Genomic DNA, 48,852 nt, shown 5'->3' with positions numbered 1-48,852 from the left:
GCATTTCTACAAGTACCAATATGAGTGCATTCCACATAAATATGTTTTGGAATTTTTCGGCATTTGCTTTATTGCATTGTAAATATTTAAGTAATCCCCAAACCCCATTCCAATACAAATAATTCCAAATAAACCCAATCCAACAAATTGCGGAAATATCAAAAATAAAATATAGGGAATTACGCCAAGTATAAGATTAGGGCACAGGCACATAAAAATAAAACGCCCTTTACTCATATCCTCTGTTCCTACCACAAACATCAACATATGTGCCAAATCATTATACATATATACATCTTTTTTATAACATATTGCATGCAGCAATTCATGTGGCAACAGAGATAATCCGCCACAAATTCCACCTATCATCATCCATATTGCATTATCAGGAATATATTCTATTCCAAGTATTAAAAATGGAATTGCTAATATACCCATTATCAAAATACATCCCACATTTGCAATTAATGATAATTTCTTCGTATCCTCTGGTTCTTTAAACGGGGTTGCATTAGGATGATGTTCCTTGTATGGAAGACTACTCTCATCTCCATTATATTTGCCAGCATAGTGAAAAATCATATTCTTCTCCTCTCCATAAACTTCAAAGTTTCTGTTCCTTACAAACTTGAATTGAGATTTCATATATTCCAAGGGATTTAATAACTGTTATATTTTATTATCAAATATCTCTCAATCCCTTGAAAACACAAAGTTTATCGCAGGTGAGCTTTCCCTTATTGTTTCCCTTGCGTTATATCGTCCCACCAGTGTTTACGAACTCTGATAAGGGCAAAAACAAGGGCAAGAAAATTATATAAAACAGTATAACACAAAATAAAAGTGACATTGTGAACTGATTGAAATGCTTCTATATTTTTATTGGTTTAAAGGAGACACAACATGAATACCATTTACGCAGAATACAACATGTACCACAACAGCATTGACATTTATACAATATTTATTGTGTCAGGCACCATTGTTTTCAAACTGCATAACATCATCCGGCGGATTCAGAGCATACAAAAGTCCATACGGCGAGCTGTATTCCCATTTCACTGGGATACTGACAAGCGCCGGGTGGACATCCTGCCAACATTCCAGTATTAAGAGAACATTCCCGGTTTCTATACAGCGGTTAAATACAGACATATCATAATATTTATTGTGTCAGGCACCATTGTTTTTTCATTCTCAGCATTGGAAGAACTTCTGCATATCTTCTGGTGAAAGAAGAACATTTCAGTTCCATTCCTCTGCCAGCAGGAAGTCACGAATATTGCGGTGTTTGATTCCATCTCGGCTCATATCCAGTTCGTCCATCGTTACAACGTATTTCGGGAAATTGTCACGAACACCGGCAAACGCCCCAAACTCACGCTGGATGGTTTCCTCCGAGGCAAGTAGATAGGAAACCTGAACATACAGCTTTTTCCCATGATCTTCACATACGAAGTCAATCTCCTTGTCAGAGACTTTCCCAACAGTCACAGAATAACCACGGCGCAGCAGCTCCATGTAGACAACATTTTCAAGGACAAGGTTAATGTCCTTCATGTTGCCACCGTACACGGCTTCCCGGACACCATGATCTGCAACATAGTATTTCTCGTTGACGGTCAGGATTTTCTTTCCCTGGAGGTCTTGGCGCTTCACCTGATAAAACAGGAATGCGTCCGTGCAGGCTTTGATGTAGTTCAGTACCGTTTCTGGTGAAACGGAGCGCCCTTCACTTTTCAGATACTTGGAAATGGCTGTGGAAGAAAAGGTAGTGCCGATGTTGGAAGTTATATAAGCAATAATTCTCTCCAGCATATCCACATCACGGATATTGTTTCGCTTGATAATATCTTTCAGCTCTACGGAGTTGAACAAGTCCCGCAAATACTGACGACTGGCGGCATCGTCGTAGCGAAGGTTGCTCAAATAGGGCATTCCTCCCAGCGTCAGATATTTTGTAAAGCATTGTCTTTCGTCTGCACCTTCGTAAACGGTGTGATACAGCTCCATAAACTCTCTGAATGAAAACGGGTAAATCACGAACTCCACATACCGTCCGGCAAGATAAGTGGCAAGCTCACCGGAAAGCAGCTTGGCGTTGGAACCGGTAATGTATATATCACAATCCAGCTCCACCCGGAAAGAGTTGATACATTTTTCCCAATCAGCCACCTCTTGGATTTCGTCGAAGAACAGATAAACCTTGCCGCTGATTTCTTTTGTTCTGCGAAGGATTTCATCATGCAATGCAACAGCCGTACAAAGGTGTGCATTGCTCATGTTCTCAAAATTCAGGGAAATAAACTGTTCTGGTTGGACCCCGTTTTGGGCAAGTTCCTCTTGGATCAGGCTCAGCATGACAGATTTTCCACTACGGCGAATCCCTGTCAGAACCTTTATCAGCTCATTTCCGATAAAAGGACGGATACGGCTCATATAAATTTCTCGTTTAATCATGTAGACCAGCCTCCCTTCTGAAACTGTCTATATGGTACCACGGCTATAACTGATTTTCAATACCGCAAATCCAGTTTTATCAGATATAATTGATAAAATACGAATTTCGACACAATCAGGCAGTTATACCGAGCGAAGTTTGGCTATGCGTTTTTATTGTGTCAGGCACCATTGTTTCATATTGAAATATAGTGTCTCTGTGCATGTTCTATATACCTCTGATTATATAATATTCAATTTATATAATCTCTCAAATGCTTTTTTATCAAAGTCTGCTTCTGTAATATATAGCTTTCTATCGCTATCAATGTCATTCTAACTCAATAGTCATATCAATTATACAATTAAAAGCAAAGATGCTGCTAACTGAATAACAACATCTTTGCTTGTTTAGAATGGGGATTATAAAATTTTAATGATAGTATACTGTGACATAAATATTTTTTAATGTTGCTGCTGAAACAGTTCCCGTTGAATACCTTGTAGATTCAAATTGAACATAATAATTTCCAACAGGGCTTAAATTATAATTGCCAAAATCTGCAAAAGTAAGAGAACTATTCCAACTTTTGCTGTCTGTATATCTGTCAAATGTGCCATCTCCATTATCCTCATCTTTAGCAACAAATAATTCGATGTTTCCACTACTTCCACTACTTTTTGTGGATGTAACCACTATTTTACTGATTGTGGAGCCTGACGGAACAGATGTGCTGCTGATTGTAAAAGAACCAAGAGCGGAAGTTGCCACTGTATCATTTGTTCCAAAAAAGGAATTTAACATTCCAACAGAATGTCGTGATGATCCAGAAGTTAATGCTGTCGGAGTTATTTCAAATGTCATTGTTTTCTCCGTCTCCGAATAATTTTCCTGAGTTTCTGCCGCAAAAGCTGTGACATTCATTGTAAAAAGCATGACAACACATACAATAATAGAAAAAAAACGTTTTCTCATAATGAATCTACCTCCATACTTTATGTAATCATCCCCATCTAAATATACTAAATTGAAAAATCAAATCTTCCACCGATTTTATTATCCTCTGGTTTGATAGAATTCCATTCAATATTTTTAATTTTATCCAAAAGTTCATCTTTTGAATTTGCTTGAACAGTAGCTTTTTTTACTTCAATTTGCTTTAATTGTTCCTTTTTCTTCGCCTCTTTCTTCTCCGCAGCTTTCTTTTCCTGAATTTTTTCAAGATATTCTTTCTGACTAGCTGATGTTTTTTCTAATTGAGCAAAGAATGTTGTAGTTCCATCACTATTAAAAGAAATACCAAACTTTGTTATTTTTGTATCAGTATCTGCACTGTTTTCTATTCCGTTTGTCTTACCAAATGCTCTTTCAAATCCAAACTGAGCATTGATTTCATCCGACATACGCAAAGCACCTTCAATACTATGCATCTTTTCAGCATAATATTTGGGATCGGATGCCATCTTCTCCATTTCTTCCTTTGAGAAAATAACCGTAAACTCTTTATCACTTTGTGCTAAAATATCTTTAGCATTATCACCATTTTCAAAATCTGCAACCATAAAGTCCATATCTGTTCTTGAGCCACGCATATCTTTAAGCATTTTTTGTGCCTCTTTACTTAGATTTTTTTCGGCTATACTTTCTGTCACATTTTTCTTGACCTTATCATTTTCTGTTGTTTTCGCTGTTTCTTTTTTCTTATCTACTGTACCTGCCTTGTAGGTATTCTGATAACTTCCATAAACAGTACCCGTTGTATTCACATTCATTGACATATCCTTTGTCCTCCTTCTCTGAATCCGTTCTTTATTATTTATTGTTTCTAATATTATATATCGGCTTTATTCCGAAAACTATAATCCTCCCTGTTATTTTTATCCCATGATTATTGAAAATCTAAAATTTGAAATTCACTCTTAAATCAGATTATGCATTAAATATTATTGCTATTGACAAACCACCTAAATATGAAGTTATCTTTTTCTTCCTAAATATCGGCATACTTTTGATTTGTATTGCAGGTACTCATTTCCGAATGCTTTTATCAAAAAATCTTCCTCTACATTGACTATCTGTAAATGAAAAAATACCACTGCAAAACCTGTGGCAAAGCAAAGGAACCAATTAAAGAACGAAAACAATATTCCTATATACATTAAATCAAAACCCAAAAATGCAGGATTTCTGCTAATAGAATAGATGCCCGTTGTTACCAAATTGGTCTTTTCTTCTTTTTGCACACCTGCTCTCCAATTCTCCTTCATCTGTGTAACAGAAACAATAAAAGCAAGTACACCGAACATTGTTATTACAACTCCTGTAAATTGCAACACAATATGTGCTGTTCCCGAACAAAACACAATACTGATAATCTGTATTACAGGAAGCAAATATGTGATTATTTTAAGAGCTACTTCTATAAATTTGACAAATCCCTCTTTTCCTTTTCCTAATTGGTCTGTCTTTATGCCTTGCTTTTTCTGACTAATCAGCTTTGCAAAATAGCAGATGTAAAACACTGCCATCAGTGAAAGTGTAACAATTTTTATTATCATCGTGTACCTCCAAACAACGATTTGTAAGTTTCTTTAATGTCGCATAGACACAGTATAACATAATCCTGTGTCTATGCGATAACATTTACTACTTCTTCCGATATAAACTCATCCTCTCCACAGTAACCTCCGGATAGAAGTAAGTAAGAATCGTTGACTTAGTAACTCCTGCGGCAAGTGCCTTCTTCACTTTCTCTTTCTGTTCAGGTGTATAAGACCAGTGAAGCATTCGGTTTGTGATAGTATCTTCCATTTCTTTTACATAGCTTAATTGCAGTCTATTTAGCGTGTTTCCTGACTACTCAGGAAAAATATTTCTACCCTCGCCCCACCTGTATTTTCAGAACTTGAAAGTTTAATCCCTCCGCCATATTTTTCAGCCACAGTTTTTGCGAAAAAAAGCCCAATCCCATAATGGGCTTTGCCATTTCTACTTGTGTCATCCATAAAAAACTGCTCTGTGCCATGCAATAATGCTTCTTTTGTAAATCCTGATCCGCTATCCTCCACAATGAATGTCAGCCGGTCATCCTGCTCCTTTGCGTCAATATAAATGATTCCATTTTCTTTTGTATGCTCCACTGCATTCTGAATCACATTCATTACGGCCCGGAACATTGGATCATAAGCAATTGTTACCTTTTTATCACTTTGTTCCGCCTTCCAATCTATCTTCTGGTGATAGATTTCTACCAGTCCGAGTGCCTGTTCCTTTATATCTGCGAAAAAATCTTCTAACCTCACCGTTGTATAGGTAACATCACTGCAATTCCATGATTTTGTGACATCTATCAACTGTTTTACATAACTTTGTATCTGTGTTGTGCCGTTCAAAACATAAGTGATATTTTTCTTCTGTTCTGTGGTCAGTTCAGTCTCTGAAAGTAGTTCTGCATTTCCCCGTACAATCGTAAGAGGTGTTTTAATATCATGCGCCAAAGCAGACATCTGTTGTTTCTTTTCCTGCTCTGTTTTCCACTGCTTTTCTAAAGATTCTCGCAATGCATCTCGCATATCATCGATTGCCGATAAACAGTCATCAAACTCTTTGATACCGGAACAAGATGTCTCATATTCCAGATTTTGATCCTTTATTTGTCCGATTGCGTCTAATACAGGCTGCATCTGCTTTTTGATTCTTTTTCCAAAACGTATGGACGGAATGATGATAATCGCTACCGCTCCAATCACAGACATAATAATCATCACATTCTGTGGTCCTATAAAATGCTCCCTCAAAAAAGCTGAATGATATTGAGGTGTCAGGCGATATTGCAATACAACATATTCATTTTCCCTTACAATTACTTTATAAAAATATTTCCCGGATGCGTTTCTGTACTTTGCAACATTCCATGCTATCTGTTCGTATTGTTCTGGCAGATCTCCACCTATTTTCTCTCCATTCTCTGAAAAGATTACATAATCACAAAGTGCGGGAATCATCTCAGCAGTCACTTTATCTGCACGTAGAATCGTATCATATGCTTCATTAATCTTTTGCTCTGCATAATTTGCCGGATAAATACAGCCCACACTAATCAAAAGGTACAGCAGCAGATAAGCAACAATCACCAAACCAACTAATGATCCAAGCATGACCAGTACATATCTCATAAAAATCCTGCTGAGTGCATTGCTTCTCTTTACTCTTCCCATTTATATCCAATCCCCCAGACTGTTTTTATCGGCATATAATCATAATCCGCAAATTTTGCTCTTATATTTTTGATATGCGTGATTATAGTACTGTCATTACTCTCATTGTCAAAGCCAAAGACCGCTTCCAATATCTGTTCCTTCGAGAAAACCTGTCCTCTGTTTTTAGCCAGAAATTCACAGATTTCGTACTCTGCTTTCGTAAACGGAAGTTCTTTATCATCAACCAATAGTTTCTTTTGAGACATCTGAATGCAGACTCTCCCTAAAACCATTCGGACAGAATGTTCCCTGTGCTCTCTCCGTAGATGCGCGTTGATCCTTGCTCGAAGTTCCATCACTCCAAATGGCTTTGAAATATAATCATCTGCTCCTAAAGAAAGTCCGTTTACCAGACTGTTTTCCTCCGTTTTTGCCGTAAGAAACAAAATCGGACAATCCACAAGTGCCCTGATTCTTTTGCATAATTCGAAGCCGTCAATTCCAGGCATCATAATGTCCAGTAAAATCAGGTCATAACAATGTAATTCTTCCATATTAATTTTTAGTGGATTACTTACTTTGGTAACCAGATGTCCATCCTTATTCAAAATGCTTTCTATCATTTCCAAAATTGCCGGTTCATCATCAACTGCCAGTATTTTTGCCATAGTTTCCCTCGATTCTATTCCGATATTCTGTTTCCTTCCCAGTGGTTTACCCACCAAAAATAGTATACCATACTAATCCCTGTAAATATTAAGCAACCTGGTATGAATGACAACCATTCACCTACACTAGTTTCTCCCAATACAGATTGCAGATAAGTATATGGTACTCTACCCGTCCAGCAGACAAATACATATTTCCACACATAATCTCCAAGTCCGGTAAGCATCAATGCACTAATTAGTCCTGATATAATCCCTGCTCCAATGGATACCCCTTTTCCAAACTGAAAAGCCAGAATCAGCTGCCACAGATAAAGTGGAACACTGCTTCCCCACAGCAGCAATGCTGCAAATATACATCCTTTCATGATTTCGATATCGCTTGATGCGATTCTTCCAAATCCAATTCCGAATATGATTGCTGTCAATAGGATAGAGCACAGACACAAAACCAGTAGCATCAACAGTTTCGATAAAAATGCTGTAAGTTTATCTGGTAAAGACAACAGGTTTTGAAAATTACCTGCATTTTGTTCCTGTTCCATCACACTTGCTGTAAAAATTCCAATAAGTACCGGAAGTCCTGCTCCTATTGCCTGATAAAATGCAATCACTTTCATATTTTCATTCCATGGTGAAAAAAAGTAATATATTAAAAATATAACGCTGGTTATAATCGGAATCAGTAAGTGTGCCAGAATCACAGATGTTCCTTTCATCTTTCGCAAGTCTGCATTAAGAGATCTTCCAATCATCTTATTTCACCTCTCTTCTCTCAAACCATTTCAAAAACAGAACCGTTACAAAAACAAACCAGATGATTGAGAGACACATTCCCGGAACAATGACTCCCGTATCCAAAAGAGGATTCCCTACTTCTGCGGCGAGTCCATTTGGTAAAACATGAAGCAACGGGCACATCATTCGCATAGGGATTGCAGAAACAAGTACATACCAGATTCTGGTTTGTGATATTAGCACACCGCTGACGGTAATAAATAGGCAGACGAACAGGTTTACAATCATTCCAAATCGTTCGCTTAAAAATAAAGCTACTGGAATCTCCCATAACTCAGAAACCGTCAGAAACAATACTGCAATCAACGCTCCTTTCACTGGAACATGTGTCGTTAGAAGAAAGCCTCCAAGCGTTGCTCCTGCAAACACAATCACATTAGAAAACAAAATCATGTACCCAATATAAATAATTTTCCCCAGCAACAATTTTCTTCTGTCTGTGGGAATAGTCATTAAATGATAGTATTTTATCTTTTTCTCCTGCGCCACAGAAAGATAACAAAATAGAGCAATCATCCCCGGCAGCAAAAGTGTATACCACCAGTTCCAAACACTTTCTGCATAAGCATTTGTCATCCCAAGAGTAAATATAAATGCCATGACAAATGTAAGAAGAGGAAATCCCCAGATAAACTTTTTTCGCATGGTTCTTTTGGCTTTTTGATGTTCTGCTTTTATAATATTAACCATGGATTTCACCTGCTTTCTGGTTTTTTCTTACCACATTCATAAACAAATCTTCAAGATTATCTCCCTGCTTTAATGCTCCTTCGTATCCTAAGATTCCACCTGAAATAATCCCGACTTTATCTGCAAGTAACTGTACCTCCGAGAGAATATGACTGGAGAGAATTACAGTGATTCCCTGTTCCGGAAAAGACCGGATCAGCTCTCGTAATTCCTCGATGCCTATTGGATCTAATCCATTCGTAGGTTCATCCAATATCAAAAGTTCCGGTTCTCCAAGCAATGCCATTGCAATGCCTAGTCTTTGCTTCATCCCCAAAGAAAACTGTCCTGCTTTCTTCTTTCCGGTGTTTGTAAGTGATACAATCTGCAAGACCTCATCAATTCTGTTTTCATCTGTACCAAGCAATAATTGTCTTACCTTCAAATTCTCTCTGGCGGAAAGATTTTCATAAATAGGCGGATTCTCAATTAACGCTCCTATTTTTGATAAATCTTTCCTATCCCAAAGTTTTCCATCAAAGTAAATCTTTCCTGCAGTGGGTTTCATCATACCGGTCAGCATTTTCAATGTGGTAGATTTACCAGCGCCATTCGGTCCAAGCAGTCCATAAATCTGTCCCTTTTCGATATTAAGTGAAACATTATTTACCGCTTTCTGCTTTCTAAAATATTTACACAAATTTTGTGTCTGCAACATCATTTCCATCTTTACTATCCTTCCTTCCATATTTCATTTCTTACTGAAATATAACCTAACAGAAAAAAATAAAGATTTGATGAAGATTGCTAAATAATTCGTCTACTCTATTTTTATTCTCGTATGGAATAAACCATCAATTGAATATCATTATCAGAACTCGGCTTTCCACTGAAATCAGCAAAGCTGTTACAAATACGAAGTCCTAATTTACAGAATATCTCCGTGATTTCATCCAAACTATTGCACATAATATTCATCTTCCACCTGTTCTACGAAGATTTTATGATGTTCGTCTGTCTCCTCAGCTTCTTCCTGCTGTAACTGCAATCCATGACACTGAATTACTGTTTCTCCCATGCTGTGAACGATATTTCCACACACCGGACACACATAGAAATGTGAACGCAGCATATTGGCTGATACATTGGAATTAACTATTGTATTACCGGAAATAAGCTCTGTCACCGACACCGATAATGCATTGGCAATGGATTCTAATAGTGTGATATCCGGATATCCTTTCGCTGTTTCCCATTTGGAAATTGTCTTTGCACTGACTGACAACTTATCTGCCAGTTGCTGTTGTGTTATTTTTTTTCCTCACGCAGTCTCTTTATAACTGCACCTGTTACATACTGATTCATATTCGTTACCTCCATGACACCATTCTATTTCAGCGTATGAATATCCTCAACCTACGGAGAGTAGAGTTCGAATTTGCTCATTTATTTTTCCATCCCATCCAGAAGCTTTATAAATCTTTTATCATTCATCTGCTCATTCGTGACATATTCTCCGTTATAAAACAATGCGTAGGTTGTAACCGGTGTCGGAGCATTTTGCGCTTCTTCTTTCGTTTCCAGCCTGGTTGCCTGAAACGGAACCTCTCTTTCCCTAGCAACTTCAAAAAGTACCGGAACATATTTTGCATTAAACGGACATTGATTGGTATAGTACAATACATAGCCTGCCTGCTCAATATGTGGATGCTTCGCACACTCCTTAAATTCAGGCTTAGCCGCATCCAAAGAAAAAGGCAGATACCAAAGCTGAATACCATTATCCGCTTCATCACAGACTGTAAATCCCTTATACTTGAGGAACTTTGGGTCTGACAGAAAAGGCTTTTTCTTGGCGGCTGACAGGATACAGATTCCCTTTTTCCCCTTCGCTTTGCTGTCTTCTATACAGGCATTCAGTAAATCAGTCGAATAACCATTGCCTTTGAAAGAACCAGCCACCCACAAACAGTCAATATACATATACCCCTCTGCTATAATTGGATTCCATGCATTTTCTGCCGGAATATACTCGATAAAGCATTTTCCACGCTCTATACTCTTGAGAAATACCAATCCATCATCAAATCGCTCTTTCAGCCAGTTTTTCTTTGATATTACCTGTATATCCTTGTTGCTTGAAATCGCACAGCAGATATGCTCTTTTTCAATATTTTCTTTCGTCACTCTTATATATTCCATGGATTTCCTCCTACTTATTCTTAAAATTTAAAAATACTGCTGTTACTAATAATCTTTCCGTCATTTTGTATTCTATTTCATTCCTATTCAATGCTTATCCCCAAAATCAAATAACGTACAACCAGAATTTTCTCTATCAGCACACTAACAGAAGAAACAAAGAAATAACAAACAACATCTGACTGAACCACTGTGCGCCGATTCCTGATAATGTATAAACAATGTACTTCACAAAGCCTGGGGCTGCCTGTATCCCTGCTCCGGCAGAAGCCCCTTATTGCCTTGTTCCATCCTCATGGAAATTGTTTTTTAATGCCTTTTCTGTTTTGAAAATCGTCCCAAACAAAAATGCTAGTTGTATTACTAGGATAATAATACTTAATATTCCCATTGTATCGTCACTTGCTCCATAGAAAGGAATATGCATTAACAATGTAGGTCCTAGCATACCAATACCAACTTTCCACCAGAGTTTTCCTGCATAGTCATGTGCAAATTTCCATGTATCCATATTTTTCATTGACATCTTTGTTCTGTATCCCACAATTCCATTGATTTTCTTAGGACAATGTTTCCACATCATTCTCCCCGCAATTATCATAAGCACCGGAATAATACAATCACATATCAAAATGAACCACCAAAACCACATATCTAATCTATCTCCTTCCCAAATAACGAAAAACAGGTTTCCGATACTCTCTATATGACTCTCCATAATTCTCTGTCAGATACCGCTCTTCCTGTAGTATCTGCAAATGCAGCATGATAATAGCAAATGCAGATACTACAAACATTGACAAATTGAAATACATCAACAGCAGTCCTACATACATAAAGTCAAAACCTAAAAAAGCCGGATTCCGACTATAACAATAAATTCCGGTCGTAACAAGTGTGGTTCTGTCTTTGTCCGGGATTCCTGCCCGCCAGCTATCTTTCATACATAGTACTGAAACCAGAAATATCATGTCACCTAGCATTCCTATACAAAATCCTGTAAATCTTGCATTTGCAGGCATATATTTGTTACACACCCCCTCATTAAAGGTGACATCTAAGTTATATATTGCAACAATTGTCTTCGTTAATCACTTTTAAATTAACCATTCCATTCTCCCCACTTCTTCACAATTCTTAAATATTTCCCCAAATTAATCAGCGCCCTGACACCTTCATCCAATATAACTGCCAGAACCACTCCAAAGATTCCCAATTTACAAATAAATACTAAGACCGATGCTACACTTACAATCCAAATCGTTCCAAAAATCTGAGTAAACAACATCCACTTTGTATTTCCGCTTCCACGAATGGCATTTCCGATAATAATATTTCCGGATTTCGAGAACAGATTTATACCAATCAGCAGCAAATAGCCTCCACAACTGGCAATAACTGTTTTATCACTGGTAAACAATGATAAAATCTGTTCCGGGAACAACACTGCTCCAACAATCATTACCACAGTTACGATTGTACAGACAGCATAAGCGCATAATGTAATTCCTTTATACTGTGCAAGATCTTTTCTGCCAGTTGCTTCCGAAGTCAGTGTCATAGTACCACTTCCGATTGCACCAATAATAACAACTGCAAGTACTTCTACTCCAAATATAATCGTATAAATACCTGCCGCATATTCATTTATTGAATTGAGAATTCGAATTAAAATCAGATTTCCTATATTCCATGCAAAATCCTCTAATGCAATGTTAATTCCAAGCTTTGCAGCATTCAGGTAGCTTTGGAAATGTCCTTTTTTCACATCATTCCAGCTTGGTCTTGTAGGAAGCCTTTTACTGGTAAAAAATATAATGGATATATATATTGCTCCAACATATTCAGCAATTACAGTTGCAATTGCTGCCCCCTCAATTCCTAGAGCAGGCATTCCTAAATTACCAAAAATCAACATCCAATCTAAAAATATATTGAGTCCCGAACGAACGCACCCGTACACCACAAGCGGTTTTGTATAATTTGATGTCTGCAGGATAACTCCGAGCGATCCGCCAAGTCCTGTAAGTAAAAATAATGGTGCATACCATCTTACATATCCTAAGCACAATGGCATAACATTATCTGATACCCCCAGAATCATAAATACTGGTTTTGGAAATATCATCCAGAAAAAACACAGAAAAATCGGAATAATATTGTTATACTTCAACATTGCTCCGGCGTATTCTCCAATATCTTCCCGCTTTTTGGCACCTACACTCTGACTTATCAGTATGGAAGCTCCCATTACAAGGGAATTGCAAAATGACATGGTTGTCCATACGGGTGATGAAACATTTCCCAAAGCACTCATATACAAATCGTTGGCATGTCCCAAAAATATTCTGTCAATAATCATCTGAAGCTGCGCTATAATATTGTTCATGATGATTGGAAATGCTAATATAAGCAGCCTCTTTCCGTACTGTTTATTACTTGATTTCATAATTCTCCTACTTTCGTTTCTTTTTTTTGCACAATGCAAAAATCAAAGTTCCACAAATCTATCACAGCCTTTTGTTCTCAGCCAAATATACAATGTCAGACCAGCCACAACATTTGCCGCTATAAAAATCCCTATATAGCAAATGTATCCCAATGTATAACCAGGAAGCACCATATATCCAATAAACATAAGTGCTGTATATCCGAATCCGCCAAACATTGTAACCATCACAGAAGCACTCTGCTTTATCGGTGTAAGCTCATTGGTCCAGGTAAGCACTGGCTTTATCACGCCCATAAATAAACCAAATACTGCCATTACAAACACGAATGACAGTACCTGCAGGATCATCATTATAAACTGTCCGATTTTAATTGGGCAGACTACTGCCGTACAAATCATGCAAAGCATCACCGGTATCCCATTTAAAATAAGCTGCATGTCCAGTTTTGCACGAAGAACCTGCCATGGTGTCACAGGAAGAGACTGTGCAATCCACAGACTTTTCCCCTCCAAAGAAATCGAAGGTGCTGTCATGATATCCATTTATGTAAGACCACACAACATAATCGTAACCAGCAACAGTACAGTACCATCCTGCTTGGTCAAACTGCAAAATTCCCACAACAGACTTTAATGTGGTTGTTTTTCCGGCTCCATTATGTCCGATAAATCCATAGATTTCCCCCTGTTGTATATGTAAATTCAAATCGTCTACTGCTGTTTTATCACCATATTTCTTTGTCAGATGTTTAATTCTAAGCATACATTTTCCACCGCCTTTCATTCTTTTCTATGCTTCTTTACCTGTTTTATTTTTCCGGCAGACGGGTCATAAGTAGAAAAATTGCCCCCAGCACCACGACACTGCCTGCCATAATAAATACCATCTGTGTTGTATTAACTACATTTCCATGAAACTGCGGATTACAGTCTAATGTTTCCCTGATTGCCGTTATCAGCTCATCTGGCAGTTTCTCACTCTCCATCTCCTCAAATATACCTCGGAGCATATGATTCTTAATAAGTGAAGTTCCATAAGTTCCCGGAAGATATGACAATGCTTTCTGTAATCCAGAACCAAAATTAGAGATTGGCATATATGCTCCACATATAAAGCCATAGCCTGCGCTGACAATCGTTCCTACTGCTGACATCTGCCCCTGCGTGGTAAGCGGATAGCTTATAATGCTCGAAAGTGTACTTCCAAATAGCACCAGAAGAATCTCATCAAAAATAACCCAAAGCACATCCATAAAGCTTAAATACCAGCCCATTTTTCCTATATAGAGAAGTCCTATCACAAGTGCCAGTCCGTTTACCATTAGTGAGTTAAGCACTGTTGCAATGAAATATCCAAGATATATCTTTGAGCGGCTCACAGGAGAAACATTAAAATCTTTTCTTGCACCACTTGCTTTATCCTGCACCATCGTAAGATTCACGCAGAATGTTACTGTCACACAGCTTACTGCTAAAAGTGCCGCAACAAGCTGGGATGCAACTGTCCCGTCTATCAATTTATCTGTAATCGTAAATCCTTCCGGAAATGCTGATGTAAAAGAGTCCTTATATACTTTCGCTAAAAATGTTGCATACAATACAATTAAAATAAATGGTGTTATAAGTGCAGAAAAAAACATTCCTTTGTCCCTGAAAAATAATTTTCTGTTTCTGTTTACAAGAGAAATAACTGCCTTCATTAGTTTTCACCTCCCAATACCTTGCCTGTTACCGCAAGAAATACATCATCCATTCCGCCCTTTACTACCTCGTAATCTCTAAATATATCCTGATGTGCAACTATTAGCTTGGTTGCTTCAATGGTATTTCCTATTTTTATCTGATATCCATCCCTTATTGCCTTATAATTCATACCCAAAGACTTGATTTCATCTTCTGTTACACCATAGACAGATATTGTATCCTGTACATAGGTACTCTTTAATTCAAATGGTGTTCCTTCAGCGGCTATGCTTCCTTTATCAAGGATTACGACATATACAGCATTAGCGGCTTCCTCCATATAATGTGTTGTAAGAAAAACCGTAAGATTCTCATCTGCTCTTAGCCTTTCAATAACTTCCCATATCCGCCTTCTTGTCTGCGGATCAAGACCAGTGGTCGGTTCATCCAAAATTAATATTTCAGGCTTATGTAACAACGCTCGTGCTATATCAATCCTTCTTCTCTGTCCTCCTGACAGTTTACCGACAGGTCTGTTTATATAATCTTCAAATCCAAGAAGTTCTGTAAGCTCCCCAAGCCTCACATCAAAATCCATTCCAGTGATTCCATAGAGCGCAGCCCTGCTTTTCAAGTTTTCTCTTACAGTAAGTGGTTTATCCAGCACACTATCCTGAAATACTATTCCCAGTTTCTTACCCAGCTCATTTCCAAGCTTTTCAGCAGCTACTCCATCAATCTCCACACTTCCACTATCCTTGTGAAGCTGACCACATATAATAGAAATTGTTGTACTCTTTCCAGCACCATTAACGCCAAGGAAAGCAAACAGCTCTCCCCTTTTAACCTTGAAATTTAAGTCATTAACAGCTTTTACATCACCGAAGTTCTTGGTTAGATGACTTATTTTTATGATATCTGATCCCATTTCATTCTCCTTTTTCTCAATCTGCTCTACCATTTTTAACGGCAGAAGCAACAATATAGATAAAGATTTTATGTATCTGTTTTAGTTTTATCGTATATTTATCTATTTGTCTATATAAACAATACCAAGATGCATAATATATGAACCAAGATGCAACCATAAGAGCATACACAATCTCTGCGTTGACTCTCTCCGGCTCTGCTTCTGCCCTGACAGGTACATTCTGCTCCTCACTCTTCATATTCTCCATACGCTTTTCCTTATCTATCTGCACATTCATTGCAAGATTATCCAGCTTATCAATCGAAGCGTCCAAATGTAGCTCCTAAAGCATAAAATTTTTCATTCATAAACTGCCTCAGTTGACCTATCCGGTTAATGCGAGTATATACCCATTGACCGATTAACGGAAAACCTCATTTGATCATCACGTCAATGACTAGCTGTTCATAATAACGTCTCTATTATCTCGATATAATATATATCTGTTAGATATAATTTGTAGATTTCATCCTCTTATTTAGCCGGAATGGTAATAGAAAGAGATCTTACAAACTTCTCAACCTGCCTTAGCTTGCTTATAAAGCAAAATGCCTTTGATAAGCAATAACAGGAATGTTACGGTTATCGCATACGGCTCTCTCGCCATAGCCAAAAACAAGACAGCAATTATACTGAGCCCTATAGACAAAGAGGTAATTATCTTTTTACCTTGTTCAAATTTGAAATAGACCATCAGTATTTTTACAATTCCAATAATCGTTAAACTGGCAAACAATGCCCAATAAATCTTAATTATAAAGATATTATTATCTACATACCCAAAGAGGTTTACTGAATAGATATATCCATTGACCGGCTTCGGATACAGCGGAAGAAATATCAGCATCAGCGAAAACAAGTCAACAAACCCCAATAACAAATCGCATACACTATCACCGCTATAACCGGAACCGCAATCATGGCAACTACAAGAACAAGTAACAACAGCACCAATCCGATAATCGGTGCAGCTGCCTTTACCCAGGTAATCGCTTTTCGCACAATCAGATCCTTTACCAGCTTCGCCACACTGTCTGATTCTCCTGTGCTTTCATCTTATCCAGGAAGAATTTTATCTTCCTGCTCCGGTTGGTCATCTTTTCATCCTTGACCTCTATGGACACACCTGCCGTATATCCGGCTGCCATGCCGATTGCCGTGCCTGCTCCCGGTGCAACCGCTGTCCCTGCCGCTGTAGCAGCTGCCTTTGTCGCAGTTTTCGTTGCAACCTTGGCAGTTGTTTTGGCGGTTTCTTTTGCTGTCTCTTTAGCTACAGTCTTGGCAGTGTCTTTGGCAGCTTTCTTTGCTGTCTTTTTTGCCAGCTTCTTTCCTGCCTCTACCTTCTTGATACGCTTCTTTGCCTCGGCTGCCGCCTTTTTCCTGAAAAGTGCTGCACCCTTAGAAGCAATTCCGGTAACAGGGCGGCTTGCTTCATATGCAAGATATGCTGCCTGCGATACCTCCTGTCCTCCTTCCACCTGCTCTGTTACAGCTCCAGCTGCAAGTGCACCTGTTCTTCCTGCTATGTGAAGATTGGTGTTCTTGGTCTTGATAGACGTGTTGGATTCTTTAAGGTTTCGCTTGAAGCTTGATAGTCCCTTATTCTTCGACTCTGACTGATGAATGGTACTCTTGCGATAAGACTTCTTTTTATCATCAGATACCTTTGCACCGATAGTCTTAGGACCTCTTTCTACTGTATAGATGTTGCTGCCTTTAATCTTGGCACCCTTTAGTTCGTGGGCATGAATCTTGGCTTTCTCCTTGGTGTGAATGATCATCGGCTTGTCATCAACCTTTCTAATTTTCAATTTTCTCACCTCCTACTTTGAAAAATAAAATAAGCCGCTAGGGAGCAAAAATTACTCCTTAACGGCTATGTAAAATCATTCAATATTCAATTATTAAAAGCAACATAAAACTGGAATTTTGACATTTCTACAAGTACCAATATGAGTGCATTCCACATAAATATGTTTTGGAATTTTTCGGCATTTGCTTTATTGCATTGTAAATATTTAAGTAATCCCCAAACCCCATTCCAATACAAATAATTCCAAATAAACCCAATCCAACAAATTGCGGAAATATCAAAAATAAAATATAGGGAATTATGCCAAGTATAAGATTAGGGCACAAGCACATAAAAATAAAACGCCCTTTACTCATATCCTCTGTTCCTACCACAAACATCAACCCATGTGCCAAATCATTATACATATATACATCTTTTTTATAACATATTGCATGCAGCAATTCATGTGGCAACAGAGATAATCCGCCACAAATTCCACCTATCATCATCCATATTGCATTATCAGGAATATATTCTATTCCCAGTATTAAAAATGGAATTGCTAATATACCCATTATCAAAATACATCCCACATTTGCAATTAATGATAATTTCTTCGTATCCTCTGGTTCTTTAAACGGGGTTGCATTAGGATGATGTTCCTTGTATGGAAGACTACTCTCATCTCCATTATATTTGCCAGCATAGTGAAAAATCATATTCTTCTCCTCTCCATAAACTTCAAAGTTTCTATTCCTTACAAACTAGAAGTTTCCTTATAAGAACACTTCATTTTTGTTTCTGACACCCTTTAAGGCACCAAGCATCTGTTCCGTTTTCTGCTGTAATGGAAGCGGACTAATTCTCGCCTGTTCCGTACAGATATGGGTGCATGCCATGCAAAGAATACATTTCTCTATATCCGTAATCACTGCTCCATCTGCAACTGAAATAGCGTTTGTCGGACAGACAGTTACGCATTTTCCACACTTCGTACAGGATGGTAGGGAAATTGGTGCAACCGGCATATTCATCTCTGGTTTGTATGGGCGATTTCCTGGAACCTGAACATTCTCTACAGCAGTGCTATTCTTGACAGTTTCTGCAAATTTATGGATTTCTTTCTCATCTTCTCCATCTGGTCTCCCCGCTCCTATTTCAGGTGCCATGGAATGTTGCGCTACAAATGCACCTGAAGCAATTACCGTAAAGCCACATTTCGTCAGAATGTCATTCATTTCCAACAGGGCATCTTCATATGCCCGATTTCCATAAACCGCTATTGTTACTGCCTTTTTTCCGGTTCCTGAGAATTTTTCGATTTTTTCTCGTACAACTGAAGGAATACGGCCTCCAAAAACAGGAGATGCAACAACAGTCATTTCACCTTCCGGCTTCTCCATCATAGGTTCCTTACTTCCCAGATCATGCCAGATTACTTCTTTTTCCATCGCATCCGCAAAAATACTACTCACTTTTTTCGTTCCTCCCGTGGGACTGAAATAGTATACCTCCATTTTATCTAACATTTTTAATCATCCTTTATTCTCTATAATTCCCATAAGTTTTTAGTTATAGGCATGCGTATAATAAACACATTCCTAAAATGTATCTTTTTATCAATATAATCGGCGATATCTTTCAGGGAATACTTTGCCATCGACTGTTCCATCGCCATCTGCACTTCCGCTAGTGGCTTTTACATTGCCTCTCTGATATTCCCTCTTACAAAACAATTAGAATTTGGAACGTGCTTTATAATTTTTTTCCGATTCCCTCAAGTTCGTTCATGGAATCCTTGTTTTTTTCAAGTTCATCTCTGGCTGTTGCGTAATATGATTTTTTGAAAAGCATATCCCATGAAAGATATTTTGCCATACAGTCAAACTGCTTATCAATCAACTCATACTGGATACTGTCTACGGGAGAACCGCCTACAACAATCGTGCCAACTTTTTTATTTTTTAACTGCAATCCACGGCAGTAGCACTTATCAATGATAAGTTTCAATTGTGCTGACATTCCCCACCAATAAACTGGTGTAGCAAAAAGAATCATATCTGCGGCAGCAATTTTATCAATTGTAGGATTTGTATCATCCTTATCGATGCATCCCTTAGAGCATTGACAGACGCCACATCCCTTGCATGGTGCAATGTTGAGTTTGTCAGGTTCAATGATTTCAATTTCATTCTTTTCTGATGCTCCTTTTATAAATGCATTGATTGCTGTCAGCGTGTTTCCTTTTCTGGCACTTCCATTAATGATTACAATTTTCATGCGTGTATCCTCCAACCTCCGATTTGTATTTCTGTTTGTTTTAAAAATGGGCAATCCCGATTGGAATTGCCCACTCATTTATCACTCCAAAATCCAACGGCTTTGCCGTTGCCGTGCTTCGCACTCCTTGATTTTGTCGTTGTCACATCAGGTGAAAACAAATACTCGCTTTGCTCGTGCTTGTTTTCCTGCTGATGTTCCAAATTATGCGATTTTTTCTTGCTTGCACTTAATTTTGCATCAATTGATGTAAGTTTGATGTAAATCGCTGTTTTTTTAGTTTTTTATCAAATGAAGTACGTCCCGTCTATTCGGTAAAACGGTACTTCTTAATAGAGCTTTGCACCTGCCGGGATGTGGTTATCAACCATAAGAAGATGAAGCTCTTCATCCTCAGAATCCTTGAGGTTGTTTACTGCTGAAAGTAACATACCACAAGATTCTATTCCCATCATCTTTCTTGGTGGAAGGTTTGTGATAGCTATAAGTGTCTTTCCAACAAGTTCTTCTGGCTCATAGTAAGCATGGATTCCGCTAAGTATTGTACGGTCTGTGCCTGTTCCATCATCTAAAGTAAACTGAAGTAACTTCTTTGACTTAGGAACTGCAACACACTCTTTTACCTTAACAGCTCTGAAATCTGACTTACTGAATGTGTCGAAGTCTACTTCTTCCTCAAATAATGGTTCTACCTTAACATTAGAAAAATCAATCTTATCATTAGCTGTAAAGAAACCATTATTATCACCTTCTGATGCCGCTGCTTCTGTAGAAGTACTCTTTTCAGACTTTGCAGCATTCTTGTCTGAACCTAATGACTTCATTGTCGGGAACAAAAGTACATCCCTGATAGCTGGTGAATCTGTAAGAAGCATAACAAGTCTGTCGATACCATATCCGATACCACCTGTTGGAGGCATACCTACTGAAAGTGCATTAAGGAAGTCTTCATCTGTGTGCTGTGCTTCCTCATCACCATTCTCTGCATTCTTATCCTGCTGTGCAAAACGCTCTCTCTGGTCGATTGGGTCGTTAAGCTCTGAATAAGCATTACACATTTCCCATGTGTTGATGAAAAGCTCAAAACGTTCAACCTTTTCTGGATCAGATGGCTTCTTCTTAGTAAGTGGAGAGATTGCAAGCGGATGATCCATAATAAATGTAGGCTGGATTAACTTCTCTTCGCAGTACTCTTCAAAGAATAAGTTAATGATATCGCCCTTTGTATGACGTTCCTCGAACTCAATTCCTCTTTCCTTAGCAAGAGCCTTAGCTTCTTCATCTGTCTTTATTGTATCAAAATCAACGCCTGCATATTCCTTGATAGCATCATTCATAGTAAGTCTTCTGAATGGCTTTCCGAGGTCTATCTTAGTACCGTTGTAAGTAATTTCAGTTGTTCCGCATACAGTCTTTGCAAGGTGTCTGAACATGCTCTCTGTAAGCTCCATCATACCTTCATAATCTGTGTATGCCTGATACAGCTCCATAAGTGTGAACTCAGGATTATGTCTTGTGTCAACACCTTCATTTCTGTATACACGTCCGATTTCATATACTCTTTCAAGACCACCAACGATAAGTCTCTTAAGGTAAAGCTCTAAAGATATACGAAGCTTAACGTCCTCATCAAGTGCGTTGTAGTGAGTTTCAAAAGGTCTTGCTGCTGCACCACCTGCATTAGAAACAAGTGTTGGAGTTTCAACCTCCATAAAGTCCCTGCCGTCAAGGAATCTTCTGATTTCCTTTATGATCTGTGATCTCTTTACAAATGTATCCTTAACCTCAGGATTCATTATTAAATCAACATATCTCTGACGGTATCTCATATCAGTATCTGTAATTCCATGGAACTTCTCTGGAAGTACCTGTAAGCTCTTAGAAAGAAGTGTTATTTCTTCTGCATGAACTGATATTTCACCTGTCTTAGTTCTGAATATAAAGCCCTTTATACCATATATATCACCTATATCAGACTTCTTAAAATCTGCATAAGCATCATCACCGATAGCATCTCTTGATATATATGCCTGCATTCTACCCTTAAGATCTGCAATATTACAGAAAGATGCCTTTCCCATTACTCTCTTGAACATCATTCTTCCTGCAAAGCTTACCTCAATAGGAGAAGCATCCATGATAGCTCTTCTCTCATTGTAATCGGCATTAACTGCCTCTCTTGCCTGCTGCTCATCCATACCATCAGTATTAACTGCTGGTCTGTCGCCAAGAAGTTCCTTTTCGTGTGCTTCATAGATGGCTCTTATTTCATCTGTATGATGTGTAACATCATACTTTGTTATCTGAAATGGATCTTTACCTGCTTCCTGTAATGCAGCGAGCTTGTCCATTCTTACTTTAATCTGCTCATTAACATCTGGCTGTGAATTATTCTTATCTGCCACTTTCTTATCTCCTTTATATATAATTAGTCATTCTGTACTGAGATAATCTTATATTCAATAACTCCTGCTGGTGCTTCAACCTTAACTGTATCTCCAACCTTCTTGCCAAGCATAGCTGCTCCAAGTGGTGATTCATTTGATATCTTGTTATTAAGACTATCTGCTTCTGAAGAACCTACGATTACATATTCAATATCTTCATCATATTCTACATCGTGAAGCTTAACAACGCTTTCCATCTTGATAGCGTCCTTATCTGTATTGTTATCCTGAACAACTTCTGCGTTCTTAAGAATTTCTTCAAGTTCTGCAATCTGTGTTTCAATATCTCTCTGCTCATCTTTAGCTGCATCGTACTCAGCATTTTCTGATAAATCGCCCTGTTCTCTTGCTTCCTTTAACTTCTGGGCAACTTCCTTTCTTCTATCAACCTTTAAGTGCTCAAGTAAAGCTACTCTTTCTTCATATCCTTTTTTTGTAAGTAACTGTTTCTCTGCCATAGCTCGTCACCTTTCCATAAATAATATTTATATAGTATTATTACTATTGCTTAATAAAATGTTCAAGATATTATATCTCAACTAATACTTTATGTCAATCCACGCATCTGCTGTACAAATTCATTGAACTCGTCCTGCTTTGTTATATGATTAACTTCATTTCTTAATGCCGCCGCGTGCTTTATTCCTGCTGTATACCACGCAAAATGTTTACGCATCTCGCGCACTGCTGTAAATTCGCCCTTTACATCGCATAACATCTGGCAGTGCCTGATAATCATATCAGCTATCTCATCTATTGACGGAGGTGCTGTAATATTTCCTGTTTCAAGATAGTCCTTGACCTGTCTGAATATCCACGGATTACCCTGTGCCCCGCGTCCTATCATAACGGCATCACAACCTGTCTCCTTAAACATTCTTACTGCATCTTCACCACTTCTTATATCGCCATTGCCTATTACCGGAATATGAACCTTTTCTTTAACACGCCTTATTACATCCCAGTCAGCCTTTCCAGAATAATACTGGCTTCTTGTCCTTCCGTGAACCGCAACCGCGGCCCCACCTGATTCCTGTATAATATATGCTATTTCTTCAGCGTTAATGCAGGTTTCGTCAAATCCTGTCCTTATCTTTACGGTGACAGGCTTATCAACTGCATTTGCCATAGCCTCCACTATATTTCCTACAAGCAGGGGATTTTTAAGCAGTGCCGACCCCTCTCCGTTATTAACCACCTTAGGAACTGGACATCCCATATTGACATCTATTATATCAAAATCTCTTTCCGCAAGCCTTTTGGCGATGTCTGCCATTATCTGTGGTTCTGAACCAAATAACTGTACAGCTATTGGACTTTCTTTCTTATCTGTCTTTAATAATTCTTCTGTATTTTTATTATTATACAATACCGCCTTAGCACTCACCATCTCTGTATACAAAAGTCCACAGCCCTGTTCCTTGCATAAAAGACGAAATGGCAGGTCTGTTACTCCTGCCATCGGTCCTAATGCGACATTTGTTTTAATATCAACATTACCTATTCTCATCTTAACTCCGTTGTTATAATATTTTACTCATCCAAACCTAAGAAGAATACTTTATAGAACATCTCTAACGATTCCAGCAGGTCTCTTTTTTCATACTGATTCTTCTTAACAAGAAGTCCGCACGCTATATCATCATACAGCAGATCTTCTTCATCTGCTGTGGATTTGAATAACAGGTTGCCCTCCTCGTCAAATTCCATATCAAGTATTCCGCCGACTTCCTCTGTAAAAAGAACACACATTATCTTTAATTCGTTCTTTATATCTTCTGGAAGCCTGTCAAAATCCGGGTTAAAATAATATTTCTTCTCATAAGAATTAGATGCACAAAGCACCACATTTTCATCACTATACATATCCATATAATCCTCTCACTGAAACTTCGCCAGCTCTTATTGCAATCTCTTTTCCTGCTTCATCTTTTACAATAAGCTCGCCTTCTTTATTAATTCCAATCGCTGTTGCTATAAGCTCCTCTTTCTCATATATAGCACGGACTGTCCTGTCTTTATTAATAAGAAGTTCATTATACTTATCAACTAGCAGTGACAAATCATTAGTCTTAAGGAATTCGTGATAATATTTATCAAAGCTTCTTGAAAATGCAGCAATTATATTACTTCTCTTAATCTTTCTATGTGTTTCAAGATATAAAGATGTAGCCATATCCCTTATTGCCTCATCAAATTCTGTTGTATTGACATTAATTCCTATGCCTATTACAACATAATGTATAAGATCCATCTCTGCACTCATCTCAGTAAGTATGCCTGTTATCTTCTTACCATTCACAACGATATCATTAGGCCATTTGATATAACAATCTATATCCTTGACTTCTTCCCTTATAGCCTCTACCATTGCTATCGCAAGAACAAGTGTAAGCATTGAAGCACTCTCCGGGCTCATATCCGGACGAAGCAGAAGGCTCATCCATATTCCTGTTCCCGCAGGTGACTCCCAGCTTCTTCCTCTTCGTCCCCTGCCGCCTGTCTGACATTCCGCAACAAATAATGTTCCGTCAGGAGCATTGCTTTCTGCCGCAAGCTTTGCCTGGTTATTAGTTGAATCTGTCTTCTCAAAATATCTGATATGCTGGAATATTCCCTCAAGCTTATTATCATCAGAGCTATTATCTTTAAGCTTGTTATAAGACTCTTTGTCTGTGCTTACATTTCTATCCTTATTGCCAGCTTCCCTGTCCTGTTCTTTATCAGCCCTGGATTTTATTGCACTGTCTTTTATAAGAAGGCTTCTTATCTCTGTATCTGTTATTATATCAGGATATTCTGTAATTCTGTAGCCTTTGTTCTGCACAGAATCTATAACATAGCCTTCCTCTTTTAACTGGTTAATAGCTTTCCATACAGCAGTCCTTGATACGCCAAATGCCTCACACAACTGCTGTCCTGATATGTATCCATCTGCGTTTCTTAACAAATGTAATATCTCTGATTTCATATTCGTACCGTCCTATAATTATTACAATACCACAAGTGCAGTAAATACAGTCATTATTCCAAGAAGAACTGCAACAACTGCCACTATAACACCAGATACCTTATTGCCATTTATAAAATGCTTCACAGCCGTAAGTGTATTAACAACTGTTCCAAGAAGAAACTCTATTGGAAAAAGCACCCCGCTTCTGCTTCTTAGGAACATTATTATAATAAATATAACTGTTGCTGCAATTGTAAGAACTATATTAGTGTAATCTATAATCATTTTGGTCTTTTTATAAGAACCACTTGTTGTATAATACATACCAATCCTCATTTCTATGCAATTAATAGTTACGTTACTTATAGGTTTAATATGCTCCAAGTGTAGCTGCCATTACAGCCTTGATTGTGTGCATACGGTTCTCTGCCTCATCAAATACAACTGACTGCTCTGACTCGAATACCTCATCTGTAACTTCCATTTCATCAAGTCCGAACTTATCGTGAATTTCCTTGCCTATTGTTGTCTTTAAGTCATGGAAAGCTGGAAGGCAATGCATAAATATAGCGTTCTTATCAGCATTGTCCATTACCTTCTTATTAACCTGATATGGAAGAAGTGCGTTAATTCTCTCTGTCCATACCTCATCAGGCTCACCCATTGATACCCATACATCTGTGTAAAGAACTTCTGCACCCTTAGTGCCTTCTGTAACATCTTCTGTTAATGTTACAGAACCGCCACTTTCTTTAGACCATTCCCTGCACTGGTTTACAAGATCTTCATTAGGGAAATATTCCTTAGCTGTACAAGCTGTAAAATGTAATCCAAGCTTAGCACATACTATCATAAGTGAATTACCCATATTATATCTTGCATCTCCCATATATACGAACTTAACACCTTTTAATCTTCCAAGCTTTTCTTTTATTGTAAGCATATCAGCAAGCATCTGTGTTGGGTGGTACTCGTTAGTAAGTCCATTCCATACTGGAACTGAAGAATACTTTGCAAGGTCTTCTACTATCTCCTGTCCGAAGCCTCTGTATTCAATCCCCTCAAACATTGTACAAAGAACTCTTGCTGTATCTGCTATGCTCTCTTTCTTTCCTATCTGCGAACCCTTAGGGTCTAAGTAAGTTACGCCCATACCAAGGTCGTGTGCTGCAACTTCAAATGAACAACGTGTTCTTGTACTTGTCTTTTCAAATATAAGAGCAACATTCTTTCCAAGTAATGGCTGTTCAACAACTCCGTCCTTCTTCATCTTCTTAAGCTTTGCAGCCAATTCTATAAGATATTCTATTTCCTCTGGTGTATAGTCTTTTAATGTTAAAAAATCTCTTCCTTTAAGATTCATAATGTTCCTCCATTCTTTAGCATAAATCATATGTAAACAATCTCTGCTCTAAGGCTATAGCATATTATCCTGCTAATAATACCCGATTTATAAATTTAGATAACATTTTATCGCAAACAGCTCATAAATGCAACTTCTTACATATTCAAATAACACTTACCTGCTTACATCACTGTTTATTAATTATAAAAATACCAGCGTGGTAACATTCATCTATTTTCTAATCATAAAAAATACCAGCACAGTGACTTTTATCTGTTCACTGGCTGGTATTCTTATTTAGTGGAATACGTGTCCACCGATTATTACATAGTCTGACATTGCTGAAAGATTGGTTATTGAAACCATTCTGAATGATGTATATCCGCCGATATTGTTCTTTCCTGACAATGCCTCAAGTGCTGCATCCATACATTCCTGTGTACGGATACCACTGTTAAGTCTGTTCTGGAACTTAGCTGATGGACCGCCTGCTCCATCTGATGCTCCTGAGAACTGTGACTTCTGATATATAACCCCTGTTATTGAATTAGGATAGTTAGAGCTTCTAACTCTGTTTAATACAACATTAGCAACTGCAAGCTTCCCCTCATATGGCTCATAAGCTGCTTCCCAGTCAATAATGCAGGCAAGAAGATATATTTCTTCATTACTTACGCTCATTGTTGAGTTATACGATATATCTGTTCCAGATATTGTTCTTGATATAACTGCCTGTATTCTTTCTTCTTCAGCTATCCTTGCAGCTTCCTGTTCTGCTGCAATTCTTTCTTCTTCGGCAATTCTGGCAGCTTCTTCCTCTGCCTCTTTTGCTTCTGCCTCTTCAATTGTATATCCTGTAAGGATATCTTTTTCATCAAGAGTCTGGGCTATAACCTCTGCCTCCTGATTGAATAATAAAGCGGCTGTCTTAGTATATCCTTCGCAATTACCTGAGCTTATCTTAGTCATATTGCCATTAACTTCCAACACATCTACCACTGTGTTCTTATAAAGTCTGCCATTAACTGATGAATTCTCATCATCGGCTGCATATACATCAAGATAAGGTTCTGTAATCGCAAGCGCTTTATTTTGCATCTGCCCCTGCTGTTCTTCGTAACCTGTTAAGATTATTTCCTCAACATTGGCTGCGTATGATGCAACTCTGACCTCGGTATCAGTAATTGTACTTTCGTGTTGCTCATAGGTAGGTTTGGCGTCTGTTACCTTTGGAAGAACCGGCATCATCATCACTACCAGCGTAGCTCCCAAACAACAAGCAGCTTTGCTACTTCTAAGTTTCATAAAGTTTTTCCCTTTCCGGCACAAGTTGTTAAATGCGCCTACAAAATGTTACAGAATTGTTACATTTTGTTACGAAAGTATAATAGCAAAGTTAATCAAATTTGTCAAATTTGTTACAAAAAGCCACGGAACACAGTGTTTCCGTGGCTTTGTGCTTATATTACTGATTTAACATTTATTAAATATTTATGAAAATGTACCCTTAAAAAGAGAGCTTCGACACATTTCTGCCTGTTATTACAATCTCTGCCTTACTGCTTCATATGTAAGAATTGTACACGCAATAGCAGCATTAAGTGACTCAACCTCACCCTGCATTGGAATTCTTACATATTCATCAGCCTTATCTGCTAACTTATCTGTAAGTCCATTGCCCTCATTGCCAATCATAAATGCAGTAGGGTTTGTATAATCTTTCTTATTATAATTATCTGTACCCTTAAGGTGTGCCGCATATACTGTCACGCCCTTAGACTTACATACATCAGCCGCCTCGCATATATCATCTACATATATAACCGGCACACGGTAAAGTGAACCCATAGTCGAGCGGATTGTCTTAGGATTGTATATATCAACTGTGTTACTGCTCATAATAATTCCTGTAACGCCTGCACCTTCAGCCATTCTTACAATAGTTCCAAGATTACCGGGATCCTGAAGATTTTCAATAATAAGAAGTAATGGGTTGTGCTTGTCTGAAAGTATGCCTTCCAAATCTGTATCTGACATTCTGACAACTGCCATAATTCCCTGTGGTGTCTGTGTATCTGCCATACGCATAAACACGTTGTCTGTCACAATCTCCAGCACGTCTTTTCCTATGCTGTCATAATTCATTCTTTCAAGGAATTCCTCATTATCAGCCTTAAAAGTCTCTGATACATATACCTTTACAAGTCTGTCTGCCGGTGCTTCTGACACCATTTTCACGCCCTCAACAACAAACTGCTTCTCCTCTTTTCTTAACTTTGCTTTTTTCTGCAGATTCACTACGTGCTTAACCTGCGAACTACTTGTACTTGTAATCATTTTTCACCATTTCCTGTATAATTAGTTAGAAAGCATAGCACTTATATTAAACTCATAATCACTAATATCCTTAGTCATGGCAAGTGCCTCATCAATATCATAATCAACGAACCTTCCGTCCTTATAAGCTACAAGTCTGTTGCTCTTTCCTGCAACTAAAAGATCAACTGCATAAGAACCCATAATAGAAGCATACATTCTGTCCTTACATGTAGGTGAGCCGCCTCTCTGCATATAACCAAGAATAGTAGCTCTTGTCTCTATTCCTGTAGCAGCTTCTATTCTTCTTGCCATTCCTGTTGAATGTCCGATTCCTTCAGCATTAATTATAAGGTGATGCTTCTTGCCTTTCTTTCTTCCGTCAATAATGTGATTAATTATTGCCTGTTCATCACCATTATATCTCTCTGGAAGAAGAATATCCTCTGCACCATTAGCAATACCACACCAAAGTGCAATATAGCCTGCATTACGTCCCATTACTTCAATAATACTACATCTTTCGTGAGATGTTGATGTATCTCTTATCTTATCAATAGCCTCCATAGCAGTGTTAACCGCTGTATCAAAACCAATTGTATAGTCTGTACAGGCAATATCAAGGTCAATTGTTCCTGGAAGACCTATTGTATTAACTCCAGTCTCAGCAAGCTTCTGTGCTCCACGGAAAGACCCGTCACCACCTATGACAACAATACCATCAATCCCGTGCTTTTTACATACCTCAGCAGCCTTCTTCTGTCCTTCTTCTGTCATAAACTCAAGACATCTAGCAGTATAAAGAATTGTACCACCTCTCTGTATAATATCAGAAACACTCTTCTTATCCATATCGATAATCTCATCATTAATAAGACCGTTGTAGCCCTTCTGAATTCCTTTTACTTTAAGTCCCTTGTTAATAGCTGTTCTTACTACAGCTCTGATTGCAGGATTCATACCAGGGGCATCTCCACCGCTTGTTAATACACCGATTGTTTTAATTTCTTTAGCCATAAATAATTTCCCCTTTCATCTAAAGTCTATGACATTCACCATATAAATATCTTGTAAGTAACAAAGTATTCTCTGTCAACAGATACAACCTTTATAACACTTACAGCTTTATAATTGTCTAAATAGTTTAACCTTTTTTAATAGTACCACAAATCTTTAAAAAGATATATTATTTTAGATAATTTTTATCTAAATTTTTATACAATTATTTTATGTTGTCGTAACATTTTTATCTCCATACAGCCCCTTAAGCTTCATAAGAAGTTCTGAATTAACCTGTACAGTCCTGCTTGCAGGAAGGGCAATCCTTTTATTCTCTTTAGTGCAGTATATAATAACAGAATCTTTTCCATCTGAATTGTAAAGAATATCATTAAGCTCACTCTGCTTTGACTGGTATTCTTCTTCACTCTCAAATCTTATCCAGAGCTTTCTTGGAACAGTGTTAAAATCTATAACCTTATCACATATAAGCCTTGCATTCTCATCTGCATTTGCCTGAACCCTTCCTGTAACAAACACCTTATCTGCTGTATCTATAACTGGCCGGTTAATAAGAAAGTTCCTCGGAAATACGATTACCTCAACAGTTCCAACAAGATCCTCAATTGTAAGATATGCCATAAGCTGTCCGTTCTTGGTTGTCTTAACGCTCTTATTCATTATCATTCCGCCAATCGTAGCAGTATTGCCATCTCTTACCTTAGTTTCGCCTGTCTCATCATCTATCTCAAAATCTGTTGTGACATTGGTTATATATTTCTTCACCATTCCAGTATATTCATCAAGAGGGTGTCCGCTTACATATACACCAAGAATTTCTTTCTCGTAACCAAGCAGTTCTTCCTTAGTGTATTCCGTAACATCCGGAACTTTTATCTCATAATCTTTCTTTTCTTCCTCGCCGACAAAATCAAACAGTGACATCTGTCCAGACATCGAATCTTTCTTCTGCTTAACCGCATTATCAAGCATACTGTCTGCCACAAGCATCATCGCACGCCTCTTGTTACCAAAGGTATCAAATGCTCCCGCCTTAATAAAATTCTCTACTGCCCTTTTATTAAGTGCATCTGACATACGATTAATAAAATCCTGCATTGATGTGAAAGTACCATTACTTGTTCTTTCATTTATAATTGCATTGATTGTCGGTCTTCCAAGTGACTTAATTCCTGCCATTGCAAAACGTATGCCACCATTATCTACTGAGAATTCCATCTGTGACTCGTTAACATCTGGTGGAAGAATATTGATATTCATCTGCTTACAGGCGTATATATATCCCGCTACCTTTGATGTATTATCAATTACTGATGTCATAAGTGCCGCCATAAATTCTACTGGATAATATGTCTTTAAAAATGCTGTCTGGAACGATACAACTGCATAGCAGGCAGCGTGGGATTTATTGAAGGCATACTTTGCAAAATCAATCATATCATCATATATCTTTCCTGCAACCGTCTCATCTATACCATTATTAACACAGCCCTTAACACCTTCTTCTGGATTGCCATATATGAAATTCTTACGCTCCTGCTCCATAACATATGCTTTTTTCTTAGACATTGCTCTACGGACAAGGTCACTTCGTCCCCACGAATATCCAGCAAGATCTCGTACAATCTGCATAACCTGTTCCTGATACACAATACAGCCATAGGTTGGTTTAAGAATTGGTTCTAACTGTGGGCAGGCATAAGTAACATTTTGCTGGTTATTCTTACCTTCTATATACTGTGGAATAAAGTCCATAGGACCTGGTCTGTATAATGATATACCCGCTATCAGATCTTCCAGATTGCTAGGTTTTAATTCCTTCATAAATGACTTCATTCCTGCACTTTCAAGCTGGAATATACCATCACATCTTCCTGTACTTATCGCATCAAATACCCCTTTATCAGTGTAGTCAATCTTATCTATAGAGAAGTCCTTATTGTGCTTTTTAATAAGATTTTCTGCATCTTTAATAACTGTAAGTGTTCTAAGACCAAGGAAATCCATTTTTAGAAGTCCTAATTCTTCAAGCGTTGTCATTACAAATTGGGCAACTACTGCACCGTCAGATCCAGTTGATAACGGAACATAATCTTCTACTGGCTTTCCACATATAAGAACTCCTGCGGCGTGCATAGATGCGTGCCGTGGAAGTCCCTCAAGCCTTTTACTCTTATCAATTAAATCTCTTACAGCCTCATTGTTCTCATATTCATTTCTAAGGTCTGGATTTTCATTAATTGCTTTATCTATTGTAATTCCAATCTCTCTTGGAACCATCTTGGCAATATTATCAACCATAGCATATGGAAGGTCTAACACTCTTCCAACGTCCTTTATAACAGCCCTAGCTGCCATAGTACCAAATGTAACAATCTGTGATACACAATCCTTACCATACTTGGCAACTACATAATCTATTACTTCCTGTCTTCTCTCATAACAGAAATCCACGTCAATATCGGGCATAGATACACGTTCAGGATTTAAGAAACGCTCAAAGATAAGGCTGTATTTAATAGGGTCAAGGTCTGTAATCTCAAGGCAGTAAGATACTATGCTTCCTGCCGCTGAACCTCTTCCCGGACCGACCGGTATATCGTGCCTTTTAGCATAATTAATGTAGTCCCATACAATAAGGAAATAATCTACATATCCCATTGAATATATTACTGAAAGTTCATATGCCAATCTTTCAAATATATTATTAGTATCCCTGGCAATCTTAATAACTACATCTTTTCTATCCTCAACTGCTTCCTCTTCTGCCTTTCTGACAAAATCCTCAACAGATATATCTGCCGCCTGATTTGGATATCTTTTCTTAAGTCCCTCGTAACACAGATAATTAAGATATGTCCAGGATGTATAGCCATCTGGCACTGCAAATTTAGGGAGCTTGGTAACTCCAAATTCTATCTCTACATTACATCTTTGTGCGATCTTTTCTGTATTGGCTATTGCCTGAGGTGCATATTTGAATAAATCGGACATTTCTTCCGGTGATTTAAGATAATACTGTCCACCTGTATATCTCATTCTGTTCTCATCTGTAACTTTCTTTCCTGTCTGTATACAGAGCAGTATATCGTGTGCCTCAGCATCATCTGCATATGTATAATGCACATCATTAGTACATATAAGTTCAATTCCTGTCTCCTCAGACATTCTTAAAAGCTGTGGATTAACATAATGCTGTTCTGCAATTCCGTGATCCTGTAATTCAAGGAAGAAATTGCCCTTGCCAAATATGTCCTGATATTCCAGTGCTACCTTCTTAGCTTCTTCATACATTCCTCTTGTGAGGTATCTTTGAACTTCACCTGCAAGGCAGGCACTTGATGCGATTATGCCCTCACTGAATTCCCTTAATACTTCTTTATCAACTCTTGGCTTATAATAAAAACCTTCTGTAAAGCCCCTTGATACAATCTTCATCAGGTTCTGGTAACCCTTGTTATTCTCTGCTAACAGAACAAGGTGGTTATATTTATCATCACCTGTTCCTGCTTCCTTATCAAATCTTGAACCCGGAGCAACATACACCTCACAACCAAGAATAGGCTTTATTCCTGCATCCTTTGCAGCCCTGTAGAAATCAATAACTCCGTACATAACACCATGGTCTGTTATCGCAAGACTATCCATTCCAAGCTCTGCCGCTCTTTTAGTTATCTCTTTTATTTTACTTGAACCGTCCAGAAGTGAATACTCTGTATGGACGTGTAAATGTGTAAATGGCATATGCTCCCTCCATAACAATTATTATTAACAGCATACCATAATTCATGGTAAAAAGAAACCGTATCAGCCATATGACCAATACGGTTTCCATACATAATATTAGGAAAAAAGTTTATATAAATGTGGTGTATATCCACATTTTATCGTTATTAATAGTGCTGTTCTTTCTTAAGTTAATAGCACATTTTCTTTATCTATATACCTTTATTTATACAAGTCCAAGTACCTTAGGAAGGAACATTGAAAGCATTGGTATATAAGTTACAAGCAAGAGGGCAATAAGTATTATTGCAAAGTATGGAAGCAATGTCTTTATTACGCTTTCGATTGTAGTTCCACCAACTCGGCAGCCTGTAAAGAGAATTGTTCCTACAGGTGGTGTTATTGTACCAATTGATAAGTTGAAGCAGAGTAAGATACCAAAGTGAATTGGATCCATTCCGAATGACTTACAGATTGGTAATAAAATTGGTGTAAAGATAAGTATCGCTGGTGTTACGTCCATAAATGTACCAACTACAAGTAATAATACATTGATAAGAAGTAAGATAAGATACTTATTAGTTGTAAGACCAAGGATTGCATTTGCTATCATATCTGGAATTCCTGTAAATGCCATAGCCCATGACATAATTGATGAAAGTCCGATCATAAATGTAATGATACCCGTTGTCTTAGCTGCTTCAAGGACAATTCTTGGAATGTCTTTAATCTTGAAAGCCTTATATATAAGTGATAATACGGTTGCATATACTACTGCGATAGCAGAACCTTCTGTTGCTGTGAAGATACCACCAAGGATACCTCCGATTACGATTACGATAAATAAAAGGCTTGGGATTGCCTGCCAGAATGTCTTAAGAGCAACCTTAACTGGAACTCTCTGCTCTGCCTGATAACCACGCTTCTTAGCCATAATTCCTGCAAGTATCATAACTGCACCACCCCAGAGAAGACCTGGAATATAACCTGCCATAAAGAGTGCTGCGATTGATACGCTTCCTGCAACGCTTGAATATACGATCATTGTGTTACTTGGTGGAATTAACATACCTACTGGAGCAGATGCTACGTTTACTGCTGTACTGTAGTTCTTGTCATATCCTTCTTTTTCTTCAAGTGGTCCGATTGTACCACCCATAGCAGCGGCGGCTGCTGCACCAGAACCTGATATAGCTCCGAATAACATATTAGCTACTACATTTGACTGTGCAAGTGCACCTGGCATACGTCCACTGATTACCTTGGCACAATTAACAAGTCTTGTTGCTATACCACCATTATTCATTATATTACCTGCAAGAATGAAGAGTGGAATTGCTATAAGCGAGAATGAATTAGAACCCGCAAATATTCTCTGAGCAGAAGTTGCAAATGAAACATCTGCTGGAATCATACATATCATTGATACTGCTGATGACATACCAATTGCTACACCGATTGGAGCGCCGATAACAAGCAGTACAACCAGTATTGTAACCATTACTAAGGCTACCTGTAATGCTATACTCATATATACCTCTCATTTCTATGCACTTATGTGCATTGCGTACCTTTATGCTTCATCTTTTTTAAGTTCAAGTCCGATATTGTATATGCTGTAAAAGATAATTATTACGCCGCATATTGGAATAATTGAATATATAATACCTGTTGGAATATGCAAGATTGAGTCAAACTGTACGAAGTTCATATGTGTAATCTTAAAACCACCAAATACCATTATAAGACCAGCAAATGCGATTGTTACACATTCAATTATTATATTGACGATTCTCTTAGCTTTCTTAGGAAGCTTATCTTTTACTACTGCAATATTAATGTGCTCTCTCTGTCCAAACATATATGTTGCAGATATGATTATTAACCATACAAATGAATATCTTGTAAGTATTTCTGTTACACTGCTTGGAGCTGAGAAAATGTATCTGGCAACAACCTGATAAGTTACCATAAGTACCATCATTATAAATATGAATACACTTGCATACGAAGTTACTTTATCTAATATATTTTTTACTGTCTTCATATTAATTCTCCTCTCTTAAAGCTTCTACTTTATTATAAATATCCTTTGTCATATCTGACTGGTTAGCAATACTGTCAAGTAATGGCTGGCATTTTTCCCTGAATTCGTTAGTATCCGGATACACAAAGATTGCACCGTGTTCTTCTGCTTCTTTCTTACCTGCCTCAACAGCTTCCTTAAATGTATCAAATTCATATTCTGTTGATTCCATTACAAGCTTATCAAATATTGCTCTGTCTTCTTCTGACATGCTGTCAAGGAAATTAGTACTTGCTACAACTACATCAGGGTGAACAATATGTCTTGTATATGAGTAATATTTAGCTACTTCATAATGCTTGAAATCTGAATATACAAGCTCACTGTTCTCACCTGCATCAATTACACCCTGCTGAAGTGCTGTATACACTTCTGACTGTGACATTGCTGTACCTGTACCACCCATATACTTAACCATATTAAGATATGTTGTACTATCATTTACTCTTACAATCATACCCTTAAGATCATCTGCTGAGTTGATAGGCTTGTCAGCATATATATTTCTTTCACCTGCTGTATATATTGTAAGGACTTCAAAATTGTACTTTCTTGTTGACTTGAAAAGGTCTGTAAATACCCCTGATTCTGTTGCTCTTCTTAAATGATCCATATCCTGATAAAGATAAGGTGCACCGACAATAGCAAAGTTAGAATCATATCCTTCTGGAACTGAACATGGTACTATAGCCATATCAAGTGCACCAGTTCTGATGAATTCTGCCATAGAACCCTGCTCACCAAGTACACCGTTAGCATATATAGTCATTTTGTATCTGCCATTAGTAGCTTTCTCGAACTTCTCACCAAGCTCCTTCATAACTTTATACTGTGGGTGATTTTCATTCTGGTTAAATGCTACTCTGATAATCTTAACTTCCTGACCATCTGCACTTTTACTTCCGCATCCTGTAAGTGTAAAGCTGGCCATTAAACATACGCATAATAATAATGCCATCAATTTTTTACCCATAAAATCCTCCATTCTTATGCTTTTGCATACAAGTGAATTACTTTAAAAGTTCTACACTTACTTTAACTACAACTTTTCTTACCTTCATAGGCTCTCCATCTGCAACCTGTGGTCTGTGAATATCTGTAGGGAAGAATACACAGAAACAGCCTGGTGTTGATGTGATAAAGCCTTCATTTTCTACATCTTTAACAAATATAAGATCTCTCTCATCATATCTTTCTGCCACTTCGTAGTTACCTGTATCTGGTGTGAAGCCTAACTTTTCCCTTCCTGTTACAAGAAACTGTACATCAAGATATTTCTCGTGGTATTCCGGCTTTCTTGCCTCTAATGGTTCTGTCTCAGCATCGAATACCTGTGCATACATAAGCTTTCCTTCTATCTCATATACGCCGGTTTCCATTTTAGTAAAATCATTGTTCTTTAAATATTCTATTGCTCTTTGTACTGCTGCTGGATAATTCTTAAAATCATCCTTTGTATGAATTGATGAAAATATCATAACAAAACTCCCTTCTATTATAAATATGAAATTCTATAATATATACATTTATATTTTATTCTACATTATTCTTGCTTTTGTTCTCCATTGCATGAACCATATTAACAATCATCTTATGTGATGGAACTGGAACTCCCAATCTGTCACCAGCCTTAACTACCGCACCGCTGATTGTATTAACCTCCGTAAGCCTTCCTGCCTTAAGGTCTGCATATATAGATGTTCTTCCTTCTGGAGAATTAAGAGATGTATTTCTTACCCGTTCAATCATTTCTTCTTCATTAAACTCAAGCCCCATAGCTTTAGCTACCTGCATTGCCTCTTTTATAAGAATAACTGTCATATTCCATGCATATTCATCTGTTGCGATAAATCCGATTGGAACCTGAAGAACTCCTGTAAGAACACTAAGTGAAACATTAGTAAACAGCTTGTCCCATATAAGCTGCTGGATATTATCATAAATGTGTGTATCAAATCCACAAGAGTCAAGACAGACCTTAACTTTGTCAAGCATATGCTGTGAATCTTCAACAAGCATACCGATATTGGTCTTGCCCTTGCCGCCTCTTCTTACATATCCGTCACCAAGGATTGCTCCATTATCTTCTGTTGTACCTATGATAATTCTTTCCTTAGGAACAAATTCCAAGATAATGTCTTCGTGGCCTGCACCATTCTGAAGAGTCATTACATATGTGTTATCTCCTATTATTCCCTTATTCTCCATAAGTGCTGCTCTTGAATATAAAGCCTTAACAAATATAATTACTAAATCTACTTCACCTATTCCTTCACTACTAAGTAATGCTGCTGGGTGATATATTACATCTGTATCATTCTCAAATAACTTTAATCCGTCTGCATTAATCTTATCTACAAGTTCTGCCTTCTTATCAATCATATATACATCATTGTTAGTAGAAAGATGTCCACCATATATAGAACCCATGGCACCAGCTCCAAGTACCGCTATCTTCATAGTATGCCTCCATTTCTTCACATTTTTGTTATCTTAAATATTATTTCTTCTTAAAATATTCTTCTTTTATCTGTTTATTATTACCGTAATAAATATTTTTCTTTATTTATTATTTTTGCTATTGCGGTAATAAATATTTTTTTATTATTTCTATTGCTGCCGGCAGCCCTTAAGACCGCCAGCATATTATATTATGTTAAATACATTTTCCACTGATTAGCGGGTAAATTCTGCAAGACCTTCAATAGCATAAGCTCTGATTGGGCAAGAATCCAAGCCATATATTGGAAGTGGTGAGTATGACATAAAGAATGTATCCTGTGAAAGCTTATCAAGGTTCTTTAATACTTCAAGGAATACGATGTTCTCTGCCATACAGATGTCGTGGAAAGGCTTAACATCTTCGTTGCAGTTCTCAATTGAAACACCATCACCGAAGCCTACACACTTAATCTTGTGGTCTACACACCACTGTGCTGTCTCACCATTTACTAATAATCTCTGATCCTTGTCTGTATTAGTATCAGGTGTGAATGGGTCAAGCTTGTAAGATGAGTCGATGATAAGAATATCACCTTCCTTTACCCAGCCTTCTGTTGCCTTGTCAAGGTCTGCCGCACTGATGTGCTTTCTGTGAGGAAGTGTATCCTTGAAGTCAACATATATTGCTCTTCCCATAAATGTTGTAAGTGGAAGTTCAGCAACTGATGGCCAGTTGTCATCGTGATGATAAGGACACTCGCAATGTGTTCCTAAGTGGCTTGTAAGATCCATTGCTGTGTGGAAATCAGGAATTGGTCCGCCTGTGTTATATCTGATAAGGTGGCATCTTCTTGACTCTGTCTTTGGGTCTAATGGCTTTGTAAGATCGATTACCTTTAATCCGTTTCCTAAAGCAAATGTTGTGTTCATAATTAAATCCTCCTGTGAATTAAATATTTTGTTTACTTGTTAGCTTTTTAGATACTTGTTAAATTTTCCTGTTTGTTACTTATTTGTCATTTCCTTTGGCACTTGCAGTATACCAGTATACCGGTTTATAATCAATTATCAAAACTTTATAAATTTCTGATAATATTTTTGTAATATATGCACAAGTGTAAGTCGATTTTCAAATACTTTTGCTAAAATAGCATATCCATTTTTGTATATTTGTTAAACTTTTGACATTGCACCAGATGAAAACATTGTAAAAATATAGCATTTGTTGTATCATAATGGTTTGCATAAGCTTTAATGTCTATTGCAATTTTTATATTATTTTGCAAGATTGGAGAATATATGAATAATTCAACCTCTTATTGGTTAAAAAAAGGAATTCACAACGGTATGCCTATAGCACTTGGCTACCTTGCTGTTTCTTTTACATTGGGAATTGCCGCTAAGAATGCAGGACTGACCGCCTTACAGGCTGCCCTTGCAAGCATAACATGCCACGCTTCTGCTGGTGAGTTTGCCGGCTTTACACTTATTGCGGCACTTGCTGCATATACAGAGATTGCTGTTATGGAACTTATAATTAATGCACGATATTTTCTTATGTCGTGTGCCTTAAGCCAGAAATTAGATAATAAAATGCCATTTTTTCACAGACTTATTATGGGATTGTTCGTTACTGATGAGATATTCGGACTGACAGTATCTGTTCCTGAAAAACTCAACCCCGCATATATGTACGGAATGGTTCTTGTAGCCTCACCCGCGTGGGTTCTTGGAACATACTTCGGCGTGCTGTTTGGAAATATACTTCCAGCTAATATTGTAAGTGCTTTAAGTGTCGGATTATACGGAATGTTCATTGCAATAATAATTCCTCCGGCAAGGAAAAATCACATAATTGCAGGCGTTGTAGCAATATCAATGATTATAAGCTGTATATTCAGCTATGCCCCTGTTATAAGCAGCATTTCCTCTGGAACTCGAATTATTATATTAACAGTTATCATCTCACTTGTGGCAGCAATTCTTTTTCCTGTAAAGGAAGAGAATGCCAGAAGTGCTGATAATGCTGGCAATGCTGATAACACTAATGCTACTAATAATACTTAAGAAACATATTACCTATATAGAATTGGGAGATTATTTATGCCTACACATAATACATACATATACATATTAATTATGGCTCTTGTAACATATCTTGTAAGAGTTCTCCCTCTTACACTGATACGAAAAGAGATTAAAAATATCACAGTTAAATCATTTCTTTACTATGTGCCTTATGTAACACTTGCTATTATGACTTTTCCAGCGATATTATCTGCAACCTCCAGTATAATATCAGCGGCTATCGCTTTTGTAATAGCCATCGTGCTTGCGTGGATTGGAAAAAGCCTTTTTCAGGTTGCAATGTTAAGCTGTGCATCAGTATTTATTGTAGAACTTGTTATAACATTTTTACAGACACATTAATATAAAGATTAAACCGCTGTCAGCCATTGAAATTAAAGGCTGGCGGCGGTTTCTATCAACACATTTTGTCCTATAAGTCTTTTATCCTATAAGTTCATTAATACCTTAATAAATATTAACTATCTGCTAGTGTATGTTAATGTATAACTAAAGCTTAATAAGCATTATCTCATATGTGCAGCTTTCACTAAATGCTTGGCAAGTACAGATGTTGTAACTGAGCCAACACCACCCGGTACTGGAGTTGCGATTGAGGCAATATTCCCTATTGCTTCAAAATCCACATCTCCGCAGAGCTTTCCTTCCTCATCAACATTTATTCCAACATCAATAACAACAGCACCATCTGCAACATATTCAGGCTTTATCATCTTTGCTGAGCCTGCCGCTGCAACAAGTATCTCCGCATGCTTACAGGTCGCCGCCATATCGACTGTCTTTGTATGTACAACTGTAACTGTTGCATTTCTTTTCATAAGAAGCATAGCCACAGGTTTACCAATAACAAGGCTTCTTCCAACTACTGTAACTCTCTTGCCTTTAATATCTACACCTGCATAATCTAACATCTCTATAACAGCCTCCGCTGTACAAGGTGCATATCCTGTTTCATCTCCTGCATATACCTTAGCAAGATTAACCGGTGATATTCCATCAAGGTCTTTTCTTGGGTCTATTCTGTTCTCGACAGCCTTCTCATCAATATGCTTTGGCAATGGTCTTAAGAGAAGGATTCCATCTATGTCGGGATTATTGTTAATCTGGTCGAATTCCTTCTGAAATTCATCATTAGATATATCTGCCGCAAATGTATATGTTGTACATCTTACGCCTACTTTATCCATTTTCTTTACTGCTCCACGTTCATATGAACAGTCATCCGGTCTTTCACCAACTCTTATTATTGCAAGATGTGGAAGTTCCCCATCTATATTCTTAATATCTTCTATAAGCTGCTCATTAATAGAATTAGCAACTGGCAGTCCTTTTAATATTTCCATTAGATAATACCTCCATTATTCTGACTGTATATATTGTTATCCTGGTATTTTTATATAACTACAATGCCAATATCTTGTGATTATTATGGATGTACGCAATCCATAACCCTGTCATATATTTTATCAGCAAGTTCATTGCCTGTAATTACAAGCTCGTCAGCTTTAGTATTCATATCCTCTGCAACATCAATATTTTTCATAAGCTTTGTATTGATATACACATTTAATGAAGCTCCGTTAAGAGCCGCCTTGCACATCTGTACACCAACACCTGCATCACTGATTGCAAGTCTGCTTCCAATAACCGATATTCTGTCAATAAGCTTTATTGCCTCAACTATAAGCTCCATCATAGAAAGAGGAGCTTCACTTGCAATAAGCAAAGCATTTTCCATAACCTTATTACGGTGCTCTAACTGTTCTTCTGTATCCTTAGGAAGTCCGTAAGCTTCTGATAACGGCTTAAATGCCTTGGCATCCTTATCCATACACTCATACAATCTGTTAGTAATGTCCCCAGCTTTAACAATAAGTTCTTCTATTTCTTCCTGATATTCTGCATATTTTTTCTTTCCTGTTGTCAAAGAAAGCACCATATTGCCCAATGCCATTCCTACTGCTGCCACATATCCGCAGGCTCCCCCTCCTCCAGGAACCGGCTCTTTAGAAGCTAGAACATTTAAAAAATCCTTCATATCCATATACTTTTCCTCACTTCCTTAAATATCTGCTAAATTTCTATTGTACCTGTAAATACTGTTGTTGCAGGACCTTCCATATACACATTTCCTGACTCTGTATCCCAGCTTATATTAAGGTCTCCGCCAAGAAGATGAAGTGTTGCATCAATATCACACATTCCATTAAGCACTGTCGCCACAAGGCTTGCACAAGCACCAGTACCACATGCAAGAGTTTCCCCTGAGCCTCTCTCCCATACTCTCATATTAAGATTTTTTCTATCAACTACCTGAATGAATTCAGTATTAACTCTTTCTGGAAATGCCATATGGCTTTCAAAATGAGGTCCGATTTGTTCAATTGCAAACTTCTTTATATCAATATCTTTATCAAGATACACTATTCCGTGTGGATTACCCATTGATACGCCTGTTATCTCATATATACCGCCATTAACTTCTATCTTTTCTGCTACAACGGCGTTGGTTACTTCACTAAGTGCCTTTACTGCAACTTTGCTAAGTCCTGTATCCTTTGCGTTAGAAAGTATATCCTTGTATACAGCTTTATAATCCTTTAATGCACTTATATCCATCGGAATATCTGCGGCTTCAAGAACCGGACATCCCATATTAACCTTTGCTGTTGCGACCTTTCCGTCTGTACCTATATTTAATTCGAGTATCTTTATACCAGCAAGTGTATCAATATTTACTGTTGTCTTATCTGTAAGACCATTATCATATACATACTTTCCGACACAACGTATGCCATTGCCGCACATCTTTCCCTGTGAGCCGTCAGCATTGTACATTTCCATAAAGAAATCAGCCTTATCTGATGACTTTATAAGGATAAGTCCGTCCGAGCCTATTCCTGTATGTCTGTCACTTACCTTAATTGCAACCTCACTTGGATTATCTAATTCTTCTTTAGTGCAGTCAACATATACATAATCATTGCCTGCTCCGTGCATTTTTGTAAATACCATATATCCTCCAATCACCTTACTATAAAATTATATATCAGTATCTTTCATTAATAATACCAATCTGTTACATCTATATCTTTCTTTAATACCCATCTTTAGTGTTACGCATCCGTAAATATACTCATAACCATAGTCGCCGATTCTACCATAGTATTACCGCTGTCCATACTGCATTTTTGTATATAACGGAATGCTTCCTGCTCAGTCATATTATTCTTTTCCATAAGCATATGCTTTGCAGTATCTATTATCTTTTGTTCCTCAGGGCTTCTCTGCCTTGGCGTGGTTCTAGCTTTTCTTCTGCGGCGAATCTGCGATTGCTGCATAATCTCAATTGTAGATAATAAATCATTAACTTTAATCGGCATGGCAACGCATACAACATTGCTGTCGTGACATTCCTCCCACAAATTCTGCGACGCGACAAGCAGTATTTCAAAACTCTTTGGCTTGTATTCGTATAGTTCTGAATACAACATATTATCAGACAGCTTATAACCACATATTATAATTCCGTCTGACAGATTATCTGCCTGATTGATAGCCTGAGCACCGCTTGTACAGGGAACTGCCACATCATAACCTCTTCTTACTAAAAGACTGCGAACCGCCTTGGCCTCCTCTATTTTCGGAAACGCAACTATTAATGTAGACATATTCTAACCTCTTATCACAGTCAGTTTTTAAAATTTGTAAAGGTATTCATCAAGTTCCCACTGGGTAACCTGTGTCTTGTAATCGTTCCATTCTCTTAACTTGGCCTCTGTGTACTTAGATGTAATATGTTCTCCTAATACATCACATATGAACTTATCCTCGTTAAGATATCTGACAGCATCATAAAGACTTTCAGGAAGCACCTCTATAGCCGCCTGCTTTCTTTCTTCATCTGTCATCTCAAATATATTACAGTCAACACTTGCTGGAACCTCAAGTTTATTCTTAATTCCATCAAGACCAGCCGCAAGGCAGGTTGCAAGTACAAGATATGGATTAGCTGATGGGTCTGGATTTCTTAATTCAACTCTTGTACCCTGTCCTCTTGAAGCCGGAATTCTTATAAGCGGACTTCTGTTAGTTGCTGACCACGCAATATATACAGGAGCTTCATAACCCGGAACTAATCTCTTATAAGAATTTACTAATGGATTAGTAAGTACCGCCATACCCTTTGCGTGCTTCATAAGTCCTGCTATAAAATGATATGCATCCTCTGACAAACCAAGTGGGTCATTCTCATCAGCAAATATATTCTTTCCGTCCTTGGCAAGTGACATATTAACGTGCATACCTGAGCCATTAATTCCATACTTTGGCTTTGGCATAAATGTTGCATAAAGTCCGTGTCTTTTAGCTATAGTCTTTACTGTAAGCTTAAATGTCATTATATTATCGGCTGTCTTTAACGCCTCATCATATTTAAAATCAATCTCGTGCTGTGCTGGTGCAACCTCGTGATGTGAAGCTTCTATTTCAAAGCCCATATCTTCAAGTGTAAGCACCATATCTCGTCTTACATTTTCACCTAAATCTGTTGGACCTAAATCAAAATATCCAGCTTTCTCGTGTGAAAGTGTTGTTGGCAGTCCGTTATCATCCGTGTGGAACAGGAAGAATTCACATTCAGGTCCTACCTCGAATACATATCCCATATCCTCAGCTTCTTTAATTACTTTCTTAAGAATCCAGCGTGGATCACCTTCAAATGGCTTACCATCAGGTGTATACACATCGCATATAAGCCTTGCAACTTTGCCCTGCTGTGGTCTCCATGGGAATATCTCAAATGTATCATAGTCTGGATAAAGATACATATCCGACTCTTCAATTCTTACAAATCCTTCTACTGAAGAACCATCAAACATACATTTGTTATCAAGTGCTTTTCCTAACTGGCTTGATGTAATAGCTACATTTTTCAAAACTCCGAACATATCAGTAAACTGAAGTCTGATAAATTCAACATCTTCTTCCTCAACCATTCTGAATATGTCCTGCTTGGTATACTTTCCCATATCACTCTGTTCCTTTCCTGATTAAATGATAAGCATAAGCGTTATTATAATATTCACCAGTGCACATTTTACGCACCCTCAACTAATACGCCAATACAGATAATATACTACATTTACCTTTATCTTGTATACATTGTTTTGTCAAAAACTAATAATGTAAACCGTCATATTAACTTTGACTTTAACATATAATATTCCAACAATAAGTGCCTGTATCATACAGAAATGAGGATTACAATGAAGATCAGCCATTACAAATTATCAGTATTACTTTCCATAATACTTCTTAGTCTTGCAACTTTTTTCTACATATACACGACAATATTCACACCACACGGTGCATATACCAATAGTTCGGCTATTATTAATGGAATTGGCGGAGGTAATATAACTGGTGATTGTCAGGCAGGAAAAAAAGCACTGCCAATATACTGCGTGCAGACTGACAAGAAACAGATTTCGATATCTTTTGATGCTGCGTGGGGTGCTGACGATACTATCCAGATACTGGACGTTTTAGATAAACATAATGTAAAGACTACATTTTTTATGACGGGAGGCTGGGTATCAACTTATCCTGATATGGTTAAAGAAATATACAGCCGCGGCCACGACCTTGGAAATCACAGCGAGAACCACAAACAGATGAGTAAGCTTGATACTGCCTCACAGAAAGAGGAAATTATGTCTGTACACCAGAAAATAGAAGAACTCACAGGATACAACTGTTTCCTGTTCCGCCCTCCTTATGGTGATTATAATTCTGAACTAATTAATACTATATATGGCTGTAACCACTATCCTGTACAATGGGACGTTGACTCTCTTGACTGGAAGGACTACGGCGTTGAAAACATTATAAAAACCGTCACCACGCACAAAGCACTTGGCAACGGCTCTATAATTCTTATGCACAACGGTGCTAAATTCACGGCTGATGCACTCGATACCGTCCTTACTAATCTTGAACAGCAAGGGTATGAGATTGTTCCTATATCACAGCTTATCTTAAAAGATAACTTCCATATGGATAGTACCGGACGACAATTAAATGATTAAAAGTTACATAAACCTCATCTTATAACCACCGCTGAACACTTTCCCAACTGCAAGCTTATTGCCCCACTCCCTGTCTGTAAGCCTGCAGTTAAAATCTACTGCATCAGCACGTCCATACCAAGGCTCTATGCACACAAAAGGTACTCCTTTTCCTGCTGATGACCACAATCCAAATACCGGTGTATCAAATATAACCTCAACAACCGGTTTGCAATCTTTACAAAGGCTTACACATTTTATGTCGTTGTTCTCAATAATATAAGCATCCTTATCAAAGAAATTCTCTGTCAATGTCACATTTTTATTAGTGATTGGCATATAGTGGATATCTGGCTGTACAAGTCCATCCTTTGATAACAAATGATATTGTATTCCATTCTCTTTGGTTTCGAATCTTACCTGTGCTCCAATGGCATTTTCACCACACACAAAAGCCGGATGTCCACCAATGCTGAAATACATCTCTTTATTATCCTTATTCACAACTTCCCATATAGTTATGACATTATTATCTGCCAGTCTGTGTGTTATCTTTAACTCAAAGTCAAAAGGATATACAGCTTTAGTGTTCTCATCAGACTCCAGTTTCATAACCACGGCACTATTATCCTTCATAACAAGACTAAACTCCATATCTCTTGCAAAACCATGCTGTGTCATATGATATTCTTTTCCCTCGTATATTGAAGTATCGTTCTTATACCTTCCAACCAGCGGGAATAATACTGGTGTATGTCTTTTCCATATGTCTGGCTGTCCAGACCATATATACTGCTTATTATCGCTCTTTCTAATAACTGATACTATCTCACAGCCCTTACTATCTACAATCACCTCAAAATTATCATTACTAAGTGTATACTGCATATATTTCCTCTCCCTTATGTTTATTTGCAGTTACCTGCCTTATTATCTGTCGTTATTCATCCTCCAGTCTATGCATCTTTGGAGATATTCAACATATTCTGGATTTTTGCACATACCCTTTCCCGGATTATCTGAAATCTTAGCAACGTCCATTCCATTACATTTAGTAGTCTTCATTACTATATTAAGTGCCGGAACATCTGTATCATTACTTATATATGTTCCTATTCCAAATGCAACCTTAGCTTTTGCATTAAAGTATCTGTAAAGCTTGTCAGCCCTGTCAAAGTCAAGGCTGTCACTGAATAATAATGTCTTATTAGCAGCATCTATCCCAAGACTCTCATAATGCTTAATCATCTTATCCCCCCATTCGTATGGGTCGCCGCTGTCATGTCTTACACCTCCAAAAAGTGTTGCATAAGTAAGCTGGAAATCCTTTAAGAAGCAGTCTGTTGTTATCGCATCTGTAAGTGCAATACCATTAAGAATTCCATATTCCCTTACCCAGGCATCAAGTGCATACCAGTTAGAATATGCCGGATTGTGCTTATGGTTGCCCTGTCCTGTACACATTATCCACTCGTGTGCCATTGTTCCAACAGGTGTAAGATTATATTTCTTGGCAAGATATACATTACTTGTTCCTACGAACAAAGAATTACCATTATAGTCAGCCTCTGCAAGTGTCTTAACCGCAAGTTCCTGTGCCTCTGATGATAATCTTCTTCTAAGTCCGAATTCACTAAAGCTTCCAAGCCTGTATACATTCTTTCCTTGTGCTTCATCAGCCTCATCGGCCTCAAGTGCCGCAACCTTGGCACTTAATCTTTCCTTAAAGCTCTTAAGAAGTTCATCATAATTATATGCCATTCTGAAATACACTTCATTGACAATCGCAAGTGTTGGTATCTCATATAATGAAGTATTAAGCCACGTTCCAAAAGTTTCTATGCTAAGTCCACATTCTGCATCAGTTGTAATCTTAAAATCAGCATATCTTGCCTGCCATAATCTTAAGAAATCAACATAACTTCCTTTCATCCACTTAACATTTTCAAGATAATCAAGCTCGTCCTCTGTAAATCTTAAAGTACAGAAATGCTTTATCTGCTCTCTGATTTCTTCTACCATCTCTTCTGTAAAATGTACATCTTTATTCCTGCACTTAAATGTCCAGGTTGTCTTATAATCAGAGAACTGGTGGTAAATTGCCTGTCCCATACTGAACTTGTACATATCTGTTTCCAAAAGACTTACTATAATTGGATTTAATTTCATAAATAATCCTCCGTTCCTGTGCTGCTACACTTACTC

Annotated in this window: 53 protein-coding genes (1 of these 53 cut by a window edge); 3 read left to right on the top strand and 50 right to left on the bottom strand. The window is 37.7% G+C overall.

Annotation, left to right across the window (positions count from 1 at the left end; genetic code table 11):
- Window positions 1–6: 6 nt before the first annotated feature.
- The 42 genes from C7390_RS13440 to C7390_RS13230 all read right to left on the bottom strand — a co-directional run bounded on the left by C7390_RS13440 (window position 7) and on the right by C7390_RS13230 (window position 39,421).
- Window positions 7–582 (bottom strand): DUF3267 domain-containing protein, encoded by a 576-nt coding sequence (locus C7390_RS13440; protein WP_055176451.1) that lies wholly within the window; start codon window positions 580–582, stop codon window positions 7–9.
- A 663-nt stretch (window positions 583–1,245) separates the two neighbouring features.
- Entirely contained in the window at window positions 1,246–2,460 is a 1,215-nt protein-coding gene (locus C7390_RS13430) for an ATP-binding protein (RefSeq protein WP_008116575.1), read from the bottom strand.
- Window positions 2,461–2,872: 412 nt separating this feature from the next.
- Window positions 2,873–3,415, bottom strand: a complete 543-nt coding sequence (locus C7390_RS13425) for a hypothetical protein (RefSeq protein WP_116444348.1) — start codon at window positions 3,413–3,415, stop codon at window positions 2,873–2,875.
- 47 nt (window positions 3,416–3,462) lie between these two features.
- Complete coding sequence (locus C7390_RS13420) at window positions 3,463–4,218, bottom strand: DUF6033 family protein (protein ID WP_171029228.1); 756 nt, start codon at window positions 4,216–4,218, stop codon at window positions 3,463–3,465.
- 198 nt (window positions 4,219–4,416) lie between these two features.
- The gene (locus C7390_RS13415; protein WP_116444347.1) at window positions 4,417–4,998 is read right to left on the bottom strand and encodes a methyltransferase family protein; all 582 of its coding nucleotides are present in this window, start codon (window positions 4,996–4,998) and stop codon (window positions 4,417–4,419) included.
- Between the two features lie 88 nt (window positions 4,999–5,086).
- Complete coding sequence (locus C7390_RS13825; protein ID WP_318295714.1) at window positions 5,087–5,251, bottom strand: hypothetical protein; 165 nt, start codon at window positions 5,249–5,251, stop codon at window positions 5,087–5,089.
- A gap of 29 nt (window positions 5,252–5,280) precedes the next feature.
- Entirely contained in the window at window positions 5,281–6,657 is a 1,377-nt protein-coding gene (locus C7390_RS13410; protein ID WP_116444346.1) for a sensor histidine kinase, read from the bottom strand.
- A complete protein-coding gene (locus C7390_RS13405) occupies window positions 6,645–7,307 on the bottom strand; it encodes a response regulator transcription factor (protein WP_116444345.1) in 663 nt (220 codons plus the stop codon). Before C7390_RS13405 ends, C7390_RS13410 begins: the two co-directional genes overlap by 13 nt.
- Window positions 7,308–7,321: 14 nt before the next feature.
- Window positions 7,322–8,062, bottom strand: a complete 741-nt coding sequence (locus C7390_RS13400; RefSeq protein ID WP_021737750.1) for a lantibiotic immunity ABC transporter MutG family permease subunit — start codon at window positions 8,060–8,062, stop codon at window positions 7,322–7,324.
- A gap of 1 nt (window position 8,063) precedes the next feature.
- On the bottom strand, window positions 8,064–8,795 hold the full coding sequence (locus C7390_RS13395) for a lantibiotic immunity ABC transporter MutE/EpiE family permease subunit (RefSeq protein ID WP_116444344.1): 732 nt from the start codon (window positions 8,793–8,795) through the stop codon (window positions 8,064–8,066).
- Entirely contained in the window at window positions 8,788–9,501 is a 714-nt protein-coding gene (locus tag C7390_RS13390; RefSeq protein ID WP_055176472.1) for a lantibiotic protection ABC transporter ATP-binding protein, read from the bottom strand. Before C7390_RS13390 ends, C7390_RS13395 begins: the two co-directional genes overlap by 8 nt.
- Window positions 9,502–9,732: 231 nt before the next feature.
- A complete protein-coding gene (locus tag C7390_RS13385) occupies window positions 9,733–10,086 on the bottom strand; it encodes a helix-turn-helix transcriptional regulator (protein WP_318295720.1) in 354 nt (117 codons plus the stop codon).
- Between the two features lie 134 nt (window positions 10,087–10,220).
- Window positions 10,221–10,976 (bottom strand): N-acetyltransferase, encoded by a 756-nt coding sequence (locus tag C7390_RS13380; protein ID WP_055176478.1) that lies wholly within the window; start codon window positions 10,974–10,976, stop codon window positions 10,221–10,223.
- A 274-nt stretch (window positions 10,977–11,250) separates the two neighbouring features.
- Window positions 11,251–11,628 (bottom strand): SdpI family protein, encoded by a 378-nt coding sequence (locus C7390_RS13375; protein ID WP_055176698.1) that lies wholly within the window; start codon window positions 11,626–11,628, stop codon window positions 11,251–11,253.
- Window positions 11,629–11,635: 7 nt separating this feature from the next.
- Window positions 11,636–11,947 carry a methyltransferase family protein gene (locus C7390_RS13950; protein ID WP_456362889.1) on the bottom strand — a complete coding sequence of 104 codons (312 nt, stop codon included), beginning with the start codon at window positions 11,945–11,947 and terminating at the stop codon, window positions 11,636–11,638.
- A 131-nt stretch (window positions 11,948–12,078) separates the two neighbouring features.
- Complete coding sequence (locus C7390_RS13365) at window positions 12,079–13,425, bottom strand: MATE family efflux transporter (RefSeq protein WP_090141237.1); 1,347 nt, start codon at window positions 13,423–13,425, stop codon at window positions 12,079–12,081.
- Window positions 13,426–13,467: 42 nt separating this feature from the next.
- Window positions 13,468–13,779, bottom strand: coding sequence for a hypothetical protein (locus C7390_RS13360; RefSeq protein WP_318295713.1), 312 nt, complete (start codon window positions 13,777–13,779; stop codon window positions 13,468–13,470).
- 16 nt (window positions 13,780–13,795) lie between these two features.
- A complete protein-coding gene (locus tag C7390_RS13820) occupies window positions 13,796–14,191 on the bottom strand; it encodes an ATP-binding cassette domain-containing protein (RefSeq protein ID WP_318295712.1) in 396 nt (131 codons plus the stop codon).
- Window positions 14,192–14,237: 46 nt separating this feature from the next.
- Entirely contained in the window at window positions 14,238–15,128 is an 891-nt protein-coding gene (locus C7390_RS13350; RefSeq protein WP_116444341.1) for an ABC transporter permease, read from the bottom strand.
- On the bottom strand, window positions 15,128–16,039 hold the full coding sequence (locus C7390_RS13345; protein WP_116444340.1) for an ABC transporter ATP-binding protein: 912 nt from the start codon (window positions 16,037–16,039) through the stop codon (window positions 15,128–15,130). The genes C7390_RS13350 and C7390_RS13345 overlap by 1 nt, the downstream gene beginning before the upstream one ends.
- Window positions 16,040–16,055: 16 nt before the next feature.
- A complete protein-coding gene (locus C7390_RS13340; RefSeq protein WP_318295711.1) occupies window positions 16,056–16,355 on the bottom strand; it encodes a hypothetical protein in 300 nt (99 codons plus the stop codon).
- Between the two features lie 739 nt (window positions 16,356–17,094).
- Window positions 17,095–17,892, bottom strand: coding sequence for a hypothetical protein (locus C7390_RS13330; RefSeq protein ID WP_318255968.1), 798 nt, complete (start codon window positions 17,890–17,892; stop codon window positions 17,095–17,097).
- Between the two features lie 127 nt (window positions 17,893–18,019).
- Window positions 18,020–18,595: a DUF3267 domain-containing protein gene (locus tag C7390_RS13325; RefSeq protein WP_116444339.1), complete on the bottom strand. Its 576-nt coding sequence runs from the start codon at window positions 18,593–18,595 to the stop codon at window positions 18,020–18,022.
- Between the two features lie 57 nt (window positions 18,596–18,652).
- Window positions 18,653–19,405 (bottom strand): 4Fe-4S binding protein, encoded by a 753-nt coding sequence (locus C7390_RS13320; protein WP_070101788.1) that lies wholly within the window; start codon window positions 19,403–19,405, stop codon window positions 18,653–18,655.
- A gap of 226 nt (window positions 19,406–19,631) precedes the next feature.
- A complete protein-coding gene (locus C7390_RS13315; protein ID WP_055176491.1) occupies window positions 19,632–20,156 on the bottom strand; it encodes a flavodoxin family protein in 525 nt (174 codons plus the stop codon).
- Between the two features lie 329 nt (window positions 20,157–20,485).
- Window positions 20,486–22,561, bottom strand: a complete 2,076-nt coding sequence (gene lysS, locus C7390_RS13310; RefSeq protein ID WP_116444338.1) for a lysine--tRNA ligase — start codon at window positions 22,559–22,561, stop codon at window positions 20,486–20,488.
- Between the two features lie 23 nt (window positions 22,562–22,584).
- The gene (greA, locus tag C7390_RS13305) at window positions 22,585–23,061 is read right to left on the bottom strand and encodes a transcription elongation factor GreA (RefSeq protein WP_022501307.1); all 477 of its coding nucleotides are present in this window, start codon (window positions 23,059–23,061) and stop codon (window positions 22,585–22,587) included.
- 89 nt (window positions 23,062–23,150) lie between these two features.
- A complete protein-coding gene (dusB, locus tag C7390_RS13300) occupies window positions 23,151–24,113 on the bottom strand; it encodes a tRNA dihydrouridine synthase DusB (protein WP_116444337.1) in 963 nt (320 codons plus the stop codon).
- A 23-nt stretch (window positions 24,114–24,136) separates the two neighbouring features.
- Window positions 24,137–24,475: a DUF6145 family protein gene (locus C7390_RS13295; protein WP_022501309.1), complete on the bottom strand. Its 339-nt coding sequence runs from the start codon at window positions 24,473–24,475 to the stop codon at window positions 24,137–24,139.
- Window positions 24,462–25,574: a biotin--[acetyl-CoA-carboxylase] ligase gene (locus C7390_RS13290; RefSeq protein WP_318295710.1), complete on the bottom strand. Its 1,113-nt coding sequence runs from the start codon at window positions 25,572–25,574 to the stop codon at window positions 24,462–24,464. The genes C7390_RS13295 and C7390_RS13290 overlap by 14 nt, the downstream gene beginning before the upstream one ends.
- 21 nt (window positions 25,575–25,595) lie before the next feature.
- Window positions 25,596–25,880, bottom strand: a complete 285-nt coding sequence (locus tag C7390_RS13285; protein ID WP_022501311.1) for a hypothetical protein — start codon at window positions 25,878–25,880, stop codon at window positions 25,596–25,598.
- 46 nt (window positions 25,881–25,926) lie between these two features.
- Window positions 25,927–26,919: an ornithine carbamoyltransferase gene (argF, locus tag C7390_RS13280; protein ID WP_116444336.1), complete on the bottom strand. Its 993-nt coding sequence runs from the start codon at window positions 26,917–26,919 to the stop codon at window positions 25,927–25,929.
- A 279-nt stretch (window positions 26,920–27,198) separates the two neighbouring features.
- Entirely contained in the window at window positions 27,199–28,206 is a 1,008-nt protein-coding gene (locus C7390_RS13275) for a cell wall hydrolase (protein WP_082421635.1), read from the bottom strand.
- A 237-nt stretch (window positions 28,207–28,443) separates the two neighbouring features.
- Entirely contained in the window at window positions 28,444–29,238 is a 795-nt protein-coding gene (locus tag C7390_RS13270) for a TrmH family RNA methyltransferase (protein WP_116444335.1), read from the bottom strand.
- A 21-nt stretch (window positions 29,239–29,259) separates the two neighbouring features.
- Entirely contained in the window at window positions 29,260–30,234 is a 975-nt protein-coding gene (gene pfkA / locus C7390_RS13265; RefSeq protein WP_022501315.1) for a 6-phosphofructokinase, read from the bottom strand.
- 210 nt (window positions 30,235–30,444) lie between these two features.
- Entirely contained in the window at window positions 30,445–33,981 is a 3,537-nt protein-coding gene (locus tag C7390_RS13260) for a DNA polymerase III subunit alpha (RefSeq protein WP_116444334.1), read from the bottom strand.
- Between the two features lie 208 nt (window positions 33,982–34,189).
- A complete protein-coding gene (locus C7390_RS13255) occupies window positions 34,190–35,494 on the bottom strand; it encodes a TRAP transporter large permease (RefSeq protein WP_116444333.1) in 1,305 nt (434 codons plus the stop codon).
- A 42-nt stretch (window positions 35,495–35,536) separates the two neighbouring features.
- Entirely contained in the window at window positions 35,537–36,010 is a 474-nt protein-coding gene (locus C7390_RS13250) for a TRAP transporter small permease (RefSeq protein WP_022501318.1), read from the bottom strand.
- Window position 36,011: 1 nt separating this feature from the next.
- A complete protein-coding gene (gene dctP, locus C7390_RS13245; protein ID WP_116444332.1) occupies window positions 36,012–37,022 on the bottom strand; it encodes a TRAP transporter substrate-binding protein in 1,011 nt (336 codons plus the stop codon).
- A 37-nt stretch (window positions 37,023–37,059) separates the two neighbouring features.
- The gene (locus tag C7390_RS13240) at window positions 37,060–37,527 is read right to left on the bottom strand and encodes a YhcH/YjgK/YiaL family protein (protein ID WP_022501320.1); all 468 of its coding nucleotides are present in this window, start codon (window positions 37,525–37,527) and stop codon (window positions 37,060–37,062) included.
- A gap of 55 nt (window positions 37,528–37,582) precedes the next feature.
- Window positions 37,583–38,509: a ketopantoate reductase family protein gene (locus C7390_RS13235; RefSeq protein ID WP_055176518.1), complete on the bottom strand. Its 927-nt coding sequence runs from the start codon at window positions 38,507–38,509 to the stop codon at window positions 37,583–37,585.
- Between the two features lie 216 nt (window positions 38,510–38,725).
- Entirely contained in the window at window positions 38,726–39,421 is a 696-nt protein-coding gene (locus tag C7390_RS13230; RefSeq protein WP_022501322.1) for a cyclase family protein, read from the bottom strand.
- Window positions 39,422–39,790: 369 nt separating this feature from the next.
- On the opposite strand from C7390_RS13230, the gene C7390_RS13225 reads away from it, so the two are divergent.
- The gene (locus C7390_RS13225) at window positions 39,791–40,558 is read left to right on the top strand and encodes an AzlC family ABC transporter permease (RefSeq protein WP_116444331.1); all 768 of its coding nucleotides are present in this window, start codon (window positions 39,791–39,793) and stop codon (window positions 40,556–40,558) included.
- A 36-nt stretch (window positions 40,559–40,594) separates the two neighbouring features.
- Window positions 40,595–40,921, top strand: a complete 327-nt coding sequence (locus C7390_RS13220; RefSeq protein WP_022501324.1) for an AzlD domain-containing protein — start codon at window positions 40,595–40,597, stop codon at window positions 40,919–40,921.
- Between the two features lie 164 nt (window positions 40,922–41,085).
- On the opposite strand, the gene C7390_RS13215 is transcribed toward C7390_RS13220, so the two are convergent.
- From C7390_RS13215 to glnA, 5 genes are all read right to left on the bottom strand, one after another.
- On the bottom strand, window positions 41,086–41,922 hold the full coding sequence (locus tag C7390_RS13215; protein WP_022501325.1) for a bifunctional 5,10-methylenetetrahydrofolate dehydrogenase/5,10-methenyltetrahydrofolate cyclohydrolase: 837 nt from the start codon (window positions 41,920–41,922) through the stop codon (window positions 41,086–41,088).
- 83 nt (window positions 41,923–42,005) lie between these two features.
- On the bottom strand, window positions 42,006–42,623 hold the full coding sequence (locus C7390_RS13210) for a cyclodeaminase/cyclohydrolase family protein (RefSeq protein WP_022501326.1): 618 nt from the start codon (window positions 42,621–42,623) through the stop codon (window positions 42,006–42,008).
- A 29-nt stretch (window positions 42,624–42,652) separates the two neighbouring features.
- Complete coding sequence (gene dapF, locus C7390_RS13205; protein ID WP_022501327.1) at window positions 42,653–43,594, bottom strand: diaminopimelate epimerase; 942 nt, start codon at window positions 43,592–43,594, stop codon at window positions 42,653–42,655.
- Between the two features lie 101 nt (window positions 43,595–43,695).
- Entirely contained in the window at window positions 43,696–44,250 is a 555-nt protein-coding gene (locus tag C7390_RS13200) for an ANTAR domain-containing response regulator (RefSeq protein ID WP_055176523.1), read from the bottom strand.
- A 27-nt stretch (window positions 44,251–44,277) separates the two neighbouring features.
- A complete protein-coding gene (gene glnA / locus C7390_RS13195; RefSeq protein ID WP_116444330.1) occupies window positions 44,278–45,609 on the bottom strand; it encodes a type I glutamate--ammonia ligase in 1,332 nt (443 codons plus the stop codon).
- 237 nt (window positions 45,610–45,846) lie between these two features.
- On the opposite strand from glnA, the gene C7390_RS13190 reads away from it, so the two are divergent.
- Complete coding sequence (locus tag C7390_RS13190) at window positions 45,847–46,668, top strand: polysaccharide deacetylase family protein (protein ID WP_318295709.1); 822 nt, start codon at window positions 45,847–45,849, stop codon at window positions 46,666–46,668.
- 3 nt (window positions 46,669–46,671) lie between these two features.
- On the opposite strand, the gene C7390_RS13185 is transcribed toward C7390_RS13190, so the two are convergent.
- The 3 genes in view from C7390_RS13185 to C7390_RS13175 are tightly spaced (at most 42 nt apart) and all read right to left on the bottom strand, a layout consistent with a single transcriptional unit that may run on beyond the window.
- Window positions 46,672–47,535 carry an aldose 1-epimerase family protein gene (locus C7390_RS13185; protein WP_055176529.1) on the bottom strand — a complete coding sequence of 288 codons (864 nt, stop codon included), beginning with the start codon at window positions 47,533–47,535 and terminating at the stop codon, window positions 46,672–46,674.
- 42 nt (window positions 47,536–47,577) lie between these two features.
- A complete protein-coding gene (pncB, locus tag C7390_RS13180) occupies window positions 47,578–48,816 on the bottom strand; it encodes a nicotinate phosphoribosyltransferase (protein WP_055176532.1) in 1,239 nt (412 codons plus the stop codon).
- 30 nt (window positions 48,817–48,846) lie between these two features.
- Window positions 48,847–48,852, bottom strand: the final stretch of a protein-coding gene (locus tag C7390_RS13175) for an NUDIX hydrolase (protein WP_116444328.1). The gene runs 864 nt beyond the window's last position; only the last 6 of its 870 coding nucleotides appear in the window; its start codon lies off the right edge, out of view; the stop codon is at window positions 48,847–48,849.

Origin of the sequence: Bacteroides galacturonicus (genome assembly GCF_003096855.1) — a bacterium.
Taxonomy (GTDB): domain Bacteria; phylum Bacillota; class Clostridia; order Lachnospirales; family Lachnospiraceae; genus Lachnospira; species Lachnospira rogosae.
This window is presented reverse-complemented; position numbering and strand designations above follow the sequence as displayed.

Excerpts from the sequence above, each read along its gene's own strand:
- C7390_RS13440 (WP_055176451.1), bottom strand. The coding sequence starts at position 582 with ATGATTTTTCACTATGCTGGCAAATATAATGGAGATGAGAGTAGTCTT.
- C7390_RS13430 (WP_008116575.1), bottom strand. The coding sequence starts at position 2,460 with ATGATTAAACGAGAAATTTATATGAGCCGTATCCGTCCTTTTATCGGA.
- C7390_RS13425 (WP_116444348.1), bottom strand. The coding sequence starts at position 3,415 with ATGAGAAAACGTTTTTTTTCTATTATTGTATGTGTTGTCATGCTTTTT.
- C7390_RS13420 (WP_171029228.1), bottom strand. The coding sequence starts at position 4,218 with ATGTCAATGAATGTGAATACAACGGGTACTGTTTATGGAAGTTATCAG.
- C7390_RS13415 (WP_116444347.1), bottom strand. The coding sequence starts at position 4,998 with ATGATAATAAAAATTGTTACACTTTCACTGATGGCAGTGTTTTACATC.
- C7390_RS13825 (WP_318295714.1), bottom strand. The coding sequence starts at position 5,251 with ATGGAAGATACTATCACAAACCGAATGCTTCACTGGTCTTATACACCT.
- C7390_RS13410 (WP_116444346.1), bottom strand. The coding sequence starts at position 6,657 with ATGGGAAGAGTAAAGAGAAGCAATGCACTCAGCAGGATTTTTATGAGA.
- C7390_RS13405 (WP_116444345.1), bottom strand. The coding sequence starts at position 7,307 with ATGGCAAAAATACTGGCAGTTGATGATGAACCGGCAATTTTGGAAATG.
- C7390_RS13400 (WP_021737750.1), bottom strand. The coding sequence starts at position 8,062 with ATGATTGGAAGATCTCTTAATGCAGACTTGCGAAAGATGAAAGGAACA.
- C7390_RS13395 (WP_116444344.1), bottom strand. The coding sequence starts at position 8,795 with ATGGTTAATATTATAAAAGCAGAACATCAAAAAGCCAAAAGAACCATG.
- C7390_RS13390 (WP_055176472.1), bottom strand. The coding sequence starts at position 9,501 with ATGGAAATGATGTTGCAGACACAAAATTTGTGTAAATATTTTAGAAAG.
- C7390_RS13380 (WP_055176478.1), bottom strand. The coding sequence starts at position 10,976 with ATGGAATATATAAGAGTGACGAAAGAAAATATTGAAAAAGAGCATATC.
- C7390_RS13375 (WP_055176698.1), bottom strand. The coding sequence starts at position 11,628 with ATGTGGTTTTGGTGGTTCATTTTGATATGTGATTGTATTATTCCGGTG.
- C7390_RS13950 (WP_456362889.1), bottom strand. The coding sequence starts at position 11,947 with ATGATATTTCTGGTTTCAGTACTATGTATGAAAGATAGCTGGCGGGCA.
- C7390_RS13365 (WP_090141237.1), bottom strand. The coding sequence starts at position 13,425 with ATGAAATCAAGTAATAAACAGTACGGAAAGAGGCTGCTTATATTAGCA.
- C7390_RS13360 (WP_318295713.1), bottom strand. The coding sequence starts at position 13,779 with ATGATGATCCTGCAGGTACTGTCATTCGTGTTTGTAATGGCAGTATTT.
- C7390_RS13820 (WP_318295712.1), bottom strand. The coding sequence starts at position 14,191 with ATGCTTAGAATTAAACATCTGACAAAGAAATATGGTGATAAAACAGCA.
- C7390_RS13350 (WP_116444341.1), bottom strand. The coding sequence starts at position 15,128 with ATGAAGGCAGTTATTTCTCTTGTAAACAGAAACAGAAAATTATTTTTC.
- C7390_RS13345 (WP_116444340.1), bottom strand. The coding sequence starts at position 16,039 with ATGGGATCAGATATCATAAAAATAAGTCATCTAACCAAGAACTTCGGT.
- C7390_RS13325 (WP_116444339.1), bottom strand. The coding sequence starts at position 18,595 with ATGATTTTTCACTATGCTGGCAAATATAATGGAGATGAGAGTAGTCTT.
- C7390_RS13320 (WP_070101788.1), bottom strand. The coding sequence starts at position 19,405 with ATGTTAGATAAAATGGAGGTATACTATTTCAGTCCCACGGGAGGAACG.
- C7390_RS13315 (WP_055176491.1), bottom strand. The coding sequence starts at position 20,156 with ATGAAAATTGTAATCATTAATGGAAGTGCCAGAAAAGGAAACACGCTG.
- greA (WP_022501307.1), bottom strand. The coding sequence starts at position 23,061 with ATGGCAGAGAAACAGTTACTTACAAAAAAAGGATATGAAGAAAGAGTA.
- dusB (WP_116444337.1), bottom strand. The coding sequence starts at position 24,113 with ATGAGAATAGGTAATGTTGATATTAAAACAAATGTCGCATTAGGACCG.
- C7390_RS13295 (WP_022501309.1), bottom strand. The coding sequence starts at position 24,475 with ATGGATATGTATAGTGATGAAAATGTGGTGCTTTGTGCATCTAATTCT.
- C7390_RS13290 (WP_318295710.1), bottom strand. The coding sequence starts at position 25,574 with ATGAAATCAGAGATATTACATTTGTTAAGAAACGCAGATGGATACATA.
- C7390_RS13285 (WP_022501311.1), bottom strand. The coding sequence starts at position 25,880 with ATGTATTATACAACAAGTGGTTCTTATAAAAAGACCAAAATGATTATA.
- argF (WP_116444336.1), bottom strand. The coding sequence starts at position 26,919 with ATGAATCTTAAAGGAAGAGATTTTTTAACATTAAAAGACTATACACCA.
- C7390_RS13275 (WP_082421635.1), bottom strand. The coding sequence starts at position 28,206 with ATGAAACTTAGAAGTAGCAAAGCTGCTTGTTGTTTGGGAGCTACGCTG.
- C7390_RS13270 (WP_116444335.1), bottom strand. The coding sequence starts at position 29,238 with ATGATTACAAGTACAAGTAGTTCGCAGGTTAAGCACGTAGTGAATCTG.
- pfkA (WP_022501315.1), bottom strand. The coding sequence starts at position 30,234 with ATGGCTAAAGAAATTAAAACAATCGGTGTATTAACAAGCGGTGGAGAT.
- C7390_RS13260 (WP_116444334.1), bottom strand. The coding sequence starts at position 33,981 with ATGCCATTTACACATTTACACGTCCATACAGAGTATTCACTTCTGGAC.
- C7390_RS13255 (WP_116444333.1), bottom strand. The coding sequence starts at position 35,494 with ATGAGTATAGCATTACAGGTAGCCTTAGTAATGGTTACAATACTGGTT.
- C7390_RS13250 (WP_022501318.1), bottom strand. The coding sequence starts at position 36,010 with ATGAAGACAGTAAAAAATATATTAGATAAAGTAACTTCGTATGCAAGT.
- dctP (WP_116444332.1), bottom strand. The coding sequence starts at position 37,022 with ATGGGTAAAAAATTGATGGCATTATTATTATGCGTATGTTTAATGGCC.
- C7390_RS13240 (WP_022501320.1), bottom strand. The coding sequence starts at position 37,527 with ATGATATTTTCATCAATTCATACAAAGGATGATTTTAAGAATTATCCA.
- C7390_RS13235 (WP_055176518.1), bottom strand. The coding sequence starts at position 38,509 with ATGAAGATAGCGGTACTTGGAGCTGGTGCCATGGGTTCTATATATGGT.
- C7390_RS13230 (WP_022501322.1), bottom strand. The coding sequence starts at position 39,421 with ATGAACACAACATTTGCTTTAGGAAACGGATTAAAGGTAATCGATCTT.
- C7390_RS13225 (WP_116444331.1), top strand. The coding sequence starts at position 39,791 with ATGAATAATTCAACCTCTTATTGGTTAAAAAAAGGAATTCACAACGGT.
- C7390_RS13220 (WP_022501324.1), top strand. The coding sequence starts at position 40,595 with ATGCCTACACATAATACATACATATACATATTAATTATGGCTCTTGTA.
- C7390_RS13215 (WP_022501325.1), bottom strand. The coding sequence starts at position 41,922 with ATGGAAATATTAAAAGGACTGCCAGTTGCTAATTCTATTAATGAGCAG.
- C7390_RS13210 (WP_022501326.1), bottom strand. The coding sequence starts at position 42,623 with ATGGATATGAAGGATTTTTTAAATGTTCTAGCTTCTAAAGAGCCGGTT.
- dapF (WP_022501327.1), bottom strand. The coding sequence starts at position 43,594 with ATGGTATTTACAAAAATGCACGGAGCAGGCAATGATTATGTATATGTT.
- C7390_RS13200 (WP_055176523.1), bottom strand. The coding sequence starts at position 44,250 with ATGTCTACATTAATAGTTGCGTTTCCGAAAATAGAGGAGGCCAAGGCG.
- glnA (WP_116444330.1), bottom strand. The coding sequence starts at position 45,609 with ATGGGAAAGTATACCAAGCAGGACATATTCAGAATGGTTGAGGAAGAA.
- C7390_RS13190 (WP_318295709.1), top strand. The coding sequence starts at position 45,847 with ATGAAGATCAGCCATTACAAATTATCAGTATTACTTTCCATAATACTT.
- C7390_RS13185 (WP_055176529.1), bottom strand. The coding sequence starts at position 47,535 with ATGCAGTATACACTTAGTAATGATAATTTTGAGGTGATTGTAGATAGT.
- pncB (WP_055176532.1), bottom strand. The coding sequence starts at position 48,816 with ATGAAATTAAATCCAATTATAGTAAGTCTTTTGGAAACAGATATGTAC.